At 29.1% G+C, this 57,671-nt stretch carries 49 protein-coding genes (2 of these 49 cut by a window edge); 21 read left to right on the top strand and 28 right to left on the bottom strand.

What is annotated here, in order from left to right:
* The 7 genes from KI686_RS05500 to KI686_RS05530 form a co-directional block, all read right to left on the bottom strand.
* Positions 1-1,010 carry the 5' portion of an anthranilate synthase component I family protein gene (locus tag KI686_RS05500; protein ID WP_237588262.1) on the bottom strand. 382 nt of this gene lie to the left of the window's left edge, so only the first 1,010 of its 1,392 coding nucleotides appear in the window; the start codon lies at positions 1,008-1,010; the stop codon falls past the left edge of the window.
* 281 nt (positions 1,011-1,291) lie between these two features.
* Positions 1,292-4,621 (bottom strand): bifunctional amidotransferase subunit GatB/aspartate--tRNA ligase AspS, encoded by a 3,330-nt coding sequence (gatB/aspS, locus tag KI686_RS05505; protein ID WP_237588263.1) that lies wholly within the window; start codon positions 4,619-4,621, stop codon positions 1,292-1,294.
* Positions 4,621-6,021, bottom strand: coding sequence for an amidase family protein (locus tag KI686_RS05510; protein ID WP_237588264.1), 1,401 nt, complete (start codon positions 6,019-6,021; stop codon positions 4,621-4,623). Before KI686_RS05510 ends, gatB/aspS begins: the two co-directional genes overlap by 1 nt.
* 1 nt (position 6,022) lies before the next feature.
* The gene (locus tag KI686_RS05515; RefSeq protein ID WP_237588265.1) at positions 6,023-6,292 is read right to left on the bottom strand and encodes an Asp-tRNA(Asn)/Glu-tRNA(Gln) amidotransferase subunit GatC; all 270 of its coding nucleotides are present in this window, start codon (positions 6,290-6,292) and stop codon (positions 6,023-6,025) included.
* A 302-nt stretch (positions 6,293-6,594) separates the two neighbouring features.
* Positions 6,595-8,364 carry a glycerophosphodiester phosphodiesterase family protein gene (locus KI686_RS05520; protein WP_237588266.1) on the bottom strand — a complete coding sequence of 590 codons (1,770 nt, stop codon included), beginning with the start codon at positions 8,362-8,364 and terminating at the stop codon, positions 6,595-6,597.
* A gap of 81 nt (positions 8,365-8,445) precedes the next feature.
* Positions 8,446-10,950: a TonB-dependent receptor gene (locus tag KI686_RS05525; protein WP_237588267.1), complete on the bottom strand. Its 2,505-nt coding sequence runs from the start codon at positions 10,948-10,950 to the stop codon at positions 8,446-8,448.
* Between the two features lie 168 nt (positions 10,951-11,118).
* A complete protein-coding gene (locus KI686_RS05530) occupies positions 11,119-12,387 on the bottom strand; it encodes a porin (RefSeq protein WP_237588268.1) in 1,269 nt (422 codons plus the stop codon).
* A 373-nt stretch (positions 12,388-12,760) separates the two neighbouring features.
* On the opposite strand from KI686_RS05530, the gene gyrB reads away from it, so the two are divergent.
* Positions 12,761-14,698, top strand: a complete 1,938-nt coding sequence (gene gyrB / locus KI686_RS05535; RefSeq protein WP_237588269.1) for a DNA topoisomerase (ATP-hydrolyzing) subunit B — start codon at positions 12,761-12,763, stop codon at positions 14,696-14,698.
* Between the two features lie 72 nt (positions 14,699-14,770).
* On the opposite strand, the gene KI686_RS05540 is transcribed toward gyrB, so the two are convergent.
* Positions 14,771-15,772 (bottom strand): DUF6588 family protein, encoded by a 1,002-nt coding sequence (locus tag KI686_RS05540; protein WP_237588270.1) that lies wholly within the window; start codon positions 15,770-15,772, stop codon positions 14,771-14,773.
* A 14-nt stretch (positions 15,773-15,786) separates the two neighbouring features.
* A complete protein-coding gene (locus tag KI686_RS05545) occupies positions 15,787-16,287 on the bottom strand; it encodes a hypothetical protein (RefSeq protein WP_237588271.1) in 501 nt (166 codons plus the stop codon).
* Positions 16,288-16,960: 673 nt separating this feature from the next.
* Here KI686_RS05545 and KI686_RS05550 point away from each other — a divergent pair.
* The 6 genes from KI686_RS05550 to obgE all read left to right on the top strand — a co-directional run bounded on the left by KI686_RS05550 (position 16,961) and on the right by obgE (position 25,402).
* Complete coding sequence (locus tag KI686_RS05550; protein WP_237588272.1) at positions 16,961-17,968, top strand: DUF6588 family protein; 1,008 nt, start codon at positions 16,961-16,963, stop codon at positions 17,966-17,968.
* A 397-nt stretch (positions 17,969-18,365) separates the two neighbouring features.
* Positions 18,366-19,292, top strand: a complete 927-nt coding sequence (mdh, locus tag KI686_RS05555) for a malate dehydrogenase (protein WP_237588273.1) — start codon at positions 18,366-18,368, stop codon at positions 19,290-19,292.
* Positions 19,293-19,365: 73 nt separating this feature from the next.
* Positions 19,366-19,971, top strand: a complete 606-nt coding sequence (locus tag KI686_RS05560; protein ID WP_237588274.1) for a hypothetical protein — start codon at positions 19,366-19,368, stop codon at positions 19,969-19,971.
* A 168-nt stretch (positions 19,972-20,139) separates the two neighbouring features.
* On the top strand, positions 20,140-23,115 hold the full coding sequence (gene secDF, locus KI686_RS05565) for a protein translocase subunit SecDF (RefSeq protein ID WP_237588275.1): 2,976 nt from the start codon (positions 20,140-20,142) through the stop codon (positions 23,113-23,115).
* Between the two features lie 98 nt (positions 23,116-23,213).
* Positions 23,214-24,332 carry an adenylate kinase gene (locus KI686_RS05570; protein ID WP_237588276.1) on the top strand — a complete coding sequence of 373 codons (1,119 nt, stop codon included), beginning with the start codon at positions 23,214-23,216 and terminating at the stop codon, positions 24,330-24,332.
* Between the two features lie 80 nt (positions 24,333-24,412).
* A complete protein-coding gene (gene obgE / locus KI686_RS05575; protein WP_237588277.1) occupies positions 24,413-25,402 on the top strand; it encodes a GTPase ObgE in 990 nt (329 codons plus the stop codon).
* Between the two features lie 71 nt (positions 25,403-25,473).
* On the opposite strand, the gene KI686_RS05580 is transcribed toward obgE, so the two are convergent.
* The 5 genes from KI686_RS05580 to KI686_RS05600 form a co-directional block, all read right to left on the bottom strand.
* A complete protein-coding gene (locus tag KI686_RS05580) occupies positions 25,474-25,956 on the bottom strand; it encodes a hypothetical protein (protein ID WP_237588278.1) in 483 nt (160 codons plus the stop codon).
* A gap of 36 nt (positions 25,957-25,992) precedes the next feature.
* Positions 25,993-27,246, bottom strand: a complete 1,254-nt coding sequence (locus KI686_RS05585) for a tetratricopeptide repeat protein (protein ID WP_237588279.1) — start codon at positions 27,244-27,246, stop codon at positions 25,993-25,995.
* A 10-nt stretch (positions 27,247-27,256) separates the two neighbouring features.
* Complete coding sequence (locus tag KI686_RS05590; RefSeq protein ID WP_237588280.1) at positions 27,257-28,735, bottom strand: M56 family metallopeptidase; 1,479 nt, start codon at positions 28,733-28,735, stop codon at positions 27,257-27,259.
* 6 nt (positions 28,736-28,741) lie between these two features.
* On the bottom strand, positions 28,742-30,157 hold the full coding sequence (locus KI686_RS05595; RefSeq protein WP_237588281.1) for a M56 family metallopeptidase: 1,416 nt from the start codon (positions 30,155-30,157) through the stop codon (positions 28,742-28,744).
* Between the two features lie 154 nt (positions 30,158-30,311).
* Positions 30,312-30,674: a BlaI/MecI/CopY family transcriptional regulator gene (locus tag KI686_RS05600; RefSeq protein WP_237588282.1), complete on the bottom strand. Its 363-nt coding sequence runs from the start codon at positions 30,672-30,674 to the stop codon at positions 30,312-30,314.
* Positions 30,675-30,838: 164 nt separating this feature from the next.
* Between KI686_RS05600 and KI686_RS05605 the strand changes: the two genes are divergently transcribed.
* The 5 genes from KI686_RS05605 to KI686_RS05625 all read left to right on the top strand — a co-directional run bounded on the left by KI686_RS05605 (position 30,839) and on the right by KI686_RS05625 (position 35,907).
* Positions 30,839-31,339 (top strand): DUF456 domain-containing protein, encoded by a 501-nt coding sequence (locus KI686_RS05605; protein WP_237588283.1) that lies wholly within the window; start codon positions 30,839-30,841, stop codon positions 31,337-31,339.
* Positions 31,340-31,653: 314 nt separating this feature from the next.
* Positions 31,654-33,348 (top strand): lysine--tRNA ligase, encoded by a 1,695-nt coding sequence (gene lysS, locus KI686_RS05610; protein ID WP_237588284.1) that lies wholly within the window; start codon positions 31,654-31,656, stop codon positions 33,346-33,348.
* A gap of 214 nt (positions 33,349-33,562) precedes the next feature.
* On the top strand, positions 33,563-34,171 hold the full coding sequence (locus tag KI686_RS05615; RefSeq protein ID WP_237588285.1) for a helix-turn-helix domain-containing protein: 609 nt from the start codon (positions 33,563-33,565) through the stop codon (positions 34,169-34,171).
* Between the two features lie 102 nt (positions 34,172-34,273).
* Complete coding sequence (locus KI686_RS05620) at positions 34,274-35,191, top strand: glutaminase (protein ID WP_237588286.1); 918 nt, start codon at positions 34,274-34,276, stop codon at positions 35,189-35,191.
* A gap of 17 nt (positions 35,192-35,208) precedes the next feature.
* Positions 35,209-35,907 carry a hypothetical protein gene (locus tag KI686_RS05625; protein ID WP_237588287.1) on the top strand — a complete coding sequence of 233 codons (699 nt, stop codon included), beginning with the start codon at positions 35,209-35,211 and terminating at the stop codon, positions 35,905-35,907.
* Positions 35,908-35,949: 42 nt separating this feature from the next.
* Here KI686_RS05625 and KI686_RS05630 read toward each other — a convergent pair whose 3' ends face one another.
* Entirely contained in the window at positions 35,950-36,822 is an 873-nt protein-coding gene (locus KI686_RS05630; RefSeq protein ID WP_237588288.1) for a phosphatase PAP2 family protein, read from the bottom strand.
* Positions 36,823-36,987: 165 nt separating this feature from the next.
* On the opposite strand from KI686_RS05630, the gene KI686_RS05635 reads away from it, so the two are divergent.
* Complete coding sequence (locus tag KI686_RS05635) at positions 36,988-37,707, top strand: 3-ketoacyl-ACP reductase (RefSeq protein WP_237588289.1); 720 nt, start codon at positions 36,988-36,990, stop codon at positions 37,705-37,707.
* A 53-nt stretch (positions 37,708-37,760) separates the two neighbouring features.
* Here the strand turns inward: KI686_RS05635 and KI686_RS05640 are convergent, their stop codons facing one another.
* Both KI686_RS05640 and KI686_RS05645 read right to left on the bottom strand, forming a co-directional pair.
* Positions 37,761-38,534, bottom strand: coding sequence for an alpha/beta fold hydrolase (locus KI686_RS05640; RefSeq protein ID WP_237588290.1), 774 nt, complete (start codon positions 38,532-38,534; stop codon positions 37,761-37,763).
* A gap of 96 nt (positions 38,535-38,630) precedes the next feature.
* Positions 38,631-39,344, bottom strand: a complete 714-nt coding sequence (locus KI686_RS05645; RefSeq protein WP_237588291.1) for a pyridoxine 5'-phosphate synthase — start codon at positions 39,342-39,344, stop codon at positions 38,631-38,633.
* Positions 39,345-39,410: 66 nt separating this feature from the next.
* Here KI686_RS05645 and KI686_RS05650 point away from each other — a divergent pair, with 66 nt between their 5' ends.
* From KI686_RS05650 to murI, 8 genes are all read left to right on the top strand, one after another.
* Positions 39,411-40,064, top strand: coding sequence for a CBS domain-containing protein (locus KI686_RS05650; protein ID WP_237588292.1), 654 nt, complete (start codon positions 39,411-39,413; stop codon positions 40,062-40,064).
* A complete protein-coding gene (locus KI686_RS05655) occupies positions 40,064-40,963 on the top strand; it encodes an NAD kinase (protein WP_237588293.1) in 900 nt (299 codons plus the stop codon). Before KI686_RS05650 ends, KI686_RS05655 begins: the two co-directional genes overlap by 1 nt.
* A gap of 106 nt (positions 40,964-41,069) precedes the next feature.
* Positions 41,070-41,747 (top strand): type IX secretion system protein PorG, encoded by a 678-nt coding sequence (gene porG, locus KI686_RS05660; protein ID WP_237588294.1) that lies wholly within the window; start codon positions 41,070-41,072, stop codon positions 41,745-41,747.
* Positions 41,748-41,749: 2 nt separating this feature from the next.
* On the top strand, positions 41,750-42,493 hold the full coding sequence (gene uppS, locus KI686_RS05665) for an undecaprenyl pyrophosphate synthase (RefSeq protein ID WP_237588295.1): 744 nt from the start codon (positions 41,750-41,752) through the stop codon (positions 42,491-42,493).
* A gap of 7 nt (positions 42,494-42,500) precedes the next feature.
* Positions 42,501-45,032: an outer membrane protein assembly factor BamA gene (gene bamA, locus KI686_RS05670; protein WP_237588296.1), complete on the top strand. Its 2,532-nt coding sequence runs from the start codon at positions 42,501-42,503 to the stop codon at positions 45,030-45,032.
* A gap of 64 nt (positions 45,033-45,096) precedes the next feature.
* Positions 45,097-45,879, top strand: a complete 783-nt coding sequence (locus KI686_RS05675) for an OmpH/Skp family outer membrane protein (protein WP_237588297.1) — start codon at positions 45,097-45,099, stop codon at positions 45,877-45,879.
* A gap of 12 nt (positions 45,880-45,891) precedes the next feature.
* Positions 45,892-46,398, top strand: coding sequence for an OmpH/Skp family outer membrane protein (locus KI686_RS05680; protein WP_237588298.1), 507 nt, complete (start codon positions 45,892-45,894; stop codon positions 46,396-46,398).
* A 65-nt stretch (positions 46,399-46,463) separates the two neighbouring features.
* A complete protein-coding gene (murI, locus tag KI686_RS05685; protein ID WP_237588299.1) occupies positions 46,464-47,267 on the top strand; it encodes a glutamate racemase in 804 nt (267 codons plus the stop codon).
* Here murI and KI686_RS05690 read toward each other — a convergent pair.
* From KI686_RS05690 to KI686_RS05740, 11 genes are all read right to left on the bottom strand, one after another.
* On the bottom strand, positions 47,264-48,250 hold the full coding sequence (locus KI686_RS05690; protein ID WP_237588300.1) for a PorP/SprF family type IX secretion system membrane protein: 987 nt from the start codon (positions 48,248-48,250) through the stop codon (positions 47,264-47,266). The two genes, murI and KI686_RS05690, sit on opposite strands and share 4 nt — an antisense overlap.
* A gap of 128 nt (positions 48,251-48,378) precedes the next feature.
* The gene (locus KI686_RS05695; protein WP_237588301.1) at positions 48,379-49,077 is read right to left on the bottom strand and encodes a sulfite exporter TauE/SafE family protein; all 699 of its coding nucleotides are present in this window, start codon (positions 49,075-49,077) and stop codon (positions 48,379-48,381) included.
* A complete protein-coding gene (locus KI686_RS05700) occupies positions 49,077-49,523 on the bottom strand; it encodes a FixH family protein (RefSeq protein WP_237588302.1) in 447 nt (148 codons plus the stop codon). Before KI686_RS05700 ends, KI686_RS05695 begins: the two co-directional genes overlap by 1 nt.
* A 7-nt stretch (positions 49,524-49,530) precedes the next feature.
* Positions 49,531-50,958 carry a cytochrome c oxidase accessory protein CcoG gene (ccoG, locus tag KI686_RS05705; RefSeq protein WP_438617003.1) on the bottom strand — a complete coding sequence of 476 codons (1,428 nt, stop codon included), beginning with the start codon at positions 50,956-50,958 and terminating at the stop codon, positions 49,531-49,533.
* 30 nt (positions 50,959-50,988) lie between these two features.
* Positions 50,989-51,846, bottom strand: coding sequence for a cbb3-type cytochrome c oxidase N-terminal domain-containing protein (locus tag KI686_RS05710; protein WP_237588303.1), 858 nt, complete (start codon positions 51,844-51,846; stop codon positions 50,989-50,991).
* Between the two features lie 12 nt (positions 51,847-51,858).
* The gene (locus tag KI686_RS05715) at positions 51,859-52,026 is read right to left on the bottom strand and encodes a CcoQ/FixQ family Cbb3-type cytochrome c oxidase assembly chaperone (protein ID WP_237588304.1); all 168 of its coding nucleotides are present in this window, start codon (positions 52,024-52,026) and stop codon (positions 51,859-51,861) included.
* Positions 52,027-52,031: 5 nt separating this feature from the next.
* Positions 52,032-54,227, bottom strand: coding sequence for a cytochrome-c oxidase, cbb3-type subunit I (gene ccoN, locus KI686_RS05720; RefSeq protein WP_237588305.1), 2,196 nt, complete (start codon positions 54,225-54,227; stop codon positions 52,032-52,034).
* 10 nt (positions 54,228-54,237) lie between these two features.
* On the bottom strand, positions 54,238-54,414 hold the full coding sequence (ccoS, locus tag KI686_RS05725; protein ID WP_237588306.1) for a cbb3-type cytochrome oxidase assembly protein CcoS: 177 nt from the start codon (positions 54,412-54,414) through the stop codon (positions 54,238-54,240).
* 84 nt (positions 54,415-54,498) lie between these two features.
* Positions 54,499-55,869 carry an oxygen-independent coproporphyrinogen III oxidase gene (gene hemN, locus KI686_RS05730; RefSeq protein ID WP_237588307.1) on the bottom strand — a complete coding sequence of 457 codons (1,371 nt, stop codon included), beginning with the start codon at positions 55,867-55,869 and terminating at the stop codon, positions 54,499-54,501.
* A gap of 11 nt (positions 55,870-55,880) precedes the next feature.
* The gene (gene deoD / locus KI686_RS05735; protein WP_237588308.1) at positions 55,881-56,579 is read right to left on the bottom strand and encodes a purine-nucleoside phosphorylase; all 699 of its coding nucleotides are present in this window, start codon (positions 56,577-56,579) and stop codon (positions 55,881-55,883) included.
* Between the two features lie 2 nt (positions 56,580-56,581).
* Positions 56,582-57,671 carry the 3' portion of a heavy metal translocating P-type ATPase gene (locus KI686_RS05740; protein WP_237588309.1) on the bottom strand. 1,286 nt of this gene lie beyond the right edge of the window, so only the last 1,090 of its 2,376 coding nucleotides appear in the window; its start codon lies beyond the right edge, outside the window — the gene reads right to left on this strand; it ends in the stop codon at positions 56,582-56,584.

Genomic DNA, 57,671 nt, shown 5'->3' on the forward strand with positions numbered 1-57,671 from the left:
TTAAAAACCTCAACTTCTACATTATCTGCATGTTTGCTTAAATCGTTACGTGCTAAATCTACCAACATTACATGTTCTGCAGTTTCTTTTTTATCTGCAGATAGTTTTTTACCTAACTGAATGTCTTTTGCCATATCTCCAGTTCTTCTAAAAGTACCAGCAATTGGGTTTATAGTTGCTTTACCTGCAGACACTTTAATTTGTGCTTCTGGTGATGAACCCATCAATTTAAAAGAACCGTAATCGAAAAAGAACAAATATGGCGACGGATTTATAGAGCGTAATGCTCTGTACACATTAAATTCATCTCCTTTAAATTTTTGTTGAAATTGGCGTGATAAAACCAACTGAAAAACGTCTCCTCTTTTACAGTGTGCTTTTGCTTTACGTACGTATTCTATAAATTCTTCTCCTTTTACGTTAGAAGTTTCTTCTCCAACAATTTCAAAACTTTGTGTATTAAATGCTTGTGCATCTATAATTGTTTCAATTTCTTTAATACAAGATTCCTTTCCTTCTTCAATATTCTCTATTAAAACCATTTCATCATTAAAATGATTAATAGCAATAATAAATCTGTAAAAACTATATTGTAGTAACGGAATTGCAGAAGGTGCTTCTTTTACTTTTAAATCTAAATTTTCGAAATACTGAACAGAATCATAGGTTGTGTAACCATACAAACCGTTAAATGATTTTATCTCTGACGGGCAATCTAATTCGATTGCTTTGCTGTAGCTTTCAAAAATTTCATTAAAATCTCTTCCTATTTTTTTATTTTCTAACTCAACGCCTTTATGCGAAAAACTTAAATGATGATTTTCTGCTTTAATAGAAATAATAGGATCTATAGCAATAAACGTATAACTTTCGTCTTTACTATGATAATCTGAACCTTCTAAAAGTAGCGTGTTTGCATATCTATCTCTAAAACGCAAATACAAACCTACCGGAGTAACTGTATCTGCCATTTTTGTTTTAGAAATTGTTTTAAATTGTATTTTTTTCATCTTCCTTTTTGTCTGACCGAGCGCAGTCGATACTTTTTATTAACCTCTCGACTGCGCTCGAGGGGAACATTTATTTTATTTAATTTAGATGATTAAAAAATCATCATAAAAAAAAGGCTTATCGTGAGATAAGCCTTTGATTGATATATTATATACATACAGGTTTAGTTCTCACTTATTAGATAAGAGAGTTCCACCACCAAGTATTGTTTGTATTGTGTTTCATAATTGTGTTACAAAAATAACATAGATTTTTGATTAAACAAACTTTATACAAAAAATTATCTGATAATCTTTACATTCATCTCTTCTACTTTTTTATCAGATAAAATAGATGGTGCATTAAATAATAAATCTTCAGAAGTTCCTGTTTTAGGGAAAGCCATAACTTCTCTAATAGAAGCTTTCTTTTCTAAAATCATCATTAATCTGTCTACTCCCCAAGCAATTCCTCCATGCGGTGGTGCTCCGTATTGAAAAGCTTTGTACATTGTACCAACACTTTTTATCATTTCTTCTTTATTGTAACCCATATTTTTATAGGTTGCTTCTAAAATTTCTGCTTTGTGTGCACGTACAGAACCTCCACCAATTTCGTAACCATTTAAGATTAAATCGTATTGCTGTGCAATAATAGTTCCTATTTCTTCATCCTTACCATTCATATGCTTTTCTAAATCATATACGGCTGGCATAGAAAAAGGATTGTGTGTAAACGTCCATCTTCCTTCATCCGTTTTTTCAAACATCGGAAAATCTATTACCCAAGCTGGTCTTAATTCCTTTGGATTTATCAACTTTAACAAACGTCCCATTTCTTGACGAACAGCATCTAATGCTTTATTTGCTGTTGCATAATCTGCTGCAGAGAAAAACACAATATCTCCAACTTGAGCGTCTGTTGCTTTTATAATATTTGCAGCAATTTCTTCTCCTAAAAACTTAATAATTGGCGATTGTAAATCGTTTTCATTTACAATAATATATGCCAAACCACCTAAACCGTTTTGTTGAGCAATACTTGTTAAACTCTCTATCTGACCTTTAGAAATTCTTTTTCCACCTTGTTCTTCTGCAGAAACTTTAATACACTTTACAATTCCACCTTCATCAATTGGTTTGCTAAAAACTTGAAAAGTGGTGTCTTTTACAATTTCTGTAATGTCTTGCATTTGCAAACCATAACGTAAATCTGGTCTATCACAACCATATTTATCCATTGCGTCTTTATATGTAATTACTTCAAACGGACGTAAAATCCATTTTTTACCATAGATTTTTTTAACTACTTCATTAAACATTTTTGTGTTTAAATCTATAATTTGTTGCATACTTGCGTATGCCATTTCTATATCTAATTGTGTAAACTCTGGCTGTCTGTCTCCACGAGAATCTTCATCTCTAAAACAACGTGCAATTTGAAAGTATTTTTCAAACCCACCAACCATTAACATTTGCTTAAACTGCTGTGGTGCTTGTGGTAATGTGTAAAAAGAACCTGCTTGTTTTCTTGTTGGCACAATAAATTCTCTTGCTCCTTCATCTGTACCAGCAGTTAAAATTGGCGTTTCTATTTCTAAAAATTCCTCTTCGTCTAAAATATCTCTAAGTAATTTAATTACTCTGTGTCTGTTTACAATTGCTTTACGAACCTCATCATTTCTATGATCTAAAAACTTATACTGAAAACGAGTTGTTTCATTCGTTTTCATGGCTCTTTTTATTTCAAAAGGCAATGTTTTAGATAGGTTTAAAATTTCTAATGCAGATGTTTCTAATTCTAATTTACCAGTTCTTAAACCTGCATTGTAATCATCTTCATTTCTTTTAACAACAATTCCTTTTACAGTAATAACAGTTTCTGGTTTTAGTTTTACCAATTCATCTAAATTAGGAAATGTTTCTCTACTTAAACGAACCTGAAAAATTTGATAACTAGAATCACGTAAATCAATAAAAATTAATTCTCCATGATCTCTAACACTTGCAACCCAACCAGATAAAGTTACCTCTTCTTTAATTGATGCTTCAGATAAATCTGATATTTTATGTGTTCTGTATTCGTCTTTTATAACAATAGGAACTTGTGCTAACTCTTCTTCTTTATTATTGGCTTTTTGCTTTTCTTTAGTTGTAGATTTACTTGCTTCTTCAACTTCAGCTACTTTTTCTGTTGCTCCAGAAAGTGCTTTTAAAATTCCTTCTCTAATTACTTTACCAGAAGCTCCTTTACCAATAATAGCAATTACTTTACCAACTAAAATACCTGCTTTACCTTGGTTTCCTGCTTTAATATCATTTGCAATTGCTTTGTTTTCTTCAATAACTTTTGCAATAGCATCTTCTATTTGAGATTCTGATATTGTATTTGCTTTAAAATATGCTGTATAGTCAAATTTAGGATTTTCTAATAACGATTTTATAGCATTTTGCGCTAAAACAATGGTTACTTTATCCTCTTTTAATAAAGAGAAAATAGTACTTAAATCTTTAATATTTTCAATACTAGAATATTCTTCTGGTTTTATATTGTTGGTTAATGTTTTTGCAACAAAAGACGGATCTTTAACCACATTATTAATAGCAACAAATGTTTCTGAACGTAAAGAATCTGCTGTAAAAAACTTTGCATCTTGAGGTAAAACGCCTCCTTCTATCAAAATAGATTCTACTGCAAAAGGCAAAGAGCTTACATTTACATCTATGCTTTCTACTACATTTTTAATACTAACAAAAGGCAAATCTGGTTCAGAAATAAAACGATAATCTGCTTCAAACTCTTTTTTACGCATTGTTTTGGTTTGCTTTAAATCTGCATCCCATAAAACCGTTGTTTGGTCTGGTCTAAACGCGTTATTTTCTATGTAATAATTTAATTGTTTTTCTATTTCTTCCTTTAAAGCATCTACCATAAACTTAAAAGAATTTAAGTTTTTGATTTCTGTTCTTGGGTTTAAATTATTACTATTTTTCTTTCTTAATGAAACAGAAACATCACTTTTAAACTCTCCTTTTTCTAAGTTTGCTTCAGAGATTTTTAAATTCTGAACAATTCTTTGAATGTATTGTGCATACGTAGAAGCATCTTCTATATTACGAATACATGGTTCTGTAACAATTTCAATTAAAGGTACACCTGCTTTATTAAAATCTACTAAAGAAACTTTCTTTTCGTGCATTAATTTTGCAGCATCTTCCTCTATGTGTACTTGTGTTAATTCTACTGTAAATTGGCTTCCATCATTTCTATAACAAGAAACTTGTCCGTCTGGAATTACAGGATTATGAAACTGCGTAATTTGAATATTCTTTGGATTGTCTGGGTACTCATAATGTTTACGATCCCAAGAAATTACTTCATTGTTAAAAGTAGATTTTACTGCTTTTCCAAAATAAATTGCTTTTGTAATTGCTTCTTTATTTATAGATGGTAAAACTCCCATTTGTCCTGTACAAACAGAACAAATATTTTTATTTGGTTCTTCTACTTCTTGATTTGCACAAGAACAGAATAACTTAGTTTTTGTATTTAATCGAACGTGTGTTTCTAAACCGATTACTAACTCTAAATCGTGCTTTTCAATCAACTTATTTAATTGTTCCAATTCCATTATATCGTATCTTTTAAGAAGTTAGCAAACTTCAAAACAAGTTCGTCATTATTTTTTGCTGCGGTAATTTGCAATCCTGTTTCAGTTCCTTTTGGTATGGTTAAAGTTGGTAACTGACCTAAACTAAAACCAACCGTATAAGCGTCTGACAAATACATTGCTAACGGGTCTTTTAAACTATCTCCAATTTTTGGTGGTGTTTGTGGTGTTACTGGTGATAAAATTATAGCAACTTCTTTAAAATCTTTTTCAAAATTTTCAGAAATCTGATCTCTTAAATTTAATCCTTTTAAATAAATTTCATCAGAAAAACCTTGTGACAACACTTGATTTCCACCAACAATTCTACGTTTTGTTTCTTCAGAAAAATTATCAGAACGTGTAATAGAGTAGGTATCTTTTAAATTATCGCCTTCTATTCTATTACCATAATTTGTACCATCTAATCTAGATAAATTAGAGGCCGTTTCTGCCATTGCCAATGTGTAATATGTAGAAACTAACGTATCCGATTCAAAGAAATCTAATTCTTTTACTTCAATTCCTTTGGCTTTAATTTTTTCTATTGATGCTAAAAAATCTGCTTTTACTTGGGCATCAATAGCATCATTTTCTATAAAGTTTTTAAAATATCCAACGGTTTTTATTTCATCAGCATTTAAAACAGCTTCTTCTGATATTGTTTCTGATGCATACGTAGTTTGATCTTTTACATCTTTACCACTCATTACATTTAAAACAATTCTAATATCTTCTATTGATTTTGCAATTGGCCCAACACAATCTGTAGATGATGCGTAAGCCATAATTCCGTAACGAGAAATTCTTCCGTAAGTTGGTTTTAATCCGTACACATTGTTGTAACCTGCTGGCTGACGAATAGAACCTCCGGTATCTCCACCAATAGAAAAAACCGTATAATCTTTAGCAACATTTACTGCAGAACCTCCACTAGAACCTCCACCAACTAAATTTGGATTCACTGCATTTTTTACAGCTCCAAAAATGGTGTTTTCTGATGATGAACCATGACCAAAAGAATCGCAATTTTCTTTTACTAACGGAATTGCACCTGCATCTAATAATTTTTGAATAGCAGTTGCTGTATAAGATGATTTGTATTTTTTTAATAAATCTGAACTTGCTGTAGTGTAAGTTCCTTGTACCATGTACACATCTTTTATTCCAAACGGAATTCCTTCTAACAAACCAATTTCTTCTCCATTTGCAATTTTAGCATCAACTTTTTGAGCTAATTCTAAAGCCTTAGTATCTAAAAGTGAATTAACAGTATTGTGTGTATTCTGTTTTAATAATTCTAATTTTTCTTGTACTAATGCTGTACAAGAAATTTCTTTGTTCACCAATTGTTGATGAATTTTATGTATTTGCGATTCCATATTATTCTTCTATCACTTTAGAAACTACTAAAAACCCATTTTTCTGTTTCGGAAAATTTTCTTTGATAATATCCTTTTCTATTTGCGGACTATCAACAACAACATCTTCTCTTAAATCATCTAAAGAGACAGCATTTTTATGATTGATATTAAAAGAATTATTATTTGATGTATTTGCATTTTTAATTACATCGAACAACTTACTTACAGTTTCAGACTCTTTTGCTCCTTTAATACTCGACAGAACGTCGACTGTCATCATTTTACTCATCTCTTAATTTTTAAATTAAAAAAGCCTTCCGAAATTCGGAAGGCTTTATATATTTCTAAACAACAACCTTCCGTCCTAAAAATTAGGATTATTGAAATTACGATTGTTATTGTTGTTTGTCATTTTTCTTTTATTGCTGACAAATATATATAGAATATATTTTATAAAAACTTCTTTTTAAAGTTTTTATAAAGACTTTATAGTATTTTTAATATATATCTATTAATTTATTGATATTTTAAAATATCAACAGAAATAACAAATAACTTTAATGATTAGTTAGTATATATTTTCCACAAAAACTAGTTTCTTAAAGGAATTGCTATATTTGGGTAATCTGTTATTATACCATCTACACCCATTTTAAGTAATTTTACCATATCGTCCTTTTTATTTACTGTCCAAGGAATTACTTTCATATTCTTATTTTGAATCGTTTTTACCTCTTCTTTATTCAATAAAATAAAATACGGACTATAAATTTTAGGCACAAAACTTAACATTTTCATGTTTGTTTCAAAATCGTTTTGATATGTTAAAAACGCCAAAGTAAACTCTGGATATGTTTTATGAATATATTCTAAAACTCTAGGATCAAAACTTTGTACGGTAATTTTTTCTAAAGGTAATTTTGCCTTTTTTAATTCTGCAATTACAAGATCAGAAAATTCTGCTACAGAAGGTTGAAATCCGTTTTTTTCATCATTTGGTGTACTTTTAATTTCGATATTATAACGAATTTCATCATTTTTTGCTTCTGCAAAAGCTATCACTTCAGACATTAAAGGTTTGTAAGCTTTTTCTTTTTTCTGCTCTAAAAACTTAGGATTTCCGATAGAACCCACATCATAACTTTTAATTTTTTTGTATTTATTTTTATACATATTAAAAGCCAAAGCTTCTTCTTTTGTTATTTTATTTCCTTTAGCATCTAGAGTAACTTCGTTATTTAACCAAGGCTCATGAGAAACAACTACTTTATTATCTTTACTAATAACCACATCTAATTCTAAAGTATTTACACCCAACTCTAAGGCTTTATCAAAAGCTTGAATTGTATTTTCTGGCGATAAACCTCTTGCACCTCTATGCCCTTGTAAATCAAAATTAAACTTTTGTTGTTTTTCTAAAATTACTTCATCAATAAAAGTTACCGTTTCATTATAAACACCTTGCCAGTCATTAGATCTTATATCACAAGCAATTACATGATTTCCTGCTTCTGGAAAAGCTACTTTTACTTTTTTATCGTCTGGAGTTCCCAAAGCATCAAACATTTTTAAAATTGCAGGCACAGATACAACTTTGTCTTGTTCTTTTTCATTTTTATAATAATACCCAACAAAAGCAGGTACTTTAACTTTAGAAAAAGTAGTTGGATTCATATTTTTAGTTACCATTTTTATCAATGCTTCGTAACCATCTATATGATAAATTGTAGACCAAAATTTAGCTTCTTCTTCTGGTCTTTCTTGTTTCATAATTTCGCTTCCATTATTCATCTGTATAAATCCGGCTTTTCCTTGCGGCGTAACAATTGCCTTAAAAGCTGGATTTGTAAGATCTATAAAAGGAGAATACATAACCAATCCTAAAATATCACTACTATCTTCTGATGCTAATTTTAAACTTAAAGTACCACCTGTAGATGTACTTACTAAAATTATTTTTTTACCAATTATTTTACCAATTGATAAAGCTTCTTTTGCTGTTTCTATGTAATTTTCTGGAGTTAATTTGCTAAAACTATCGTCTCTATTAATACCGTGTTCTTTTAATCGAGACATATATACATTGGCATTGTATTTTTTAGAAAGCTGACTCATAACCGGTTCTCCTTCTCTACTACTTGCGCCAAAACCATGTAAATACACAAATGCAATATCAGACTGTTTTTGCTTAAAACCTTCTGCCCAAATAATTTTTGCTTCATTATTTGGTTTAATGTTCTTATTGCTATTTTCTTTTGTATTTACAATACTTTCTATTGTCATTATCGTTTTTACTTCTTGCCCTAAAATTGCAAAATTAAAGGCTATTAATAAAAGCGAAGTTAAAAATGTTTTTTGCATAATAATTATATTTTAAAAAAAGCTATCTAAAATGTTTGTTAAAACACCTTAAGATAGCTTTTCTATTTTACTTAATTCTTTTTAAAAATTTGCTTTTACTTGTACTCCAAAAAATCTAGGAGCACCTGCAATAAAAGTTGGTATACCAAAAGCACCACCTGTATTACCAGCATCTACAATAAATTCTTTATCTAAAACATTGTTCATAAAGAAAGTAAGTTCATAATCTTTATTAAAAATTAAACCTGTTTTAAAGTTTAAAATTCCATATCCGTCTTGAGAAATTTCTGGTAAGTTTGTTTCTTCAAAAAACACTTTAGATTTGTAAGTATATGTTGGTCTAAAAAAGAAATCTAAATTTTCATTAATTTCTGGATTGATATTAAATCCTGCAGAAAAAGAATGTTTAGGAGTTAATCTAAATGTATTTCCTGCCAAAGCTTGTTCATTTCCGTTAGAATCTACATCATCAAAAGAAGCATCTATATAACCATAGTTTGCAAAAAAGCTAGAGTTTTTTGTAAAAGCATATTGCATTGCTGTTTCAAAACCAAAAGAACTTGCGTTACCACTATCTTCTGGCGTAACCGTTAAAACACCATCTTCAAACTTACTTACTGTTGTTTGAAAATTAGAATAATCATACATATATGCATTTACATCAAATTGTAAAGTATTATTTAAAAATAAAGACTTTGCTCCAACTTCATAAGACCAAACAATTTCATCAGACAAAATATTAGTTTCTGTTGCCGTAACATTAATAACATTTGGTCTTCTTCCTCTTGATGTAGTACCGAATAATGTAATATTTTCACTTACATCATAATTTACAGCAAAACGTCCAACTGCTGATAAAAAATTATCACTTGCTTCTATTTTTTCGCCACCTGTTGATGCAAACAATATGTTAGGAAAGCTACCTGTTAAATATCCTAAAACAGATGGATTTTCTGAATCTGTTACCTGATAACCTGCATTTATATTTTCTAACGTTGCTCTTAAACCTAATGTAAAAGATAATTTTTCTGTAACATCATAAGAAGCATCTGCAAAAACGTCTCCAGAATAATTTTTACCAAAATTAGTATTTCCTTCTGTATTAAAAGAATTTAAAGGAGCACCTGCTAACGGACCAAAAGTATCTGGATCATTTGGTAAATTTGGTAATAATGTTGGTACACCACCAACTAATAAAGCTGCAGGGTTTAAGAAAATCATTGCTACACTTTGCTCATTATACTCCCAAGGCACATATTGTGAACCGTTTTCATAAAAGAAATTTGCACCAAAGAAACCTCTAAATTTATCATCATTATCAAAATTGAATCTAAATTCTTGGCTAAATTGTTCTCCTTTTGATATTTCATGAAAAAATAAAGCAGGAGCCGCAGTTCCGTCCGCATCAAAAGCTTCATCAGAATTAAACTTTCTGTAAGCTGTTGTAGAAGTTAAATCCCAAACATCGTTAAAATCATGTTTTAAAATTGCAGTAACTCCCCAAACAGTTCTATCCAAACCTAACTCTTCTCCTCTTTCTAAATCTGCAAAGGTATTAGGATTTAAATCTCCTCCTAAAGGCGCAAAAGTTCCACTTTTAAAAGAAGTTCCTGGAGGTGTATCTTGTTGCCAGTTTGCAATAAGATCTAAAGTTGTATCATCATTTAACAAATATCTAAACGAAGTTCTAAAAGCAACAGTTTCTTTTCCGTTTAAATCTCCACCAGAAAGATTCTCTATAAAACCATCTCTTTTATTATAGATTGCAGCAGCTCTAAAAAATAGTTTATCTTCTACTAATGGTGCATTATAATGACCTGTTGCTAAAAACTGATTAAAGTTACCATAACCTAATTTTACAGAACCAGAAGTTTCGTTTTTTGCTTTGTTTTGAATGATGTGCATTGCACCTATTTGAGCACCTCTACCAAATAAAGTTCCTTGTGGACCTTTTAAAACCTCTACACGTTCAATATCATATAATTCTACTACAGAACCTCTAGATTTACTGATAGAAACTCCGTCTTGAAAAATAGATACTCTTGGCTCTACTCTAGAGTCTCCACTATCACTTGTAATACCTCTTACTACAATTCCTGGATTATTTACACTCTGAATTTGCACCTGAAAACCTGGCACATATTCTGATAAAGCATCATACTCATAAGTACCTTGATTTTCTAAAAAATCTGTTCCGTAAGATGTAATTGCAATTGGTACATCTTTATTTTTTTGTTCTCTTTTTTGAGATGTTACTACAACACCTTCTAATAAATAAGAGCTTTCTTTTAAAACAAAATTCTGAATAGTTTCATTATTACCAACTACTACTTTTTTAGTTATTGTATTATAACCAATGTAAGACACCTCTACTACATAAGTAGCACTTGCAATATCTTTTAACAAAAAACTTCCATCAATATCTGAAGTTGTTCCTATAGATAAACTTTTAACATGAACACTTGCACCCATAATTGGCTCTCCTTGTTCTGTTGTAATTGTTCCTTTTAAAACGCCTTTATTTTGAGCGTTAATATTAATTACACTAAAAAGTGTTAGAAAAGTAAGTAAAAATTTAAATCGCATTTCTTATAATTTATAATTAAGTAGAGTGCGAATTTATCTTAGAAAAACAACCTTTTTATTAACTAAAAATGATACTAATGTTACATTTTGCAACATTTTGTATCATTTTTTTTCTAATAATTTACAATAAAATAATATTTACTCTTTTTACATAACTAATTATTGACATTAAAATAAAGACACTTGATATTGCAAAACAAGCATACCTTTGTATTCTTTTTGTTTAAGTATTAATGCATCAAAAATTGGACGATGTTGATAACCTAAACTAAGTTTTCTTGCATGCCCACCGTCTAATAAAAAGTTTAGTGTAAAATCATAAACTGTCATTTGATCTACTAACGCATCAAAATTAGAGGTTTGAATTGCAACATTTGGTTGCACAACTATTGGATAATTTAAAATTTTAGCCTTTTTAAATGCATAACCCAATTGTGTATACCAAGTTGTACCAGTACCAATCATCGGAAACGCAACTCCAGATCCATTAAAATCATTCCCACCACTTGTTGCAGGATTATTAGCTCCTACATTTCTAACGTAATCTTTACCATAATCATAATCAAAAAAACCTAAATACGCAGTAATAGCTGCATCATTATTTAAGGGCAAATTTAAAAACGAATCTATAGCCCAATGTTTCATATCATATAAATTTGTCCCCGCTAATAAAGCATCATCATCACTCATTGCTTTTTCTTGAAACTGAAAACCTGCTCCTATATTAAACACTTTTTTAGTTTGCATATAAGAACCTGCCAAATAAGCTGATTTATTAGATTCCATTTCAAAAAACTGATAATTAATATAAGATGATGTTCGAACTCTAGGTCTATTATTTGCAAAATCTACCTTACCACTTGGTACAGAAGTTACTAAAGTTGGTCTACTAAAAGTAACTCTATAATCAAATTTATTAACTTGCCCTTTTACCCAAACACTTAACAAACGCCCAATATGGTCGTTTTTATTAACGGTTGTTAAAACAAATAAAGGAGAATCTAAACCCATTAAAGATTTACTAGAACGCACATTATACCTACTTAAACCTTGCCAACCAGATTTACCAAAACCTACTTCTAACTTTTTATCAAAAGCATATTCTGCGTATAAATCTAAAATTTCTACAGGAAAACTTCCATCTTGGTAATTATAATTATTTCCACCAAAAATAGAATAGAAATATAATTTTGGTGTTACTTGAGATGTTATTGGTATTCTTAAACGCCTCATAGAAACATCTGCATAACTATTAGTAGCTTCTCCATTAATTAAAGAACCTTCGTTTAAGCTAGAATAACGCAACCAAAACTGAGAAGTGATGTTCCATTTTAACGTAGGCTTAAACTTTTCCTTTTCTTGTCCGTAAAAAAAATAAGAAGAAAACAAAAAGGTAACTATTAAACACTTTTTAAATAAATTTTGCATTAATTTCATTGCTATTCTATTCTTTAAATGAAAAACAAAATTATAGATATATAATTTTACAAGAAGTGACAAACATCATATTTGTTTACATACTTTTTTAACTTAAGAAAACAAAACAGACATTTTTAGTCGTTTTTTTGATAAAAATAAAACTCAAAATTTTACAATTAAGCAATTTTATCACTTTTTTTGCTAGAGACAAACAGTAAAACTTCTATTTTTAAAAATAAAGCTATTTTTAGTCGATTTAAGACACTTTTAGAGTTTTTAACATTTTTGTTTTTTTTAAACAAATTCATTTTTAAACCTAGGTTTTTACCTATATTTGATAGGTTGTATTTTTTACAATAGATATTAAAAACTAGAAAACTTATTTACAATAATGAGCGAAGAAAAAAAACATAATTATTCTGCTGATAGTATTCAGGCTTTAGAAGGAATGGAGCATGTTAGAATGCGTCCGTCTATGTATATTGGAGATGTAGGTATACGTGGTTTACACCACTTAGTTTACGAAGTTGTAGACAACTCTATTGACGAAGCAATGGGTGGCCATTGTGATACTATTGATGTTACTATTAACGAAGATAATTCTATTACCACTAAAGATAATGGACGTGGTATTCCTGTTGGAATTCATAAAAAAGAAGGCGTTTCTGCACTACAAGTTGTAATGACAAAAATTGGTGCCGGAGGTAAATTTGACAAAGATTCTTATAAAGTTTCTGGTGGTTTACACGGTGTTGGTGTAAGTTGTGTTAACGCACTATCAGACCATTTAACGGCAACAGTACACAAAGAAGGTAAAATTTGGCAGCAAGAATACGAAAGAGGTAAAGCTTTATATCCTGTTAAAACAATAGGAGAAACAGATTACACAGGTACAATTGTTACTTTTTTACCAGACAAATCTATTTTTCAACAATCTACAGAATATAATTACGAAACATTAGCAACTCGTTTACGTGAGTTAGCTTATTTAAATAAAGGAATTACAATTTCTTTAACCGACAGAAGAACAACTGATGATGAAGGTAACTTTATTACAGAAACTTTTCATTCTAATGAAGGTTTACCAGAATTTATAAAATATTTAGATTCTACAAGAGAGCAACTAACTGCTTCTGTAATTTCTATGGAAGGAGAAAAAAATGGAATTCCGGTAGAAGTTGCCATGGTTTATAATACTTCTTATGCAGAAAATTTACACTCTTATGTAAACAACATTAACACGCACGAAGGAGGAACACATTTATCTGGTTTTAGAAGAGGTTTAACAAGCACATTAAAAAAATATGCTGATGAATCTGGATTACTTAAAAATGTAAAATTCGAAATTGCTGGTGATGATTTTAGAGAAGGATTAACAGCAATTGTATCTGTAAAAGTTTCTGAACCACAATTTGAAGGGCAAACAAAAACAAAGTTAGGAAACAGAGAAGTTACCTCTGCAGTATCTCAAGCTGTATCAGAGATGTTAGCAGACTACTTAGAAGAAAACCCTAATGATGCTAAAACCATTGTACAAAAAGTAATTTTAGCAGCAACCGCTCGTCATGCAGCACGTAAAGCCAGAGAAATGGTACAACGTAAAACTGTAATGAGTATTGGTGGTTTACCTGGTAAATTATCTGACTGTTCTGAAACAGACCCAGAACAATGCGAAATTTTCTTAGTTGAGGGAGATTCTGCAGGAGGAACAGCAAAACAAGGTAGAGACAGAAACTTTCAAGCAATTTTACCACTACGTGGAAAAATATTGAATGTAGAAAAAGCAATGCAACACAAAGTTTTTGAAAACGAAGAAATCAAAAATATTTTTACAGCTTTAGGAGTCTCTATTGGAACAGAAGAAGACCCAAGAGCTTTAAACTTATCTAAAATACGTTACCACAAAGTAGTTATTATGTGTGATGCCGATGTAGATGGTTCGCATATTGCTACTTTAATTTTAACTTTCTTCTTTAGATATATGAGAGAAATGGTAGAGCAAGGATATATTTACATTGCAACACCTCCTTTATACTTAGTTAAGAAAGGACAAAAAAGAGAATATGCTTGGGACGATAATCAACGAGATTTAATTGCTCAAAAAATGGGAGGTTCTGTAAACATTCAACGTTATAAAGGTCTTGGAGAGATGAACGCAGAACAACTTTGGGACACTACAATGAACCCAGAATACAGAACACTACGTAAAGTAGTTATTGATAGCGCTACAGAAGCAGACAGAGTTTTCTCTATGTTAATGGGAGATGAAGTACCACCACGTAGAGATTTTATAGAAAAGAATGCAAAATACGCTAATATAGATGCATAATTAATTCTTAATCAATAAAAAAAGGTGTATGAAAAAAAATCATACACCTTTTTTATTTTATCTATTATTTGGTTATCTAATACTAAAACCTATTCTAACAGAAACCACATCGTACTCTTGTACAGCATATTCTGCTGCAATATTTAAAACCCATAAATCCATACTCAAACCTAAATTAGTTCTAAAAGAATTCCCTTCATAATCTAACTGTACAGGATCTATATATTGTTCTCCAGAAGAAGTAGTCTCATATGTACCTAACACATTTACATCTGTTTCATAAGAAGTTGTACCTACACCTCCATAAATTGTAAAAATTGAAAGTTTTTTAGATGCTAATAATTGAAACATAAAAGTTTTTGTATTAAACTCTAATGCTTGTGTAGGATTATCATCTGGATCTATATAAAACTTAGATTTTATATCATTCCAAGCAACTATAGCAGAAAAATCAAAAGGCAATTTCTTTACAAAAGGAATCCATTGTTTTAAATCATGCTTAACACCAATACCAAATGTAGAAAACTCATACTCATCTGCTGATTGCTCTGGAACAAATCTTACAATTAAATCTGTTTTCTTAAAAAGCCCAATACCTGCTTGAATCATTGCTGAAGGCACAACATTATACCCAATTGCTTCTTTTAAACCAGAACCAGGTAATGCAGAAGTAGACACAGAGTCTCCAATATCATCTGTAAATTTTAATAACGGTCTATCTTCTAATTCTTGCGACCCAAATAAAGTTGGTATATCTGCAGATGAAAGACTCTCATCATCTAATTTAATGTTCTTATAATCTGCATTATTAAAAGTAAAAGTCTCATCATTTTGTGGTACTAATGCTCCATTTGCTATAACAGAAATATCAATTCCTAAAAACTTGTGCGCTTTTGCAGTAGTATACCATCCTCCATTAATTCCGTTTCCAAAACCAGTTGAAAATGGTTTTACATAACCATGTAAAAGTGTTTGAGCATCTGCTACACCTCCTTCTAAAACTGATTCTAAATCAACCTGTGCAGAAGAAACAATACTACTAAATACGAATATAAATGCTATTATTTTTTTCATCCTTTTTTCGTTTTTTATTCTACTGTTGCTTTTACAACAAATGTTAATTTTATAGAAAAATCATCGTCTTCTATAGGCTCATCCGAAGAAGTATTTACAGTAATTGGAAAAGTTTCTGAACTAATAACATCCATAATATTACTAACCTCTTCTGGTATAATGATTGGATCTGTTGGTGTTTCTGATAAACTTACACTTTCATTAAGAATAGTAGTATTTCCATCAATTAAAACTTCTATCGTACCATCTATACTCTCACCAGAATAATCTACTAATTGTAAAGTAACAGACTCTACATCTGCATAAACAAATTCACTTGAATTAGCTAATAAATCAGAAATATTTACTGAACTGTCTAACGAAAAAGATGTTTGATCTTTTGCTCCTTTCACTAATAAAACAGCATCAAAATCATCTTTAATAATAAATTGTATTTCTCCATTTTCCTCACAACTACTAAATGCAAATACTGCACAAAGTAATAATACGGCTTTCATAACTTTAATTTTTTTCATTACATTTTGGTTTTTATAAAATTTGTTAACGCTGTAAATATACTGAAAAAAAAAAATTACAAAACAACAACATAAAAACTACTCGCTACTGATTTACATAATATTAACATTAAAAATTTGAAGAAGAAAATTACTATATAAATCTATAAACTTTTAAAAAACTCATAAAGATTAAAGAAATAATCCTTTTATTTCATTTAGATAAAAAAAATTAAATCAACTAAAAAAAACTTAACTAAACTTTATCTAATTATATAAAAACCATATAGAACAAAGTTATTTTTTTAAATATTCAAAATAAGCAAGCGGTAATAATCATAATAATAATTTCAACTAACAATTAAATACCTCGAACAACAAAAAATTAGAATAATTTTTATTTAAAAACAAAAAAGTAAACTCTACAATAACAAATATTTTATTTTTTCTCACTACTTTGCAGAATGAAATTGAGATAAACAACTCTATATCAAAATAGAATTGGGTTATTTTTAAAAAAGCTAAGAAAATAAAAAGTTGAACATGGTATTATCAATAATAAAAAACAACACATCTCCTCCCTTATCAAATATTAAAAAACATCTTATTTCTAAAAGGTCTAATCATATCATTTTTTATGAAATTAGAAAAGTTAGCATTGCGTCAATTTTTCTATTAGATTAATTTTTTTATGATGGCAAAACTTAAATTAACATTACTTTTTCTTTTAATTTTCACACAGACTTTAAGATCACAAGACGGCGCACAAGATGTTTTAGTAACTGGTCTAGATGATGCTACTAAACTATTACAAGGTTACTACAGACCAGCAATGGAAGGATCTATCTATAGTATTAACAACGGATGGGCTCATACTGCAGAAACACACAAACCATTTGGATTTGATTTTACATTAGGTGTTAGTGGAGCTATTGTTCCTGTTAAAAGACAATTTTTTAAAGTAACTGGTTTAACAAAAGTAAACCAAAACGAAGGTGGCGTATATGAAGGACCAACTGTAGTTAGCAGTCAACCCCATGGAAACTTTTTAAAAGTAATATCATCAGATGGTTTTTCTTTATCTGTAAGAATGCCAGGAGGAACTGAAATGAAATTACCTTTTAACGCAACTCCTGCTCCTTTAGCACAACTAACTCTAGGTTTACCCTATAAAACAGAAATACTTTTCCGTTACTTACCTAAAATTAATATTGTTGGAGAAAGCTTAAGTTATAATCTTATAGGTTTTGGATTAAAAAAAGAAATTACCGATTGGTTTGGTGAATTTAACCTCCCTTTACACATTTCTTTATTAACCTCAATTACGTCTTTTAATGTTAATTATAGATTTGCAAACCTAAATTCCGAAATTTTATCTACAGAAAATGGAGCTGCCGATTTTAATCTAAACTCTTACAACTTTCAATCAATATTTTCTTTAAACTACTCTAAAGTTAATTTTTACGGAATAGTTGGTTATGGATCTGGAAATAGTAATTTTCATTTTGAAGGAAGATTTATTTACGACAAAGGAGGACCAGATGAACAAGATTATGATACACCTATTTTAAATTTTAAATCAGGGAGTATGAAAGCAACATTAGGTACAAGATTCGACTTTAATTTTGTTAAAATATTTGCAGACTTTACTCTACAAAAATATAACACTATCTCTACAGGTATAATTTTTAGTGTTAATTAAATTTATAACTCCAAAAACTTTTGCTTGTTTTTATCTGTTTTATTTAAAACTACCAATACTAAAAACCGCTAAATCTAAATTTTAAAAAAGGAATAATATTTTCTTAAAATGTTTAATTTTTTTCATCATTTTTATTTTTAGTTAAATTAACTAATTAAGCAGAAAACCCTACTTTAAATAAGAAACAAAATTTTAATGTTTTTTCAACTTATTATAAACTTTTATCAATAAAACAACTTATATCATAATAATTACCTAAAATATTACTTTACAAACCAAGAATAATCAATTGTTATTATTTAGCAATAGCATAGGGTTTTATTACCCTTAATACTTATTATTATCAATATTTTACCTTATTTTTGTAACTAAATTTAACACAATAAAATATATTTATATGAAAGTTACAGTTGTTGGTGCAGGTGCAGTAGGTGCAAGTTGTGCAGAATACATAGCTATTAAAGACTTCGCTTCTGAAGTTGTAATTTTAGACATTAAAGAAGGTTTTGCAGAAGGTAAAGCAATGGACTTAATGCAAACTGCTTCTTTAAATGGTTTTGATACAAAAATTACTGGAAGCACAAATGATTACTCTAAAACAGCAGGATCTGATGTTTGTGTAATTACTTCTGGAATTCCTCGTAAACCAGGTATGACTCGTGAAGAATTAATTGGTATAAATGCAGGAATCGTAAAAACAGTATCTGCTAACTTAATAGAACATTCTCCAAACACAATTATTATTGTTGTTTCTAACCCTATGGACACAATGACTTACTTAGTTCATAAAACAACAGGGTTACCTAAAAATAAAATTATAGGAATGGGTGGTGCATTAGATTCTGCTCGTTTTAAATATAGATTAGCAGAAGCTTTAGGTGCGCCTATTTCTGATGTTGATGGTATGGTTATTGGTGGTCACTCAGATAAAGGTATGGTTCCTTTAACAAGATTAGCTACTAGAAACTCTGTTCCTGTTTCTGAATTTATTTCTGAAGAAAGATTAGAACAAGTTAAACAAGACACTAAAGTTGGTGGAGCTACTTTAACTGGTTTATTAGGTACTTCTGCTTGGTATGCCCCAGGTGCTGCTGTTTCTGGAATGGTACAAGCAATTGCTTGTGATACTAAAAAGATTTTCCCTTGTTCTTCTTTATTAGACGGAGAATATGGTTTAAAAGACTTATGTATTGGTGTACCTGTTGTTTTAGGTAAAGACGGTATAGAAAGTATAGTAGAAATTAACTTAAGCGATGCAGAAAAAGCTCATTTACAAGAATCTGCTGCTGGTGTTTCTAAAACAAATGGTTTATTAGAACTTTAAGAGAATAAATTGTATAAATTAAGATTGCTTTTTACTTAACTGTTTAAAGCAATCTTTTTTATATATTTGGCGCATGAAAGCAAAATGGTACATTAGTACACTTTTAATTGCATTTACTTTTCTTGGAGCTTTTCAAGAAAAAATACTTCTGCCTAATCAAGAAATTGTACTAGAGTTTAACAACCAAGACATTGCTAAAAATGAAGTAGAAAACACCATAAAAGTTGTAAAAAAACAACTTTTTTCTGCAGGTGCTTCTAATATTAAAGTATACAAGACAAAAAACAATACTTTAAAAATTTCTTACTTTAGTACTATTAATGCTTCAAATATAAAAGAAGCGCTTTCCAATAAAAATAAATTATCAAAAAACAACGTACCAAAAGGTAATTTTCCTTTTAAAAAATTTACCAAATACAATATTGATGTTCATGAGTTAAGTGATCATTCTGAGGTTTCTAACTTTGATAACAATTCAATTTTATTAGAATTTAAAAGCGACATTAACAGATCTCATCTTAGTAAAGATTATGCTCCTTTAAATAATTCTTTAAAAAATGAAGCAGATAAAGTTTTTAAAAGAACTTATAAATTTAATAGAGATAATATAAACTCTAAAGACAACACACTTCATTATCAACCAGAAGTAAGAGCTGGTCCATCTTATTTTTATATTTAAATACATTACATTATTAGGTAGATTGTATTCTATAAAATCAACCTTACAATTGAGTCTAATAATCAGTTGTTAAAAAATAAAATATTAAAACAAATACATTGTCAAAAAAAGTACGAGAAGTTATATATTTGCTCGTTTTTAAAATTTTTGACAAAAAAGACATATAAAATGCAAAACAAAGGACTTATTAAATTATTTGCTATTCTTTTCGGATTAGTGAGTTTATATCAACTATCATTTACGTTTTTGGCCAACAAAGTAGAAGACGACGCTTTAGCTTACGCTGATACAAAAGGTGTTGATAGTGATGCAAGACAAAAAGCTGCTTTAGAAACAAAGTACTTAGATAGTGTTGCCAACATAGATATTATTGATTTAGGTGTTACAAAATACAGCTACAATGATGTTAAAGACAAAGAAATGAATCTTGGTTTAGATTTAAAAGGTGGTATTAATGCTATTTTACAAGTATCTGTAAAAGAAGTTTTAAAAAGCTTATCTAACGATTCTAAAAACGTTGTTTTTAACCAAGCTTTAGATGCAGCAGACGAAAGACAAAAAAACAGTAATGCTACTTATTTAGATTTGTTTTTTGAAGAATTCGAAAAAGTTGCAGGAGACACAAAATTAAGTGATCCATCTATTTTTGGAACAAAAGCTTTAAGTGATAAAATTTCTTTTAATGAAGCAAATTCAACTGTAAAAGAAACATTACAAGAAGAAATTAATAGTTCTATTGCTACTGCTTTTGAAGTATTAAGAAGTAGAATTGATAAATTTGGTGTTACACAACCAAACATCCAAAGAATTGGAACTTCTGGTAGAATTCAAATTGAATTACCAGGAGCAAAAGACATAGAACGTGTTACTAAGTTAATTACTAGTAAAGCAGAGTTACAATTTTGGGAAGTATATACAAATGCAGAAGTTCAAAATTATTTCTTTATTGCTAATAGTAAAGTTGCAGAACTGTTAAAAGATGATTCTGCTTTAGAAAAAGTAGTTGATTCTACTAAAAAAGATGATATTGATGATTTATTAGGAGAATCTGTAGATTCTACTAATGTTGCTCAGAAAAACTTATTTACATACTTATATCCAAACGTAGCACAATCTCAACAACAAATGAGTTCTTTAGTTGCTCAGGCTAGAGTTGTAGATACTGCAATGGTTAATTCTTTATTAAATAAAAAAGAGGTAAGATCTTTATTACCAAACGAATTAAAATACATTAAATTTTTATGGGATTATAAATCTAATAAAGGTAAAGACGGAACAGAATTAATTGGTTTATACGCTATTAAAGGAAATAGAAACGACAAACCAACTATTGAAGGTGATGTTATTTTAGATGCTGGCCAAGTTTTTGACCAATTAAATAAACCAGAGGTTTCTATGACTATGAATAGTTCTGGTTCTAAACAATGGGCAAAAATGACAGCAGACAACGTTGGTAATTTTGTTGCCGTTGTTTTAGATGATTATGTTTACACAGCCCCATCTGTTAACCAAGCTATTACAGGAGGTAGAACATCTATTTCTGGTGGTACAATGACAGTTGCAGAAGCAGAAGATATTGCTACAGTATTAAAAGCAGGTAAATTACCAGCAACTGCAAGAATAATTCAAATAGAAGTTGTAGGTCCATCTTTAGGACAAGAAGCAATTGATGCAAGTTTCCTTTCTTTTGGTTTAGCTATTTTATTAGTATTAGTTTGGATGACTTTATACTATGGAAAAGCTGGTGCATATGCAGATATTGCTTTATTAGTAAATATCTTATTTATATTCGGAATTTTAGCTTCTTTTAATGCCGTATTAACGTTACCTGGTATTGCTGGTATTATCTTAACAATAGGTATGTCTGTAGATGCAAACGTAATTATCTTCGAAAGAATTAAAGAAGGTTTAGCTTCTAAAAAAGGTTTAAAACAATCTGTAGAAGAAGGTTTTTCTATAAAGGGAGCTTTATCTGCAATTATTGATGCAAATATTACTACTTTATTAACAGGTGTTATTTTATATGTTTTTGGTACAGGACCAATTAAAGGTTTTGCCTTAACATTAATGATTGGTATTGCTACATCATTATTTACAGCTGTATTTATTACTCGTTTATTAATTGATAGATCTATAAATAAAGGTGCTAAATTAACTTTTAACACATCTATCTCTAAAGGATGGTTCCAAAATATAAATGTAGAATTCTTAAAGAAACGTAAAATTGCTTACATCATTTCTGGTAGTATTATTGTTGCTGGTATTGTTTCAATATTCTCTATCGGATTAAAACAAGGTGTAGACTTTAAAGGTGGTCGTTCTTATATTGTTCGTTTTGATGATGCAATGAGTGCCACTGATGTTGCTGAGACATTAAAAGGTGCTTTTGGTACTGCACCAGAAGTTAAAACATATGGATCTGATCATCAATTAAAAATAACAACTGTTTACAAAATTGATGAAGAAGGTACAGATGTTGATGAAGAAGTACAAAATGCATTATTTACAGGTTTAAAACCTTACTTAGGTACAACATCTTATGAAAACTTTAAACCAGGTTTCGAAAAACAAGGTGCAGGTGTAATGAGCTACATGAAAGTAGAACCTACCATTGCAGATGACATTAAAACATCAGCTTTATATGCGGTATTCGGTTCTTTATTAGTAGTTTTCCTATACATTTTACTACGTTTTAGAAAAGTTTCTTTCTCTATTGGTGCTGTAGCTGCAGTTTTCCACGATGTATTAATTGTATTAGGTGTATTCTCTATTACATACAGTTTTATGCCTTTTGATATGGAAATCGGTCAATCTTTTATTGCCGCTATTTTAACAGTAGTTGGTTACTCTCTAAATGATACCGTGGTAATTTTTGATAGAATTAGAGAATTTACAGGTACTCATTCTAATTGGAAATATAGTGAGCTTGTAGACAAAGCATTAAGCTCTACTTTAGGTAGAACAATAAACACTTCTTTAACAACATTATTAGTAATGTTAGCAATCTTCTTATTTGGTGGAGATTCTATTAAAGGATTTATGTTTGCCTTAATTGTAGGTGTAGCAGTTGGTACATATTCATCATTATTTGTTGCAACGCCAATTATGTACGATACTACAAAAAAAGAAGAAAAAAATAAATAATCTTATTTTAAGATACCTCAAAACCGTTTTTAATTACTGTTTATCAGATTAAAAACGGTTTTTTCATTAACTTACATATTTATTATATTTACATTCTTATGAGCATAATAAAACTTCAAGACTTATATTTTAAACCTTACATTAACAAAGAAGAAATTGCTGCTATTGTAAAAAATCTAGCCTACCAAGTAGAATTAGATTTACCAAAAGGAGAAGTGCCTATTTTTGTAGGTATTTTAAATGGATGTTTTTTATTTGCTGCAGATTTTATTAGAGAGTTTAATAACAATTGCGAAGTTTCTTTTGTTAAACTAGCCTCTTATAGCGGTAGAAAATCTACAGAAAATGTAAAAGAATTAGTAGGTATTAATGAAGATTTATCTGATAGAACTGTAATTATATTAGAAGATATTATTGATACAGGAAACACTTTACAACAAATTTATAATATCTTTAGAGACAAAAACTTAAAACAATTAAAAATTGCTACGTTATTTTTTAAACCAGACGTATTTAGAAAAGAACTACCAATAGATTATATCGGTAAAAGTATAGAAGATAAATTTATTGTAGGTTACGGTTTAGATTACAACGGATTAGGTAGAAATCACCCAGCAATATATCAATTATCAACACAACCCAAAATGAAAAACATAGTATTATTTGGCCCTCCTGGAGCAGGAAAAGGAACACAAGCAGAATTTTTAAAAGACATGTACAACTTAGTACATATTTCTACAGGTGATGTATTCCGCTTCAATATTAAAAACCAAACCGAATTAGGTTTATTGGCTAAGAAATATATGGATGAAGGTGATTTAGTACCTGATGAAGTAACCATTAATATGCTAAAAGCAGAAGTAGAAAAAAATGCAGATGCAAAAGGTTTTATTTTTGATGGTTTTCCTAGAACAGAATCTCAAGCAAAAGCTTTAGATGAATTCTTATCTGAAAAAGGTGAACAAATTAACGGAATGATTGCTTTAGAAGTACCAGAAGATGTCTTAGTTACTCGTTTATTAGAAAGAGGTAAAACTAGCGGAAGAACTGATGATACAGACGAAAGTAAAATTAGAAACCGTTTTAACGAATACAATACAAAAACAGCTATTTTAAAAGATTATTTTAACGATCAAAAAAAATATTACGGTATTAACGGTGTAGGTTCTATTGAAGAAATTACAAACAGAATTACCAAAGTATTTGATACACTATAAAACGTGTAACTGTTTAAACGTTTAATTGTTTAAACAAAAAATACAATTATACGTTTAAACTATTTAACAATTACACTAAGATGACTGAAGGAAATTTTGTCGATTACATAAAAATATACGCTTCTTCTGGTAAAGGCGGACAAGGTTCTATGCACTTACATAGAGAAAAATTTATTACCAAAGGAGGACCCGATGGTGGTGATGGTGGCCGTGGAGGACATATTATTTTGCGTGGTGATAAAAACATGTGGACATTATTCCACCTGAAATTTAAACGTCATTTTAGAGCAGAAAATGGTGGCGCAGGTAGTGCTAGTAGAAGTACCGGGCACGATGCAGAAGACATTTATATAGATGTACCTTTAGGTACCATTATTAGAGATGCAGATACAGATGAAGTTATTGTAGAGGTTACAGAACATCAAAAAGAAGTTATCTTATTACGAGGTGGTAAAGGTGGTTTAGGTAACTGGCATTTTAAATCTTCTACAAATCAAACTCCAAGATATTCTCAACCAGGAATGGATGGTGCTGATGGTTGGTTTAGAATGGAATTAAAACTGTTAGCAGATGTTGGTTTGGTTGGTTTTCCTAATGCAGGTAAATCTACTTTATTATCTGTTTTAACCTCTGCAAAACCAAAAATTGCAGATTATGCTTTTACAACACTAAAACCTAATTTAGGTATTGTAGAACATAGAAATCATCAAACATTTGTAATTGCAGATATTCCTGGAATTATAGAAGGTGCTGCAGAAGGAAAAGGATTAGGACATCGTTTTTTACGTCATATAGAACGTAATTCTGCATTGTTATTTTTAATTCCTGCAGATAGTGATGACATCAATAAAGAATATGAAATTCTATTAAATGAGCTTAAAAAACACAATCCAGAATTGTTAGATAAAGAAAGATTATTAGCTATTTCTAAATCGGATATGTTAGATGAAGAGTTACAAGCAGAAATTAAAGCAGAGTTACCAGAAGGTGTAGATGCTTTATTTATTTCTTCTGTTGCTCAAAAAGGTTTACAAGAATTAAAAGACAAACTTTGGAAAATGTTGAATTAGTAACATAGTTACTTTTATATTTTTCACTTTGATAAAATAAAAAGCTCAAGCATTAATTTGTTTGAGTTTTTTTATTCTGACAATTGAATTCTTATAGGCAATCTATATTTTGTAGTAACAGGAATCCCTCTTTTAATGGCTGGATGAATCTTTGGTAATTTTTCTACACTAAACTTTAGTAAACTATCTAATTTAGGTAGTTCTTTTTTAATTTTATCTGAATATTGAGTTGAATCTAATATAAATAAACCTTCAGCATTAATTATTAAGTTTACATAGACCACCTCATCTATAGAATCTACAATTGTAAAAGTATGTTTTTGTAGCTGCTCTCCTATTTTTTGATGTATTGTTGCTCTAAAACAGTCTTCTTTTTCTTCTTTATCAATAATATTATCACAAACTTTAAAAGAAGGAAAAACATCAACAGAAGAAAAATCTACAATTGTATCTAAAACAGGAACTTCTATTTTCTTAGAAAAAGAGAGTTTATCACAAGAAGTGAAACAAAAAAGCAACATTATAAAAAAAGTAACTCGTAAAAACATACTCATATTTAAAGTGTGAATTTACAAAACTTTAACGACTTTTTATTCTAAAGTTTCTCCTCTTAAAAAGTACTCTTTTTTGATCTCTTTTAATCTCTTTTCTACAAAATCAGTGATAACTTTATCTTTAGATTCAAACCTTTCAATGTATCTTTTATAATGTGCATATGCTATTTTTTTATCTTTATAAAAATCATCAGACAATTTAGCTAACTGAAAAAGAGCTTTGTAATTATTAAAGTTTTCTTTGTATGCTTTTTCAAAATTTATAATTGCTTGCTTAGGTTTTTTAGTTTCATAATACATAGTAGCCATTCCAAAATACTCTTCATCTCTCTTTTCTTTACCAATGTAGGTGGCCATTCTATAATTAAGTTCTGCCAATTTATAATTTTTCTCTTTCATTGCTATATGTCCTAAAAAAGTATAAGGTTTAAAATTATCTCTTTCTACAAATTTTAATTTATTAAAGTATTTTTTAGCTTTATCTAAACTATCTAAATTGTAAAAAGTACGTCCTAACATAGAAATTGGGTATGTATCATTTTTAGAAATTGTATCGAGTTTAAATAGAAACGGAAGAGCTTCAACATATTTTTTATCTTTATATAATAGGTTTATTTTTAACTTATTTAAAGAGACATGGTTACTATCTATTTGCAAGCCTTTATCAACAAAAATTCTTGTAGAATCTTTATCTTTTAGTTTATTAAAACTTGTAGACAATCTTAAAATAGCATTTAAATGTGTAGAATCTTTAGCGTAAGTATCTAAAAAACTATTAATCATTCTATCTCTATCATTTTTTATAGCATAAGACAAACCTAATTGATAAGAATAATGTGCATTTAAAGTATCTTTTTTAATTAAATCTTTAAATACTTTTATGGCTTTATCTCCATTTTTAGATACTAAGTAAAGTTTACCTAATTGATATTTTAAAACCAAGTTTAAAGAATCTTTTGCTAAAATATCTTCGTATATTTTAATTGATTTATATGTTTTTTTTAATCGCTGATAAGCTTTGGCTAATTTTAATTTTGCTTTATAATCTTCTTTAAAAACCAATGCCTTTTCTAAAAAAAGAACTGTTTTTGCATAATTGTCTATAGATTCGTAAATAATTGCTGTTTTATAGTTTGATAAAAAAGAAGGTTCTTTTATACTTTCTAACTCATTTAAAGCTAAATGATATCTTCCTTTTTCAAACAAACTATCAATCGTAGAAAAAGCCGGAGTTTGCGCCCCGACTTTTAAAAATCCAAATAAAATTATAAATAATATCTTCTTTTTCATGTGTTTTTAATTAGATTACCTTTATCGTTAAAGGAATATTGTAATAAACTTCTTCATTATTACTTGGTTTTTTCTCTGTAACTATTTTTGGTAAATTATTCATAACTCTAACAACTTCTTCTTTTATTTTAACATCTGATGCTCTAACCTTTACACCATCAACTTCACCTTCCGAATTAATTTTAAAAGCTATAAGAACTCTTTTTACACCAGATTTTAAACCAGAATTATTAAGCAAATCTTTATTAAAACTTTCAGAGAAATGATTTTGAACATTAGCAGCAAAACATTTCATTTGTTCGTCTTTATCGGTAGAATTACAATCTGGTTGTGTAGTTGAAACATTCCATGCACTTTCTGGCACTATTACCTCATCAAGCATCTTAGAACTACTCTTAGCTTTATCGTTAGTTATTTGTTTTGTATAAGTAAACTCATTTACCAACTTACCTTTCTTAAAGTTTAAAGCAACAACACTTTCTGGTAATAAAGTTAAAACATCTACTTCTTTTCCGTTGCTATCAACACCAATGGTTTCACCTAATTCATTTTGTTTTATCAAATAAAATTCATTTTCTATTTTAATTTTCCCTTGATATTCTTCTGTAGAAACATCCATAGAATCACTCTTAGAATTTGTGCACGATACATAAAATAACATACTTGCCAATACAGGTATTAATACTAAATATTTTACTTGATTCATTTTCTTAGATTGTGTTTTTTTCATCATAATAATTCTTTTTTTAATTAATGTTTGTTTATAAAATTGGTTAACAAAAGCAATATTTTCTACTTGAAAAAAGTTAGATAATAGGTTGTTGATATACATTTCTTTTGTGGCAGATTTTGCAGCAACTTCATCAGAAATATATTCGTGTATTAAAGTGATTCTTTTCTGATAGAAATAAATCATCGGGTTAAACCACATAACAATTTTTAAAATCTCAAAGAACAGCAAGTCTAAAGAATGCTTTTGCTTTGTATGCACTAACTCGTGTGCTATAATTTGTTTTTGCTGAGATACTGGAATTTCTTTTCCTAAAAAGATAAAGTTGAAAAACGAAAATGCTCTAGTTTGCTTTGGAATTAAAACCAACGTAAAAAACTCTTTTTTTACAACTTGATGTTTTCTAATTAGATTGACAACTTTAAATAGTTTCACTAAAAATAAGATTGAAAAAACTACAACACCAATCCAAAATAAAATGTTTAAATAATTTACTTGATTAACAGATTGATACATTTCTGTTTTCTCTATCACTTTTTCTGGTGATAAAACAATTTCTGGCAAATGAATAATATATTCTTGTGGAACCGCTTTTTTAAAGGTTGGTATTTTTATCAACGGAATTAAAAAAGACAATAAAGGCGTAGTTAATAAATAGCTTCTGTTTTTGTTAAAGAACGTTTCTTTACTTAAAAAGAAATCATAAATAGCCAAGAACAAAACTTGAAACAAAATAACTTGTAGAATATAATTTATCATCGCTTTTTATTTTACATCATCTACATAAAGAGTAAACGGAATTGAATATTTTACACTTACTTTTTCGCCTTTTTGTTCTCCTGGAATCATTTTGGGTAAAGTACTTATTACTCTTATCACTTCTTCTTCTATACTTTTATGTGGCCCTCTAGCTTTTACATCAGCTACATTTCCTTCTTTATCTATTTTAAAAGTTATAAAAACTCTTTTTTTCCCAAAAGGTAAACCAAGACTTTGTACTAAATCTGCATTAAAATTTTTACCAAAATGCATTTGTACACTTCTAGAAAAACATTTCTTATCTCCTTCTTCACAATCAGGAAAAGTAGGTGCTTTTTCTATTTCTGTAAAAGAGATATCTTCTCCAGAACTTGTTGCTTCTTCATTTTCTAACACTATTTCTATCAACTTACTTGTAGAACGATCATTTGCATCTATATTGCTCTTAACAGAACTCACCAATTTTGTAGTAGCATCTAATCTTTTATTTATAGAACTTAAAGAATCTAATAATTCTTGATTTTGTGTTTTTAATACAACTATTTCAGATTTATTTTCTTTAGCTATAGATGCACAAGAAGTATAAAACAGCATACTTGCCAATACAGGAATCAATACTAAGTATTTTAGCTGCTTTGTTTTTTTAGATTGTGTTTTCTTCATCATAATAATTCTTTTTTTGATTAAGGTTTTTTTATAAAATTGATTTACAAAAGCAATATTTTCTACTTGAAAAAAGTTAGATAATAAGTTGTTTATATACATTTCTTTTGTGACAGATTTTGCAGCAACTTCATCAGAAATATATTCGTGTATTAAAGTGATTCTTTTCTGGTAGAAGTAAATCATCGGGTTAAACCACATAACAATTTTTAAAATCTCAAAGAACAGCAAGTCTAAAGAATGCTTCTGCTTTGTATGCACTAACTCGTGTGCTATAATTTGTTTTTGCTGAGATACTGGAATTTCTTTTCCTAAAAAGATAAAGTTGAAAAACGAAAATGCTTTTGTTTGCTCCGGAATTAAAACCAACTTAAAAAACTCATTTTTTACAACTTGATGTTTTCTAATTAGATTGACAACTTTAAATAGTTTCGCTAAAAATAAGATTGAAAAAACTACAACACCAATCCAAAATAAAATGTTTAAATAATTTACCTGATTAACAGACTGATACATTTCTGTTTTCTCTATCACTTTTTCTGGTGATAAAACAATTTCTGGCAAATGAATGATATATTCTTGCGGAACGGCTTTTTTAAAGGTTGGTATTTTTATCAACGGAATTAAAAAAGACAATAAAGGCGTAGTTAATAAATAGCTTCTGTTTTTGTTAAAGAACGTTTCTTTACCTAAAAAGAAATCATAAATAGCCAAGAACAAAACTTGAAACAAAATAACTTGTAGAATATAATTAATCATAACTTTTTTTTATTAATCAATTCGAGTGAGACTGTTTATCAACAGAATTATATCAAGAAATATTTAAAATGAAAATCAAACCAACGTTTCAAATTTCTCCACACAGATTTTATGTCTTTAAAAATTCACTCGAATCGATATTTTTTAATATTGCTTACTCTTTCTTGTTCACTTCTTTTAAAATAGATTCTAATTCTTTAACATCCATTTTATTTTCCTTTACAAAAAAAGAAACCATACTTTTAAATGATCCATTAAAATAACCGTCCATTAATTTGTGTAAACTTTGGTTACTATAAGCTTCTTTTTCTACAATAGGATAATACAAAAAACCTCTACCTACAGGTTTATGATTTACAAATTCTTTAGTTTCTAAAATTCTAATGATGGTAGAAACGGTATTATATGCTGGTTTTGGTTCTGGTAATTTTTCAATTACATCTTTTACAGAGGCTTCTTCTAACGTCCATAAAACTTGCATTATCTGCTCTTCCGCTTTTGTTAATTGCTTACTCATTTTTTAACTAATTTTTTAGTTCAACATTACAAATATAACTATTTTATTAGTTTAAACTAATTTTTTAGTTATTAAATTTGTAACAAAAAGAAATTATAACCGTCTAATAATTAGAAAACTGCCGTAAACATTGGCTTTGCAGTTACTATTTTTTTTTAATAAATATGGATATTTTTTTACTACTATTAGGTTTTTTATTTGTTTGCTTAGGCATTATTGGTTCTTTTCTACCTGTTTTGCCTGGTCCTTTAACAAGTTGGATAGGCTTACTTTTACTACATTTAACCAAAGTAATTACGATAGATTTTACTTTTTTAGGAATAACCTTAGCAATTGCAATCTTAATTTGGGTTCTTGATTATTTTATACCTGCAATAGGAACTAAAAAATTTGGTGGAACAAAATTTGGGGTTTATGGTACTACAATCGGTTTAATTATTGGTCTGCTCTCTCCTATTCCTTTTGGTATGTTGATAGGTACATTTTTTGGAGCTTTAATTGGAGAATTAATTTACGATAGTAAAGATACAAACAGAGCTTTAAAGGCTTCTTTTGGTGCCTTTGTAGGCTTTTTAGCCTCAGCTACCATCAAATTTTCTATTGCAGCTACTTACTTTGTATTTTTTTTAATTCAATTTTGGGAAGTAAAAGAAAACTTTTTTTAAAAAATCTACTTTAAATAAAACCTGAAGGTTGTGTATTTTAAATATTTCTAAAAAAAACATTATCATTAAAAACAAAAAAAAGCGTCCCGTTTCAGGGAAGCTTTCCATTGGTTAACAAAACCATGACACTTTTACTAAAGTGCCAAAACAACACAACTAATAACTGCCCTAACAAAAAGCAGCCGACAAATATACAACCTTTTTAAATTTTCGCAAGTAAAGAAGGCATTTTTTATTTATTTCTCAATTGTCTATTCATTTAAAGCATCGTATCTTTGCATCCTTTAATAAACATCAGAAAATTTAGACAACAAATGCAATTATCAGAACAAGAAGTTGTACGTAGAGAAAAGCTTGTAAAATTACGCGCTTTAGGTATCAATCCTTATCCTGCAGATTTATACCCTATAGATTCTAACTCAAAAGAGATTAAACAGAATTTTGTTGCTGATAAAAAGGTAGTTATTGCTGGTAGATTAATGTCTATTAATATACAAGGTAAAGCCTCTTTTGCTCAGTTACAAGATGGTGAAGGTAGAATACAAGTGTATTTTAACAGAGATGAAATCTGTACAGGAGAAGACAAAACTTTATATAATGATGTTTTTAAAAAATTACTAGATTTAGGTGATTTTGTAGGGATTGAAGGAGAATTGTTTACAACAAAAGTAGGCGAAAAAACAGTAAAAGTTAAAGATTTTAAACTGCTTTCTAAAGCATTAAAACCTTTACCAATGCCAAAAGTAAAAGATGGTGTTACTTATGATGCTTTTACTGATCCAGAATTAAGATACAGACAACGTTATGCAGACTTAGTAGTAAACCCGCATGTAAAGGAAGTTTTTATAAAAAGAACAAAATTGTTTAATGCAATGCGTTCTTTCTTTAATAATGCTGGTTATTTTGAAGTAGAAACACCTGTTTTACAACCAATTCCGGGTGGTGCAGCTGCAAGACCTTTTATTACACACCATAATTCTTTAGACATTCCTTTATATATGAGAATTGCTAACGAATTGTATTTAAAAAGACTAATTGTTGGTGGTTTTGATGGAGTTTATGAATTTTCTAAAAACTTTAGAAATGAAGGAATGGACAGAACTCATAATCCAGAATTTACAGCCATGGAAATCTATGTTTCTTACAAAGATTACAATTGGATGATGGATTTTTGTGAGCAACTTTTAGAACACTGTGCAATTGCTGTAAACGGAACTTCTGAAGCTACTTTTGGTGAACATAAAATAGATTTTAAAGCGCCATACGCAAGAGTAACCATGGCAGATTCTATTAAACATTTTACTGGTTTTGATATTACTGGTAAAACAGAAGATGAAATTAGAGAAGCTGCAAAATCTATGGATATTCCTGTAGATGAAACAATGGGGAAAGGAAAATTAATTGATGAAATTTTTGGTGAAAAATGTGAAGGAAACTACATTCAGCCAACTTTTATTACTGATTATCCAAAAGAAATGTCTCCACTTTGTAAAGAACACAGAGACAACCCTGAATTAACAGAGCGTTTTGAGTTGATGGTTTGCGGTAAAGAAATTGCCAACGCATATTCTGAATTAAATGATCCAATAGACCAACGAGAGCGTTTTGAAGATCAATTAAAATTAGCAGCAAAGGGTGATGATGAAGCTACAGAATTTATAGATCAAGACTTTTTAAGAGCTTTAGAATACGGTATGCCACCAACTTCTGGAATGGGAATTGGAATGGACAGACTAATTATGTTTTTAACAAACAACCAATCTATACAAGAAGTTTTATTTTTCCCTCAAATGAGACCAGAGAAAAAGGCTCCTTCTATAGAATTAAATGATGATGAAAAAGCTGTTTTAGCAATTATTACAAAAGCAGAAAAAATAGATTTAGTAGAATTAAAAACACAATCTGGTTTATCTAATAAAAAGTGGGATAAAACTATAAAAGGTTTAACCAAAAAAGAGGTTGCAAAAGTTTCTAAAACAGACGAAGGTTTGTTTGTAGAAGCACTATAAAATTTTGCTTTTCTAAGAACTTATTTTCAGAAACTATTTTATAATAAATTTAAAAAAGGAATTACAGAAATGTAGTTCCTTTTTTTGTATGACACTTTTTTTTATAAAATGACTTTTTTTGACATAAAATTGTCTTTATATTGACGCTATTATGACACTACTAAGACACATTTTTCATTGGTAATTTTAACAAATAATTAAAAATTAAAATATCATGAACTTAAATCCATCAGAAAAAATCAAAGAATTTAGATTAAAAAGAGGGTACTCTCAAGAACAACTTGCTGAGATATCCAAAATCAGTATTCGTACAATTCAGCGAATGGAAAAAGGAGAAACCCTTCCAAAAGGAGATTCCTTAAAGAAAATTGCAAAAGCTCTTGAAACAACTACAGAAAATCTTTTAGATAACGATAAAAAAGACGATTTGGGCTATTTAGCTTTAATTTCTTTAAGTGGAATAACATACTTAATTCATCCTTTTTTAGGACTTCTATTACCCGTTTTACTTTGGTCTTTTAGAAAAAATAAAATTGTAAATGCGGATTTAATAGGTAGAAAAGTTATTAATTTTCAAATTAATTGGCAATTATTATTTTTTCTTTACTTTATGATAGTAATAACTAGAGGATCATTTTATATTCCATATAACAATAGTATGACTGAATGGATAAATATGGTTAACACAATGAACATTAGTCCTTTTTTTAAAATTACAATTAGAATATTCTATTTCTCAAATTTAATAATTACTCTTTTTAATTTAATAAGAATAAGAAAAGAAAAACTACCAAGATATTTTATATCTTTTCCTTTTTTATAAAACACGAACAATAGGAATTACAGAAATGTAGTTCCTTTTTTATTTGTTGTTTCTTTAAAAATATTCCAATACGTTTGCATCCATTAATTCCATAAATCACCAATGAAAAACTATAAAGAAGTAATAGAATGTGTGTATGCTGATGTAAAAAATGTAACAGACACAGGCAAAGTAGCAGATTATATACCAGAACTTGCATTTGTAGACCCTACTAATTTTGGGATTAGCATTACAACTATAGACAAACAAAACTTTGGTGTTGGAGATTTTGAAAAAAAATTTTCGATACAGAGTGTTTCTAAAATTCTTACGCTAACTTTAGCTTATAAGTTTGAAGATGCTAAATTATGGGACAGAGTTGATGTAGAACCTTCTGGTAATCCGTTTAATTCTTTATTACAATTAGAGGCCGATTTTGGAAAACCTAGAAACCCTTTTATAAATGCCGGTGCTATTGTAATTTGCGATGTTTTATTAAGTCATTTAAAAAACCCCAAAGCAGATTTTTTAGATTTTTGTAGAGAAATATCTAACAATACTTCTTTAAATTACAATGTAAAAGTGGCTGAATCAGAAAAAAAATCTGGTTTTAGAAATGTTGCTTTGTGTAATTTTATCAAATCTTTTGGTAATATTAAAAATGATGTAGAAGAAGTTTTAGATTTCTATTTTTATACGTGTTCTTTAGAAATGACCTGTAAAGAACTTTCGGAAATATTTCTTTTTTTAACAGACGATAATTTTATCACCATAAAAGGAAACCGAATACTTACTATGAGTCAAGCAAAAAGAGTAAATGCCATAATGCTTACTTGTGGTTTTTATGATGAATCTGGCGAGTTTGCTTTTCGTGTTGGTTTACCTGGTAAAAGTGGTGTTGGTGGCGGAATTGTAGCCATACATCCAGATCAATTTTGTATTGCTGTTTGGAGTCCTAAATTAAATAAAAAAGGAAATTCTTTTAAAGGAATGTTGTTTTTAGAAAAATTTACCACAAAAACGGCTTCTTCAATTTTTTAAAAACATTGTAAACAATTATGGTTAACTTATCTCATTCAGATAATCAGATACAATGTGTCTCTAATTTTAAAGAACTTATAACGACTACTTTTAAAGGAAAAGTAAATGCATTGTGTTGGAATCGTACATTAGAAGGTGATTTTACTGAAATTATAAAAAAAACAACATTAACAGAAAATATCACCTTATTAAATCCGGATGATCTTACCAAACTTCAGTTGAGTAAACAAGGTCAATTGGCACGTACTATTATTTTAGATGATTTTAATTTATTAAAAGAATACGGAGCTTCGCCAAGTATTAACATCATAAAATGTTATGATAGAGATGACGCTTTTCCTTATTTTCCTACGGATGTTTATTCTTTTCATGTCGATAAATCTCCGATACCAACCGATACTTTTTTATGCACATATCACGGAGATGCTAGTGAAATAGTTGCAAACTCTAAAGCAGATCAAAAAATACACATTCCAGAAATACGTAACGAACTTAAAAAGTTATATGACGGGCCAGAAGCAGGTTTTAATGCTTTTTTAAGCGAGTTTTTCTTCGATTTACACTATCAACCAAAACAAAATGCAGAATTCACCAATTTAGGTATTGGTAATCTATGGAAATTAGCCACAGATTATCCTAAAAGTAAGGTTTTACCTTGCTTACATAGAGCTCCTATTGAAAAAAATGAGCAATATAGATTACTCTTAATTTGCTAAATAAAAGTAATTTTTAAAAGATGCTAATTAAACAATTGAATTCTAAAAATTCATTACAACCCCAAAACTCTGTGGTGTAAACTGAATATCCCAAGCCACTTTTTTCTCCTTTTTTAGAATACCTCTTTTATCATTGTATTTTTCATCGTACTTTCTATCTAAATATTTATCTATAGCTTCAACAATAAAAATACTTAAAGCTGTAGAAAAAGCTACATCAGAAACCCAATGAAAACGATCCATAATTCTAGCAAAACCAGGTATAGAACCTACAGTATACAAACCTGCTTTTATCCAAGGATTATCAAAATGTTTTGCCAAAACATAGGCATTTGTAAAACCTAACATTACGTGACCAGAAGGAAAAGAGTCGTAATTATAAACTCTATCTATATGAAGTGGATCAAAGGTAGCTTTACCAACATTTGCTTTTGGCCTTGCTCTACCAATAATTCTTTTAGATACTTGTTGTAACAAACCAGAAGCAGATGCCGAAGAAATTAACAAAACTCCTGTTCTTCTTAGTTTAGGATTTTTTGTAAATAAACCTACCAAATATACAGCACCAGTTAACCTAAAATTTGTGTTTGGACCTCCATATTCATTTCCATAATCTATTAACCAACGAGGCACATCTGCACGCCAATTATTTGCCCAATCATCTATTTTATCATCAACCAAAAACAAAGCTCCTGTTCCGGCTGCTACATAACCTGCATTTTTAAATTGCTCACCTTTCCAATACAAAGGTCTGCTGTATGCGTATCCCATTCCGCCAGCCATATTACCTAAATCATAAGTAAATGTTTGCCATAAATTTCTATCCTTATTCAGGTTTAAAGAAAATTTATTGGTCTGACTATAACCTGTATAAATACAAGCTATTAAAAAAAGGAATGTTACTATTTTTCTCATCGATATAAAAATAAAGCATCAAAGATAAAGTTTCTTACATCATTTTACTTATCCAATAATAAAATTCTGTTAAGTTCTAACTATTCACTATAAAATCTAAGTAATCTTGTTAACTTTACAAGAGATTATTAAACAAAAAAATTACATTTTAAAATATATAAAAAAATGGAAAATCTAGTCCGTAAAAAAGCAATAATAACTGGTGGTGGTAGAGGTTTAGGTAAAGCTACAGCAATTGCATTTGCAAAAGAAGGAATTGATGTTGCCATAACTGGCCGAAATGAGACTGTTTTAAAAGAAACTGTTTCTGAATTAGAAGATTTTGGAGTTAATGCAATCTATACTACTTTTGATGTAGGTAATTATGACGAAGTTAAAAAAGGAATACAAGACATTATAACAGAGTTTGGTACAGTAGATATTTTAGTTAATAATGCAGGTATTGCTGCTTTTGGTACTTTAAATGATATGCCAGTTGAGCAATGGAGCAAAATAATACAAACCAATGTTATGGGTATGTATTATGTTACTAAAGAAGTTTTACCATATTTAATTGAAAAGAACAAAGGAGATATTATTAACGTTTCTTCTACAGCTGGCTTAAATGGTAATGCAACAACTTCTGCTTATTCTGCATCTAAATTTGCAGTTATTGGTATGTCTGAATCTTTAATGAAAGAAGTACGTAAAAACAATATTAGAGTTTGTACTCTAACACCTAGTACAATTGTTTCTGATATGTCTATTGATCTTGGAATTGCAAATAAAGATTCTGAAGATAGTGTTTTACAGCCAGAAGATTTTGCCGAATTAATTGTTGCTGGTTTAAAATTACCAAGAAGAGCAATGCTTAAAGGTGCTGCATTGTGGTCTACAAATCCATAAAAAAATTGAATAAACATAAAAAAAGAGCCATTAAATATTTAATGGCTCTTTTTTTATGTTAAAAACTCTGATACTTCTGTAAAAAATTGTTTCGGATTTTCTGCATGCAACCAATGTCCTGCATTTTTAATAGTCACAATTTTAGAGTTAGGAAAGTGTGCCTCTATAATTGGCTCTTCATTTTCTGTAATATACCCAGATTTATCTCCTTTTAAAAATAATGTTTCTTTTTCGAAAACCGTAAACGGAGGCAAAGCTTCACCCACTTCTGGGTTATTTTCTGTTAAAGAGTTTAAATTAAACCTGTATGCCAATTGTCCTTTTTCTTTCCAATAAACATTTTTTAATAAAAATTGACGTACACCAAATTCTGGAATTAACACAGACAGCTTTTCTTCTACCAACTTTCTGGTGTTCTGAATAGAAAAATCAACAGAATTTAAAGCTGCTAAAATTGCATTATGATGTGGTTGATACATTCTTGGCGAAATATCAACAACTATTAATTTATCTATTAAATCTGGATAAGTTACTGCAAATAACATAGCAGTTTTACCACCCATAGAATGCCCAATAACATCTACTTTTTCTAATTGATGATGTTTAATGTAAGCTAATAAATCTTCTACTAAAACCTCATAATTAAATTCATCTTCATGAAAACTACGTCCGTGATTTCTTTGGTCTATTAAATGTACTTGATGATTTTCTGAAAACTGATTTCCTAAAGTTTTCCAATTATCAGACATCCCAAAATATCCATGTAAAATTAATAATGGTTTTCCTTCACCTTTTATTGTTGAATGTAATATTGGATTATTTGACATTTAAATTATTTAATTATAGAAATTTATCAACTACCTAAAAAAGCAGCATTTCTGAATATTATTTATGAATAAAAATTACTTTTACTAAGTTCTTATTTATTTTAAACGATGTAAATACATATTTACAACATTCTCTAAACCTAGATATAGACTTTCTGCAATTAATGCATGACCAATAGAAACCTCTGCCAAATTAGGTATATTTTCTTTAAAAAACTGAATGTTATCTAAACTTAAATCGTGCCCAGCATTAATTCCTAATCCCAATTTATTGGCTAAAATTGCAGCTTCTGTATATGGTTTTACAACATCTTTATTTCCTAACCCAAATTGAGTTGCAAAATCTTCTGTATATAATTCTATTCTATCTGCACCTGTTTTTGCTGCAGCCTCAATCAATTTTTTATCTGTATCAATAAAAATAGAAGTTCTTATTCCGTTTTTTTGAAACTCTTTTATCACCTCTTGTAAAAAAGATTGATGTGTAATTGTATCCCAACCAGCATTAGATGTAATAGCATCTACAGCATCTGGCACCAAAGTAACTTGCGTAGGCTTAACTTCTAAAACCAAATCCATAAAAGATTTGATTGGGTTTCCTTCAATATTATATTCTGTAGTTACCACATTTTTTAAATCTCTTGCATCTTGGTAACGTATATGTCTTTCGTCTGGCCTTGGATGAATTGTAATTCCCTGAGTCCCAAAACCCTCAATATCACTTGCAACTTTTAACAAATCTGGCACATTTCCACCACGAGAATTACGTAAAGTTGCTATTTTATTAATATTTACACTTAACTTTGTCATTATCTAAAATTAGAACGCAAAGATAATTTATTAAATCATTTTATCCTATATTCGTAGAGCATGAATATGAACGATTACATTTTAAAAGAAATAAAACCTTTACGCTTAGAAAACTCTGTAAAAAGAGCTCAAAAAGTGTTTAAAAACTACCCTATAACACATTTCCCTGTAATAGAAAACAATAAATTATTAGGTTCTTTTGCAGAAGAAGATATACAAACATTAGAAAACAAAACCGATGAATTAGTAGAATATTCTTATTTACTAAATTCTTTTTTTGCTGATGAAAAAGCCACTGTTCTAGAATTATTAAAAATATTTGCAGATAATGATACAAATATTATTCCTGTTTTAGATGAACAAAAAAACTATATAGGTTATTTTGACTTACGTGATGTTTTAGATGTTTTTTCTACTAGCCCTTTTATGATTGAAGAAGGAGAAACACTTATTGTAGAAAAATCTAAAGATGATTATTCTATGAGCGAAGTTATACAGATTATAGAAACTAACGGAGGCTTATTATTAGGCTTATATGTTTCAGAGAAAAAAACAGATAATACACAGATAACTCTAAAAATAATTTCGAACAAAATAAACGAAATCATGCAAACATTTAGGCGATATGATTATAAAATTATATCTATGCATGAAAATGATATTTATTTGGAAGACTTAAAAAATAGATCTGAATATCTACAAAAATACTTAGAAATGTAATGAAAAAAGCAGCTATTTACGGTCAATCTTACGCAGTTACATCAGAAAAAGAAATTAAAACACTTTTACAGGTTTTAATTAAAAATAATATTGAATTCTACATTGAAGAAGAATTTTATAATCTTCTAATACAAGAAAAAGTCTTAGAAGATTCTTACAAATCATTCGGTAATTTTAGTGATTTAGATAACACCTTTGATGTAATGCTTACTATTGGCGGTGATGGAACTTTTTTACGCTCTGTAACACATATTAGAAATTTAGACATACCAATACTAGGTATAAACACTGGTAGATTAGGTTTCTTAGCAATTGTAGCCAAAGACGTTATAGAAGAAAGTATAAATCTAGTTTTAAACGGAGAATATACAATTCAAGAAAGAGCACTTATTACAATAAGAACAGAACCAGAAACTAATAAATTTGGCGATTTAAATTTTGCTTTAAACGAAGTTACTATAGCTAAAAAGAACACCACTTCTATGATTGGTGTAAAAACATATTTAAACGAAGAATACTTAACCAATTATTGGGCAGATGGCCTTATAATATCTACACCAACAGGCTCTACAGGTTACTCTTTAAGTTGTAATGGTCCTGTAATTTTACCCGATTCTAAAAACTTAGTAATTACCCCCATTGCACCTCATAATTTAAACGCAAGGCCTATGGTAATTTCCGATAATACAAAAATAGAATTAAAGGTAGACTCTAGAGAAAAAAACTTTTTAGTATCACTAGATTCTAGAGTTACAACCGTTGCAAATGATACTAAGGTTTTTATAGAAAAAGCAGATTACACAATTAAAAGTGTTTTACCAAAAAATCAATCTTTTTTAAAAACCCTTAGAAGTAAATTACTATGGGGAGAAGATATTAGAAACAAAACTAATCTTTAACATTAATCAAACAATAATAGCCTAAAATATTTGTTATTCAAAAAAGACTGAATATTAACTTTATAAAGCAAATTGAAATTCTTATATTTGCACGCTATTTTTTAGGATGAAAAACACAATCTTATTTTTTGTTTTTGTAAATTTTTCTTCGATACTACTTGGTCAAGTCTATGAGGCTGGAGTATCTTTTGGAGGCACAAACTATGTTGGAGATATTGGTAGTAACTACTACTTTTACCCTAACAAGCCTGCAGGAGCCGTATTTTTTAAATATAATTGGAATCCAAGAGTGGCATTAAGAACAACTTACAGCTACCTACCAATAGAAGGTGATGATGAAAAATCTGACATAGATTTTAGAAGCGATAGAGGTTATAGCTTTAAAAATACTATTAATGAAGTTGCTTTAGGTATAGAATTCAATTTTTATGAATATGATCTTTCTTCTGAAGATAAAACTTGGACACCTTATCTTTTACTAGAAGTAGCTGGTTTTAATTACACTAACGTAAAATCTCACACAGAAAACCAAGACCTTATAACAGGTAATAAAACTTCTTTTGCTATTCCTTTCGGATTTGGCTATAAATCTAAATTATATAATAACTTAGCATTTTCTATTGAAGCAAAATTTAGATATACTTTTGAAGATGATTTAGATTTTACAACTAATAACACACCAAACATAAATTTAGATGGCACAGGCAACGATTGGTATATGTTTACAGGAGTTTCTCTAATATACACATTCGGTAGGCCAGCCTGTTACTCTAATAGAATATAAATATGGATAAAAAACTAAACATTAACTTACAAAAAGTACCAAACCATGTAGCCGTTATTATGGATGGCAACGGAAGATGGGCTAAAGGTAAAGGAATGAATAGGATTTTTGGTCATAGAAATGCACTTACAGCAATAAGACAAATAGCAGACGCTTCTTCTGAGATAGGTGTAAAATTCTTGACAATGTATGCTTTTTCTACAGAAAACTGGAAAAGACCAAAAATAGAAGTAGATGCCTTAATGAGCTTATTAATTTCTACTCTAAAAAAAGAATTACCAGAATTTCAACGAAAAAATGTAAAAGTAAATGCTATTGGTAATCTTACTAGTTTACCAAAAAACGCACAAAAAGTTTTAGAACACGTAATTGAATCTACAAAAAACAACACAAAAATTACTTTAACATTTGCTTTAAGTTACGGTTCTAGAGAAGAAATTGTTAACGCTATTAAAAACATTTCTAAAAAAGTTGTTAATAAAGAACTTAATATTGAAGAAATTGATGAAAAAACTATAAATAACCATTTATATACGTTTAATTTGCCCGATGTTGATTTAATGATAAGAACTAGTGGAGAACAACGCATTAGTAATTACTTATTATGGCAAATGGCATATGCCGAATTATATTTTACAGATATTCTTTGGCCAGATTATAGAGAAGAGCATTATTATGATGCAATCATAGAATACCAGAATAGAGAACGAAGATTTGGAAAAACAAGCGAACAAATTACAGAATAAGTTTTATATGAAATTATTTTCTGCGTCAGTAGTACTAATAACATTATTTTTTACCTTTAATGTTAACGCACAAACAAATAAAGATAGTATACCAACTATTAAAAAAGACACAATATCTTCAGACAATCTTTCTTATCAAAAAGGCAAAGAATATACATTAGGAGGCATAAGTGTAACTGGGCTAAAGAAATTTAGCGAAGAAACAGTTAGGGTATTTACTGGTTTAAGAAATGGTGCTTTAATAAAACTACCAGGAGACAAACTAACAAGTGCAATAAAAAAACTATATGAAAGTAAACAGTTTAGCGATGTAGATGTTTATTTAGCCAAAATAGATGGTAATACTGTTTACCTACAATTTGATGTACAAGAATTACCACAGTTAAAAACGGTAGTAATTAATGGTATCAAAAACAGAAAAGCAAAAGAACTTATTAAAGACGCAGAGTTAAAAACTGGTGCGCAAGTTACAGACAACCTTATTGTTACTACTAAAAATTATTTTACAAAAAAATATACAGACAAAGGTTTTCTTAAAACAAAAGTTAGTTTAGATGTAAGAAAAGACACATCAGATATTAATACTGTTGATATGTCTATATTTATTGATAAAGGAGATAAAATAAAAATTAAAGACATTCTATTTACTGGTAATACTGCTATTTCTGATGCAAAACTGAAAAAAGCAATGAAAAACACTAAAGAAAAATTCATTGGTCGTTTTTGGAAAGGTTCTAAGTATATAGAAGAAGAATATCAAGAAGATTTAGAAAGTATTTTAGATAAATATAGCAGATTAGGTTATAGAGATGCACGTATTCTTAGCGATGGTATATCTTGGAATGATGACAACACTATAAATATTAATATTGATTTAGAAGAAGGAAGACAATATCGTTTCTCTGAAATAATTTTTATCGGTAATAAAGAATATACAGATGAACAACTTCAAAGCTATTTAAAAATTGAAAAAGGAGATGTATACAACGGAGCTGTTTTAGAAGAACGTATTAAAGGAGACGGTACACCAACATCTCAAGATATTTCTACATTATACCAAGATAATGGATTTTTATTCTCTTCTGTAAATGCTGTAGAAACAAAAGTTTTAAACGACTCTATTACTGTAGAAATTAGAATTAGAGAAGATGAAAAAGCACGTATTAAAAAAGTTACTCTTTCTGGTAACGAAAAAACAAACGACCACGTACTATTTAGAGAATTAAGAGTAAAACCAGGTGATTTATTTAGTAGAAGTGCAATAATTAGATCTATTAGAGAAATCGGTCAATTAGGATTCTTTGATGCTAACGTTACACCAGACGTTATACCAGATTATGAAAACAAAACTGCAGATATAGATTTTAGTGTTGTAGAAAAAGGAGGTAGTCAAATAGAGTTACAAGGAGGTTACGGTGGTGGATCTTTTATAGGTACTTTAGGTTTATCTTTTAATAACTTTTCTGTAAAAGACATTTTTAATAAAGAAGCATACAAACCATTACCTATGGGAGATGGACAAACTTTATCTTTAAGATTACAAACAAGTAGAACTTATAGTACTTATAGTTTTTCTTTTACAGAACCTTGGTTAGGTGGTAAAAAACCAAAATCTTTATCTTTTTCTGTATACTCATCTAATCAATATTCTTTAGATTATACAACTTATGATGTAGATAAAAGCCAAAGCTTATCTATTATTGGTGCTACTTTAGGATTAGGACAACGTTTAAAATGGCCAGATGATTATTTCCAATTATCACAATCTGTAAGTTACCAAGCTTTAAAATCTAATGATTATAGTTTTGGTTTAGCAAACATAAATCTTAACAACGGTACATTAAACAACTTATCTTACAACATTTCTTTAACTAGAAATTCTGCAGGACCAAGTTTAATATTCCCAACATACGGATCTGAGTTTACAATTGGAGCAAAAGCTACTTTTCCTTACTCATTACTTAACAATACAGACTACACAGATAGCGATTTAAGTGATAATGATAAATATAAATGGTTAGAATATTATAAATTAAACTTTAAAGGAAAATGGTATACTTCTTTTACAGATAAATTGGTATTAATGTCTAATGCAGAAATGGGGTACTTAGGTTTTTATAATGATGATTTAGGTGCAACTCCAGTAGAACGTTATTACGTAGGTGGTGATGGTATTGCTACTTACCAATTAGATGGTAGAGAAACTATTGGTTTAAGAGGATATGAAAATAGCGGACTTTCGTCTTCTTTCGGAGGTACAATTTATAATAAGTTTCAATTAGAGTTAAGGTATTCTATTACAGATTCTCCTTCTGCCTCTATCTATACTTTAGGGTTTTTAGAAGCAGGTAATTCTTATGACAATTTTAATAGTTTTAATCCGTTTGAATTAAAACGTTCAGCAGGATTAGGTGTAAGAATATTTATGCCAGCATTTGGGTTATTAGGGATTGACTTTGCACATGGTTTTGATCCTTTACCTGGAGAAAACGATAAATCTGGTTGGCAAACACATTTTATTATTGGAAGACAATTCTAATAAAACTGTAATTTTGTAAAGAAAAAGTTTTTTTGGCATGGTTTTTTCTAAATACATTATACAAATGAAAAAAATATTTTTATTTCTTAGTCTTATACTTAGTGTTAATCTTTCTTGGTCACAAAGAGGTCAGATAATTGCTTATATAGATATGGAATATATTTTAGAAAATGTACCAGAATATATAGAAGCTCAAAATACTTTAGATGCCAAAATTGTAAAATGGAGAACAAAATTAGATCAACAAGCAAGAGAAATTGAAATTTTAAAAACAGATTTAGCTAATGAAAAAGCTATTCTTACAAAAGATTTAATTGAAGAGAAAGAAGAAGAAATCTTTATAAAGCAAGAGCAATTAAGAAAACAAGAATCTTTATATTTTGGCCCAAATGGTAGTATGTTTTCTGTAAGAAAACAATTAGTAAAACCTATACAAGATCAAGTTTACAATGCCATACAAAATATTGCATCTAGAAAAAATTATGATTTTGTTTTTGATAAATCTAGCGATTTAGTTATGCTATATTCAAATAAAAAATACGATATTAGCGACCTTGTTTTAGCAACTATAGATAGAACTCGATTAATAGATACTAAAAATAAGCAAAAGAAAGAACAACAAAATGCGCCAAAAGAGTTAACAGATAAACAAAAAGAACAAATAGCAAAAAAAGAAGAAGCTAAGGCAAAGAAGCTTGCAGAGTTAGAAGAAAAAAAGAAACTAATTGCAGAAAAAAGAGAAGCTGCTGCCAAACAAAGAGAAGAAAAAAGAAAATTATTACGAGAAAAGAAAGAAGCCTTAAAAAAAGAAAAGGAAGAACAAGAAGAAAACAAGAACAATAATTAAATCAAAACAATAATGAAAAATTTAAAAACGTTACTATTAATTGCTGTATTTACTTTAGGTGTAAGTGGTTTTACAAATGCACAAAAAATAGGTCATATAGACTTTGAAAAATTAGTAGCTGAGATGCCAGAAACAAAAACTCTTAAATCTGACATTGAAAAACTTGGTAAAACTTATCAAGATGAAATTACAGGAATGGAAAAGAAAATTGAGGCTACTCAAAAGAAATACGTTGCTGAATCTAAATCTCAAACTAATGAGACTAATGACCAAAGAGTACAAGAGTTACAAGGTGAAGCTGCTAAATTAGAACAAGCAAGAAGATTAGCTTACCAAGATATGCAGAAAAAACAACAAGAAGGCTTATTACCTATTATAGAAAAGGCTCAAAAAGCTGTAGAAGAAGTTGCTGCTGCAAAAAACATCTTATATGTAATAGATGCTACTAATGGTAAAGGTTTACTAGTTAAAAAAGGAGAAGACTTATTCCCTGCTGTAAAAGCAAAATTAGGATTCTAAAAAAATACTTATTTTATTAAAAAACTAAACCTACTGAATTCAGTAGGTTTTTTTATTTTTAAGGCATGATAAAATCTAACAGCTTCCCTATTGGTATTTTTGATTCTGGAATTGGAGGTACTTCTATTTGGAAAGAAATTAACACTCTTTTACCATCAGAAAACACTATTTATCTTGCTGATAGTAAAAATGCTCCTTATGGTGATAAAAGCAAAGAAGACATCATTAATTTATCTATTAAAAACACAGAGATACTTCTTAAAAAGAATTGTAAATTAATAGTAGTAGCGTGTAATACAGCTACTACAAATGCTATTAAAGTTTTAAGAAATAAATATGATGTTCCTTTTATAGGCATAGAGCCAGCTATTAAAATTGCAGCATTAAATACCAAAACAAATACCATAGGTATATTAGCTACTAAAGGAACCCTAAACAGTGAGTTATTCGAAAAAACCTCTAATACTTTAAATAAAGAAATTAAAATTATCGAAATAATTGGTAAAGGTCTGGTCGAGCTTATAGAATCTGAAAAAATAGAATCTGAAGCCATGAAAAAATTATTATCAAGTTATGTATCACCTTTAATAAAAAAGAACGCAGACTGCTTAGTTTTAGGCTGTACACACTACCCTTATTTAATCCCTCAAATTAAAGAAATAGTAGGAAATCACATTCAAATTATTGATTCAGGAGAAGCTGTGGCAAGACAAACAAAGGCTATTTTAAATAAAAACTCATTATTAAATACAAGTAACAATCAGAATAGTTTACATCATTTTTTTATCAATAAAGACAAGAAAGTAATGGAAATGTTTGTTGATCAGAAAAAAACTAAAAATATAACTATTACAAAAAAAGAGTTTTAGTAACCAATAAAAGAGTTATTTATGTTTGGTGTACTTCTCCAATTTTTCTCTCTTGTCCATAAATTAATACCTAAACCTATTTGATGAAATCCGGTATTAGATAAAACAATATCATCTAATTGGTTTGTATAGGTATAAGAAAACATTAACTTTTTATAATTTAAACCAATTATTGGTGAAATGAATTTAAAGTTATTTACCCCGTCAGCTCCATCAAAACTTCTTCTGTATGATAAAGCAGCCCAAAACTGAGTTGTAGAAAATGTTTTATACATTTTAATGTTAAAATCTGCTATTGTTTGTCCAGTACTTTCTTTTAATTGAACCATAAAAGAAGGCTCTAATTGTAAAAAATAATAGTTATCATAATAATAACCAGCGGCAAATACAAAGTTTTTTAAATCTAAAGGTTCTAAAACGTTTAAATTATTTTTATTTGTTTGTAATAAATTTTTTACTGTAAAATATGATGAAAAACCACCTTTGTGATATGCTGCACCAAAGTCTGCATTAAAATAACTTGTGTTTTGTATAATAGCAGCTACATCATCATTACCAAAAGCTGTTTGATCTGATTGATTTTGAATAAAAGTAAAAGATAATCCGAAAGACAATTGTTCAAAATAATGTCCATTATCATTTAACGGCAAGTGATAAGCATATGTACCTTGAATTCCTTTTTGAGAATGATACCCGTTTTTATCATTAAATAAAATTAAACCATAAGCAGCATTTGTTTCCTCACCAAATCTAGAGTTTAAACTGATGGTTTGTAAAGTTGGTGCATCTGGTATGCCAGACCATTGCTGTCTAGCTGTAAATCTTAATTTACCAGCGTTACCAATACCTGCAGCAGAAGGATGAATTAAATATACATTATCTGATAAATAATCTTGATATATAGGTAATGTTTCTTGAGAAAAAGTGTTTAAAGAAAAAAATAATACACAAAAAATGCAATATTGCAGGTAACTTAACTTCATTAAAACTAGTTTATTTATAAGTTATCAAATATATAATATTTTTTATATAAATACTTTTGCTCTAAAATATTTAACAACAAAAAAACACTAATAATTTAATAATAACTATAAATTATTAAAAAAAAGAATTAATGACATAAATAATTAGCATTAATTGAATCTATAACTGGTTCTGGTGATATGTAAGGAATACCTAAACCTAAACCTCTTAAAACAAATAAAACTCCAATAAACACAACTACAACAGGTATTGCTTTTTGTACTTTCTGTCTAATCATTCCTTTTGAAAAATTACCTAAATAAACTACAGAAGTCATTAAAGGTATTGTACCTAAACCAAATAAAAACATATATAAACTGCCAGATAAGGCATTTGTAGTAGTTATAGCACCAAAAACAGCCATATATACTAATCCGCAAGGTAAAAATCCGTTTAAAAAACCAATTGTAAAAAAAGTATTATTTTTTCTATTTTTTAACTCTTTGCCTAACGCATTTTTTACTTTAAATATAATTTTACTTAGATTTTTAGATCCATTGACTTTAGAAAAAAGTTTAGGATAAACAATTACAAGTATCATTGTAAAACCAACAATTATAGATAATTGCTGTTGAAAACCAAAGAAATAAAAACCTTTACCCAACAAACCAAATAACAAGCCTATTAAACTATAAGTTAACAACCTACCTAAATGATAACTTAAAATCTGAAAAAAACCTTTAGTTCTATTTTTCCTGTCTATTGGCAACATAAAAGCAATTGGTCCGCACATACCAACACAGTGGAAACTACCTAATAAACCAAATATAACTGCAGATAGAAACATTAAAAACTCAACTCTTCTTTAAATAAATATTCTTTACCTTTATAACTCCAAGAAACAGTAATGTTCCAACGACCACCTAACAAACGTTTCTCAGGCACGAGCAAATATGTATTAGAGATTGAAATTGGCATTTCAAAATCTAATTGTTTATTAGATGGTCTGTAAAGGAACACTTTTCCTGTAATTTCTTTTGTTTCAATATTTGATGGAAATTTTATTTTTAAACCTTCTTTTACCTTAGTTAAGGTTATTTTTTCTTTTAGTTTTAATGCATTTTCTGTGGCATCAATTTGATCTTGATATACCAATTCTTGTTGATAATATTTATCTGTAACTAAATCGTGACTATAACTTTTATCTGTACTCATCGTAATTACGAAATACATGATAAAACTGATAAAACCAATAATAGCAATTACAATTCCTGTTCCCCAATTAAATTTCATACTCTTTTTATTTATAACTTCTTGGTCCTAAAAAATTAGTTTTTGTAGTTTCAATAAGTTTGTTGCCACTAAAAACACCAATTTCTAATTCTTCTTTATCGTCTGTTAATACAGATGCATTTAACTCTATAAATAATGTACCCTCTGCTAAACCTTGTTTTGGCACTATAAAATCATGATCAGAAACTAACTTAATGGTTCCTTTATGTGATAAGATTTTATAATTAACATTATTAATATCTTTTGTAGTTTTATTAATCACTTTAAAAGTGTAAACATTACTTATAATATTGTTTTCTTTATGTTGATATAATTGACCAGGTAACCTTAAAATTGTAGCTTCCACATCATTTCTTAAAAACAACATACCAACCAAAACACCAATTAAAATAAACAACACTGCAGAGTATCCTTTTATTCTTGCAGTTAATTTAAAAGGTTTCTTTTTTGCAATATTATCTTCACTTGCATATCTAATTAAACCTTTTGGCAAACCAACACTTTCCATCATATGGTCGCACTCATCTATACAAGCTGTACAGTTTACACACTCTAATTGCGTACCATTTCTAATATCAATATTTGTAGGGCAAACAACAACACATTGTTTACAATCTATACAATCTCCTTTTCCGGATGCTTTTCTATCTTCATTCTTTTTAAATTTTGCTCTTCCCTTCTCTCCTTCTCCACGTTTATAATCATAAGCAACATTTATTGTTTTATTGTCTAACAGAACACCTTGTAATCTACCATAAGGACAAGCAATTATGCAAACTTGCTCTCTAAACCAAGTAAAAATAAAATAGAAAACACCTGTAAAAATTAATAAAGAAATAAGTGTACTTACATTATTTAAAGGGTTACTTGTTATGTAATTAATTAAAACATCTCCACCTTTTAAATAGGCTAAAAATACGTTTGCTATTAGAAAAGAAATAATAAAAAACACAAACCATTTAAGTACTTTTTTTCTAATTTTTTCAGCGTTCCAAGGTTGTTTGTTTAATCTTATTTGTTTTCCTCTATCACCTTCTATCCAATATTCTATTTTTCTAAAAACCATTTCTAAAAAAATGGTTTGCGGACAAATCCATCCACAGAAAATACGACCAAAAACAACTGTAAATAATATTATAAAAACAACACCAATTATCATTGAAATTACTAACAAATGAAAATCTTGTGGCCAAAAAGGAAATCCGAAAATATTAAACTTACGTTCTAAAACATTAAATAATAAAAACTGATTTCCATTAATTTTTATAAATGGTGATGATAAAAAGAATACCAATAAAAAGTAACTTACATAACTTCTATATTTGTAAAACTTCCCGCTTGGTTTCTTAGGAAAAACCCAAGAACGTTTACCGGCTTTATCTATAGTACCGATACTGTCTCTAAATTGTTCGTTTTTGGGTGTTTCTGTCATCATTTTAAATTGAAAATTTTATGTAAAATAGTTTTACTCTTCAATCCATTTTTCTCCTTGAGGTGCTTTTGGGTTTGCTGGCTTGGTACCTTGTAATGAAAGCACATAACTTGCTACTTTAGCCATATCTGCAGCTTTTAAAGTTTTATTCCAAGCAATCATTCCTTTACCATCTCTACCTCCGTTAGAAATAGTAGTAAAAACATTTTTTATTCCTCCTCCTAAAATCCAATATTCATCTGTAAGGTTTGGTCCAATTTGTCCTCCACCATCTTCTAAATGACAAGAAGCACAGTTTAATTTAAAAATTGCTTTACCTCTGCTTAAATCTTTAGCATCTATTAAAAGAGTAACATTCTCTGCTGTAATTAAATCTGGTGCGCTTTTTTTATACTTGTTTAAAGCAACTTTTGCTTCTGCTACAGCTTTGTTATATTCTACAATTTGATTATCATCACCAACTACTTCAAAACGTACTAAATAAACTACAGCAAAAATTATGGTTCCGTAAAACATATACACCCACCAAGGTGGTAAAGTATTGTCTAACTCTTTTATTCCATCATAATTATGATCTAGAATAATTTCCTCTTCATCTTCTACTGCTTTTGCTTTTGTCCAAGAAGCTATAATTTTTTTTAACCAAGGATCACTTTCTTCTGGTACAATTCCTAACTTTTCATTTTGTAATTCTTTTGCTTTAGTAATAGCAATTACATTTACCATTTCTTTTAAAACAACTACAATGATAAAACCAATAAGCGCAAGCCAAACTAATGGGTTTTCATAAATATCAAATGGATTTTCGTAAACCATAAACGACTTTGCTAGTGCTAAAAAAGTAACTATTACAAAGATGACATATACCGTAGAATTAAAATATTTTTTCATTTTATACTGATTTTAATTATCTAATGGTAAATTACTTACCTTATTTATATATTCTTTTTTAGCTGTAATAACCCACCAAAATAAGGCTACAAAAAAGGTAAAGAATATAACTAATGATATTATTGGATAAATTTCTATACCCGTAATACTCTCCATATGATTTTTTACAAACTTTAACATAACTCTTATCTTTTAGCTGTTTTTTGTTCTTCTTTAACTTTAATATCTGTACCTAAACGTTGTATGTAAGCTATTAACGCAACAATTTCTCTATTTCTCATTTCTACAAAAGGCTTGTTATTATCTTTTGCATACTTTTTATCTGCTTCATAACTTTTTACAAAATCTGGATCTGAATAAAGGTTCTCTTCAATTGTTGTTCCTTGTGCTAGCATTAATTCTTGTGCATTGGCTATTTCATCATCCGTATAAGGAACTCCTAATGTTACCATAGCTCTCATTTTATCTTCTGTAGCAGTTTTATCTAGTTCATTTCTTACCAACCATTTGTATGACGGCATAATAGAACCTGGTGATGTACTTTGAGGGTCGTACATATGATTTAAGTGCCAGCTATCATTATATTTCTGTCCAACTCTGTGTAAATCTGGTCCTGTACGCTTAGATCCCCACAAAAATGGATGATCATACACATATTCACCAGCTTTAGAATATTCTCCGTAACGTTCTACTTCACTTCTAAAAGGTCTTACCATTTGTGAGTGACAACCAACACAACCTTCTCTTATATATAAGTCTCTACCTTCTAATTCTAAAGGTGTGTATGGTTTTACACTACTAATTGTTGGTATATTAGATTCTACTAACAATGTTGGAATTATCTGAACTACACCACCAATTAATATTGCAATTGTTGCATATATTGTTAATTTAATTGGCTTTCTTTCTAACCAAGTATGGTAGCCTTCTCCTTTTGTTCTGTATTTAGAGACTTTTGTTAATGCTGGTGCTTCTGCCAATTCATCTGTAACATTACTACCAGATTTTACGGTTCTAACAACATTATACAACATTACTATTGCTCCTAAAATATATAAACTACCACCAATTGCACGCATCCAATACATTGGTATAATTTCGTTTACAGTTTCTAAGAAATTACCATAGGTTAAAGATCCGTCTGGGTTAAATTGTTTCCACATAGAAGCCTGTACAAAACCAGCTACATACATTGGTAATGCATACATTATAATACCTAGCGTACCAACCCAAAAATGAAAATTAGCTAAACCTGTAGAAAATAATTTTGTTTTAAACATTCTTGGTATTAACCAATACAACATACCAAATGTTAAGAAACCATTCCAAGCTAATGCCCCAACGTGTACGTGTGCAATAATCCAATCAGAAAAATGTGCTATTGCGTTTACGTTTTTAAGTGATAACATTGGCCCTTCAAAAGTTGCCATACCATAACCTGTAATTGCAACTACCATAAATTTTAAAGTAGGATCTGTTCTTACTTTATCCCAAGCACCTCTTAATGTTAACAACCCGTTTATCATACCTCCCCAAGATGGCGCAATTAACATTACAGAGAATGCCACACCTAAATTTTGTGCCCATTCTGGTAATGCTGTGTATAATAAGTGATGAGGACCTGCCCATATATAAATAAAGATTAAAGACCAAAAGTGTACTATTGATAATCTGTAAGAATAAACTGGTCTATTTGCTGCTTTTGGCACAAAATAATACATCAATCCTAAAAACGGAGTTGTTAAGAAAAATGCTACTGCATTATGGCCATACCACCATTGTACCAAAGCGTCTTGTACGCCTGCATATACAGAATAAGATTTTAAGAAACTAACAGGTAACTCTAAACTATTAAAAATATGTAGTACCGCTACTGTTACAAAAGTTCCTAAATAAAACCAAATTGCTACATATAAATGGCGTTGTCTTCTTTGCAAAATTGTCCAAATCATATTTACACCAAAAGCTACCCAAACTAATGCAATTGCAATGTCTATAGGCCACTCTAACTCTGCATATTCTTTAGAAGAAGTATACCCTAACGGTAACGTAATTGCTGCTGCAACAATAATTAATTGCCATCCCCAAAAATTAAAGTTACTTAAAAAGTTACTTGCCATTCTTGCTTTTAACAATCTTTGTAACGAATAATAAACCCCTGCAAAAATTGCATTACCCACAAAAGCAAAAATTACTGCATTGGTGTGTAATGGTCTTAAACGCCCAAAGCTTAACCAAGAAATACCATCGGTAAGGTTTGGGAATAAAAACATAAAAGCCAAAAGTAAACCTACAGAAAACCCAACTATTCCCCATAGTAAGGTGGCGTAAATAAACTTTTTAACGATTTTATTATCGTAATAAAATTGTTGCATTTCCATAATATAAAATTTAGTCTAAAGTTGATTTTTCTTGTTTGTCTATAACTAGTTCGTCATCAAACAACATACGGACAGAAGGTGTATACGAATCATCGTACTGACCTTTTTTTACCGAATAAATAAATGCAATAAAAAATAAGATTGCTACTATTATACTAATAGTTAGTAGTAGGTATATTACGCTCATATCTTGCCTGATAATTAATAATTCAAAAGTAATAATGCTTGTATTCTAATAATATGATATTTATCATACTTGAAAAACTCTCCTCTAAATTGTCATTGAAAACAACTTAGTTTTAGGTTTATTTTCTAATAAATGTGCATCAAAAGCCATACATATATTTCTTACAAATGGTCTTGATTTTTCTGGTATTTGTAAAGATTTAGATTTCTTATCAATAACAACTAAACCATCTTGTTCCATTTCTTTTAACAAATCTAAATGAGTATCTATATTGTTTATTCTCATTGATTTTTCTTCCCACGAAGTAGAAAAATGACACATCATATTTAAGATATGTTTTCTTATAATTCTGTCTTCTTTAGATAATAAATGACCTCTAAATATTGGAATTTCTCCAGAGTTTACAATTTGCTGATATTCTTTTACCGTTTTTACATTTTGTGCAAATGCATACCAAGAATCGGATATTGCAGACATACCCAAACCAACCATTAATTGAGTTTTGTTGGCGGTATAACCCATAAAATTTCTGTGTAATGTTTTGTTAATTGTTGCTTTATATAAACTATCTGTTTTTAAAGCAAAATGATCCATACCAATTTCTATATAACCTAACTCTGCAAAAAGTTCTTTTCCTATTTCGTAGAGTTCTCTTTTTTCTTCGTTTTTTGGCAAATCACTTTCATTAAAACCTCTTTGACCAACTCCTTTAACCCAAGGCACATGTGCATAACTGTAAAAAGAAATTCTATCTGGTTGTAATTCTTTGGTTTTATTAATTGTATGAATTACGTTTTCTTTTGTTTGAAACGGAAGTCCAAAAATTAAATCGTGACTAACAGATGTGTAACCAATTTCTCTTGCCCATTTTGTTACTTTTTCTACCTCTGTAAAAGGTTGAATTCTATGAATTGCGGTTTGTACTTTTATATTATAATCTTGTACACCATAACTAACTCTTGTAAAACCACAATTGTACAATGTTTGTAATTGTGCTTTTGTTGTATTACTTGGGTGGCCTTCAAAACTAAATTCTGCTTCTGGATGTTTTTTAGAGAGAGAAAAAATTCCATCCATTAAATATTCTAAATTTTCTTTTGAGAAAAAAGTGGGTGTTCCGCCACCTAAATGTAATTCTTTAATAACCGGAATTTCATCAACCAAGGCAACATATAATTTCCATTCTTTTAAAACCGTTTCTATATATTCTTCTTCTACTTCATGACGTTTAGTAATGTGTTTATGACAAGCACAAAACGTACACAAACTCTCGCAAAAAGGTAAATGAATGTAAATACTAATACCTTCGGATGCGTTACTTTCTTTAAAAGATGCCTGAAAAGATTGTTTCCAAATTTCTTTATCTATTCCTTCTTTATCCCAATAAGGCACAGTTGGATAACTTGTATATCTAGGCCCCGGAACGTTGTATTTTTGTATTAAAGAATTTTTCATTTTTATATATTTTAAACAAGTTCTAAAGCTATTTCTATCATTTCTTTAAATGTATGTTCTCTTTCAGATGCAGTAGTAATTTCATTAGTTACCAAACTATCTGAAATTGTAAGAATAGATAACGCGTTTACTTTGTGTTTAGCAGCAACAGTGTACAAACCAGAAGTTTCCATTTCTACACATAAAACACCATATGCTGCCCATTTTTTATAGCTATTAAAATCATCTGCATAAAACTCATCAGAACTAAAAACATTACCTGCTTTTACAGCTATTGCTTTTTCTTTTGCAATTTCAATTGCTTTTTGAAACAATTGAAAACTTGCTGTTGCAGCATAATCTGCTCCGTTAAAACGGATTTTATTTAAACCAGAATTTGTTGATGCAGACATAGCGATAACAATATCTCTAACTTTAATTTCCTTTTGATAAGAACCTGCAGAACCAACTCTAATTAAATTTTTAACTCCGTATTCTGTAATCAATTCTGTAGCATAAATTAAAGTTGATGGAATGCCCATTCCTGTTCCTTGTACAGATACTTTCTTATTATTATAAAAGCCCGTAAACCCAAACATACCTCTAATATCATTATATAATTTTACATCCTTTAAATATGTTTCTGCAATCCATTTTGCTCGCAACGGATCTCCTGGCAACAAAACAGTTTCGGCTATTTCTCCTTTTTTTGCTGAAATGTGAAGACTCATAATTATTTAATTTTTTTTGCTAATAAATTGGTTGCTATTGTTGTAAAAACCACAATACTAATAGAACTTAAAGGCATTAAAATTGCTGCTATTACTGGTTTTAATTGACCTGTTACAGCAAAATACAAACCAACAATATTGTAACATAAAGACAGTATAAAGCAATACTTTATAATTTGTATGGCTTTTTTAGAAGCATTGATATAAGTTGCTATTTTATTAAATTTTGAAGCATCTAAAATGGCATCGCAAGCAGGAGAAAAAACATTAATATTTTCTGATAAAGCAATACCAACATCACTTTGTGCCAAAGCACCAGCATCATTTAAACCATCGCCAATCATGGCAACTTTTTTATTTTTTTCTTGAAGTTTGGCAACTACTTTTAATTTATCTTCTGGCTTTTGATTGAATAATAATGTAGTTTCTTTTGGTAAATTTTCTTGTAAATAAACTCTTTCACCTTCATTATCTCCAGAAACAACAGATAAATCAAAATTAGATTTCAACGAATTAAACAGCTCTTTTACGCCTTTTCTGTAAGAATTTTTAAAAGTAAATTTCCCTTTATATTCATTATTAAAACTGATGTAAACAGAAGTATCTAAAGTAGATTTTTCATCATTATTTTTAACAAATGAAGAAGAACCTAGTTTTAGGTTGATGTCTTTATAATCAACTTTAATCCCTTTACCAACAACTTCTTTATAATTAGAAATTACAACTGTTTCTATTTCTTTAAAACTATTATATAAAGTTCTACTTAACGGATGATTAGAAGCTCTTAAAGAACTTTTTAAAATGCTTTTTTCTTGAGTATTTAAGGCAATTCCATCATAAGTAATAGTGTTTTCTTTATGAGTGGTAAGCGTACCGGTTTTATCAAAAATTAACGAATCTATTTTAGCTAATTGCTCTACAACTGTCGCATTTTTTAAATAGAATTTTTGCTTTCCAAAAATGCGCAACATATTACCTAATGTAAAAGGTGCTGCTAATGCAATTGCACAAGGACAAGCTATAATTAAAACTGCAGTAAATACATTTAATGCTTTACTTACATCAAAAAACAACCAAAATACCGTTGATATA

Source organism: Polaribacter sargassicola, from assembly GCF_021991835.1.
In the GTDB taxonomy this organism is placed as follows: domain Bacteria; phylum Bacteroidota; class Bacteroidia; order Flavobacteriales; family Flavobacteriaceae; genus Polaribacter; species Polaribacter sargassicola.

Excerpts from the sequence above, each read along its gene's own strand:
- KI686_RS05615 (WP_237588285.1), top strand. The coding sequence starts at position 33,563 with ATGAACTTAAATCCATCAGAAAAAATCAAAGAATTTAGATTAAAAAGA.
- KI686_RS05515 (WP_237588265.1), bottom strand. The coding sequence starts at position 6,292 with ATGAGTAAAATGATGACAGTCGACGTTCTGTCGAGTATTAAAGGAGCA.
- KI686_RS05715 (WP_237588304.1), bottom strand. The coding sequence starts at position 52,026 with ATGTTAAAGTTTGTAAAAAATCATATGGAGAGTATTACGGGTATAGAA.
- KI686_RS05525 (WP_237588267.1), bottom strand. The coding sequence starts at position 10,950 with ATGCGATTTAAATTTTTACTTACTTTTCTAACACTTTTTAGTGTAATT.
- lysS (WP_237588284.1), top strand. The coding sequence starts at position 31,654 with ATGCAATTATCAGAACAAGAAGTTGTACGTAGAGAAAAGCTTGTAAAA.
- KI686_RS05595 (WP_237588281.1), bottom strand. The coding sequence starts at position 30,157 with ATGATTAATTATATTCTACAAGTTATTTTGTTTCAAGTTTTGTTCTTG.
- KI686_RS05630 (WP_237588288.1), bottom strand. The coding sequence starts at position 36,822 with ATGAGAAAAATAGTAACATTCCTTTTTTTAATAGCTTGTATTTATACA.
- KI686_RS05650 (WP_237588292.1), top strand. The coding sequence starts at position 39,411 with ATGAACGATTACATTTTAAAAGAAATAAAACCTTTACGCTTAGAAAAC.
- KI686_RS05695 (WP_237588301.1), bottom strand. The coding sequence starts at position 49,077 with ATGTTTCTATCTGCAGTTATATTTGGTTTATTAGGTAGTTTCCACTGT.
- KI686_RS05710 (WP_237588303.1), bottom strand. The coding sequence starts at position 51,846 with ATGAAAAAATATTTTAATTCTACGGTATATGTCATCTTTGTAATAGTT.
- KI686_RS05655 (WP_237588293.1), top strand. The coding sequence starts at position 40,064 with ATGAAAAAAGCAGCTATTTACGGTCAATCTTACGCAGTTACATCAGAA.
- KI686_RS05600 (WP_237588282.1), bottom strand. The coding sequence starts at position 30,674 with ATGAGTAAGCAATTAACAAAAGCGGAAGAGCAGATAATGCAAGTTTTA.
- KI686_RS05580 (WP_237588278.1), bottom strand. The coding sequence starts at position 25,956 with ATGAGTATGTTTTTACGAGTTACTTTTTTTATAATGTTGCTTTTTTGT.
- KI686_RS05520 (WP_237588266.1), bottom strand. The coding sequence starts at position 8,364 with ATGCAAAAAACATTTTTAACTTCGCTTTTATTAATAGCCTTTAATTTT.
- secDF (WP_237588275.1), top strand. The coding sequence starts at position 20,140 with ATGCAAAACAAAGGACTTATTAAATTATTTGCTATTCTTTTCGGATTA.
- KI686_RS05570 (WP_237588276.1), top strand. The coding sequence starts at position 23,214 with ATGAGCATAATAAAACTTCAAGACTTATATTTTAAACCTTACATTAAC.
- KI686_RS05530 (WP_237588268.1), bottom strand. The coding sequence starts at position 12,387 with ATGAAATTAATGCAAAATTTATTTAAAAAGTGTTTAATAGTTACCTTT.
- KI686_RS05510 (WP_237588264.1), bottom strand. The coding sequence starts at position 6,021 with ATGGAATCGCAAATACATAAAATTCATCAACAATTGGTGAACAAAGAA.
- KI686_RS05675 (WP_237588297.1), top strand. The coding sequence starts at position 45,097 with ATGAAAAAAATATTTTTATTTCTTAGTCTTATACTTAGTGTTAATCTT.
- ccoG (WP_438617003.1), bottom strand. The coding sequence starts at position 50,958 with ATGATGACAGAAACACCCAAAAACGAACAATTTAGAGACAGTATCGGT.
- porG (WP_237588294.1), top strand. The coding sequence starts at position 41,070 with ATGAAAAACACAATCTTATTTTTTGTTTTTGTAAATTTTTCTTCGATA.
- KI686_RS05550 (WP_237588272.1), top strand. The coding sequence starts at position 16,961 with ATGGCAAAACTTAAATTAACATTACTTTTTCTTTTAATTTTCACACAG.
- ccoS (WP_237588306.1), bottom strand. The coding sequence starts at position 54,414 with ATGAGCGTAATATACCTACTACTAACTATTAGTATAATAGTAGCAATC.
- murI (WP_237588299.1), top strand. The coding sequence starts at position 46,464 with ATGATAAAATCTAACAGCTTCCCTATTGGTATTTTTGATTCTGGAATT.
- gyrB (WP_237588269.1), top strand. The coding sequence starts at position 12,761 with ATGAGCGAAGAAAAAAAACATAATTATTCTGCTGATAGTATTCAGGCT.
- uppS (WP_237588295.1), top strand. The coding sequence starts at position 41,750 with ATGGATAAAAAACTAAACATTAACTTACAAAAAGTACCAAACCATGTA.
- KI686_RS05560 (WP_237588274.1), top strand. The coding sequence starts at position 19,366 with ATGAAAGCAAAATGGTACATTAGTACACTTTTAATTGCATTTACTTTT.
- KI686_RS05640 (WP_237588290.1), bottom strand. The coding sequence starts at position 38,534 with ATGTCAAATAATCCAATATTACATTCAACAATAAAAGGTGAAGGAAAA.
- KI686_RS05545 (WP_237588271.1), bottom strand. The coding sequence starts at position 16,287 with ATGAAAAAAATTAAAGTTATGAAAGCCGTATTATTACTTTGTGCAGTA.
- KI686_RS05590 (WP_237588280.1), bottom strand. The coding sequence starts at position 28,735 with ATGATAAATTATATTCTACAAGTTATTTTGTTTCAAGTTTTGTTCTTG.
- obgE (WP_237588277.1), top strand. The coding sequence starts at position 24,413 with ATGACTGAAGGAAATTTTGTCGATTACATAAAAATATACGCTTCTTCT.
- KI686_RS05645 (WP_237588291.1), bottom strand. The coding sequence starts at position 39,344 with ATGACAAAGTTAAGTGTAAATATTAATAAAATAGCAACTTTACGTAAT.
- KI686_RS05690 (WP_237588300.1), bottom strand. The coding sequence starts at position 48,250 with ATGAAGTTAAGTTACCTGCAATATTGCATTTTTTGTGTATTATTTTTT.
- KI686_RS05540 (WP_237588270.1), bottom strand. The coding sequence starts at position 15,772 with ATGAAAAAAATAATAGCATTTATATTCGTATTTAGTAGTATTGTTTCT.
- KI686_RS05680 (WP_237588298.1), top strand. The coding sequence starts at position 45,892 with ATGAAAAATTTAAAAACGTTACTATTAATTGCTGTATTTACTTTAGGT.
- ccoN (WP_237588305.1), bottom strand. The coding sequence starts at position 54,227 with ATGGAAATGCAACAATTTTATTACGATAATAAAATCGTTAAAAAGTTT.
- bamA (WP_237588296.1), top strand. The coding sequence starts at position 42,501 with ATGAAATTATTTTCTGCGTCAGTAGTACTAATAACATTATTTTTTACC.
- mdh (WP_237588273.1), top strand. The coding sequence starts at position 18,366 with ATGAAAGTTACAGTTGTTGGTGCAGGTGCAGTAGGTGCAAGTTGTGCA.
- KI686_RS05700 (WP_237588302.1), bottom strand. The coding sequence starts at position 49,523 with ATGAAATTTAATTGGGGAACAGGAATTGTAATTGCTATTATTGGTTTT.
- KI686_RS05605 (WP_237588283.1), top strand. The coding sequence starts at position 30,839 with ATGGATATTTTTTTACTACTATTAGGTTTTTTATTTGTTTGCTTAGGC.
- hemN (WP_237588307.1), bottom strand. The coding sequence starts at position 55,869 with ATGAAAAATTCTTTAATACAAAAATACAACGTTCCGGGGCCTAGATAT.
- KI686_RS05635 (WP_237588289.1), top strand. The coding sequence starts at position 36,988 with ATGGAAAATCTAGTCCGTAAAAAAGCAATAATAACTGGTGGTGGTAGA.
- deoD (WP_237588308.1), bottom strand. The coding sequence starts at position 56,579 with ATGAGTCTTCACATTTCAGCAAAAAAAGGAGAAATAGCCGAAACTGTT.
- KI686_RS05620 (WP_237588286.1), top strand. The coding sequence starts at position 34,274 with ATGAAAAACTATAAAGAAGTAATAGAATGTGTGTATGCTGATGTAAAA.
- KI686_RS05625 (WP_237588287.1), top strand. The coding sequence starts at position 35,209 with ATGGTTAACTTATCTCATTCAGATAATCAGATACAATGTGTCTCTAAT.
- KI686_RS05585 (WP_237588279.1), bottom strand. The coding sequence starts at position 27,246 with ATGAAAAAGAAGATATTATTTATAATTTTATTTGGATTTTTAAAAGTC.
- gatB/aspS (WP_237588263.1), bottom strand. The coding sequence starts at position 4,621 with ATGGAATTGGAACAATTAAATAAGTTGATTGAAAAGCACGATTTAGAG.